Raw genomic sequence first — 57671 nt, 5'->3', positions numbered from 1 at the left:
AGATAAACTATGGCGATTTCGTGAATATGTTCACATGGAACCTCCTTGCCACAATGTCGTGGCGCCATTCCGACTGGCGTTTTGCCTATGATATCAGCAACGACCTCACGAAGCTGACTCCTCTGTGGCAGTCTGCCACCACACGCTATCTCATGGCACAGACACGGGTGGAGAAGACTTTCACACAGGTACATGTCGCCATACAAGGCACCGTGAGCTACAGTCGCAATGAGTTGCCGGTGGTACAGAACGGACTGCAGCAGCGTGTGGTGTCGAATGTCGCCACGTCGTGTCTGTTGGTAAGATGGTATGACTTGTCGTGGCTGCAGGTCACTAACGAAGCAACCTTCAACCTCTCCTGGCAAGACCGTTATGCCAACAGCAACAGTCAGACGCTGAAAAGCCTTTTCAACGATTTCAGTCTTGTGCTTTCGCCCCTCAGCCGTCTTTCTCTTACGGTGTCATGCGATTACTCTTTGTTGGAGACATCCAAGGGTGAGTATAACTCCATCCTGTTTGCCGATGCCAAGCTGCTCTATACTCCATCCAAGAGATGGGAACTGGGTCTGCGTATCGACAATGCCTTGAACCGCAAGCAATATGTAGACGCTTCCTTCACCGGTTTCAACTACCGTTATTTCTCACTTCCTTTGCGGGGCAGAGAAGCAATGGCCACGGTGAAGTACAAGTTTTAGAATAGATGGCTGTGGGATTCAACCCCACGACCTTCAGAACTTTTTATTTCCAGATATCAGCTATTGGTGGTGATAATGGCTATTGATGGAATAATGATTATTGATGGGATAATGTCTATTGATGAATAATGTTGAAATTGCTTGTCGCATATATATAAACAAGTGACTCCGGTGGGATTCAAACCCACGACCTTCAGAACCGGAATCTGACGCTCTATTCAGCTAAGCTACGGAGCCATAAAATAATAGTCACAATATATATATATGCACTGACACTCAATTTCAGGCTGCAAAGATAATGTATTTTTTTGATATGAAGAAATGATTGGCCGATAGTTTTAACCCAAATTGGTTATCAGGGCTGCTTGACACATGCGATGAGGTGATGACAACAACTGCTCCCAGCCAGTGTGTTCCCTCGCTGCAAAAGTAGAGAAAACGGCAGCAGGCAGGATGAATGTTGTTAATATACACCTTGACGAGTAGTATCTCGACTATTTGTAAACTTGATTTTACATTGTTGAATAACGTTCCCCTCCAAGGTCGATAAATTGTATTAAAATGCAGTTGGAAAGCAGTTTTTTCGTTCAGAATTTAGTTTATTCCCAAAAAACGATTACATTTGCAAAATAAAAACACACGCAACAGACTCAGTACGGTGGGACATGAATAGTAGTTGTGATTTTGAATGTCCGCTAAGAATAGCCTGTTACGCTTTAAATCGAAGACGAAATGAAAAAGAAAATCCAGTTCAGTCTCGTATACCGAGACATGTGGCAATCTTCTGGCAAGTTCCAGCCGCGCAAAGATCAGTTGGAGCGCATCGCTCCTGTGATAATCAAGATGGGATGCTTCTCTCGTGTGGAAACCAACGGAGGAGCTTTTGAACAAGTCAACCTTCTCGCCGGCGAAAATCCTAATGCGGCAGTAAGAGCATTCTGTAAGCCATTCAATGAGGTGGGTATAAAGACTCACATGCTCGACCGCGGTCTTAACGCTCTGCGTATGTATCCGGTGCCTGACGATGTGAGAGCACTTCAATATAAGGTGAAACACGCCCAGGGCGTTGACATCACCCGTATCTTCTGCGGACTCAACGACGTGAGAAACATCATCCCGAGCATCAAGTGGGCTCTTGAAGCAGGAATGACACCACAGGCTACACTCTGTATCACCACTTCGCCTGTACACACCGTGGAATATTATTCTGCAATCGCCGACAAGCTCATCGCAGCAGGTGCTACAGAAATCTGTCTCAAGGATATGGCAGGTATCGGTCAGCCGGCATTGCTCGGAAAGCTCACCAAGTCTATCAAGGACAAACATCCTGAAATCATCATACAGTATCACGGCCACTCAGGTCCGGGTCTCTCTATGGCATCAATCCTCGAAGTCTGCAACAACGGTTGCGACGTTATCGATACAGCCATCGAGCCATTGTCTTGGGGTAAGGTTCATCCAGACATCATATCAGTGCAGAGCATGTTGAAGAACGAGGGCTTCGACGTTCCGGAAATCGACATGAACGCATATATGGAGGCACGCCGTCTCACACAGGAGTTCATCGACGACTGGTTGGGATGTTTCATCAACCCAGGCAACAAGATTATGAGCTCACTGCTCCTCGGTTGCGGTCTGCCAGGCGGTATGATGGGAAGTATGATGGCCGACCTCGCAGGTATCCATCGCTCCATCAACTCTATCCTCCGCTCTAAGGGCAAGGAGGAATATTCTACCGACGAGATGCTCGTGAAGCTCTTCGACGAGGTGGCTTACGTATGGCCACGTGTCGGCTTCCCACCACTCGTAACCCCATTCTCACAGTATGTCAAAAACATCGCCCTGATGAACCTGCTCACCATGGCTCAGGGCAAGGGCCGCTTCGTGATGATGGACGACGCCATGTGGGGTATGATCCTCGGCAAGAGCGGTACGCTCCCTGGCAAACTCGACGACGAGATTGTGGCTCTGGCAAAGAAGAACGGCAAGGAATTCACCGATGCCGATCCTCACACCCTCATCCCTAATGCTCTCGATGGCTTCAGAAAAGAGATGGACGAGAACGGATGGGAATATGGTCAGGACGACGAAGAGCTCTTCGAGTTGGCTATGCACCCGGAGCAGTATCGCGACTTCAAGAACGGTATGGCAAAGAAGCGTTTCCTCGCTGACCTTCAGAAGGCAAGAGACGCCAAGCTCGGAAGCAACCTCACACCAGAGAAGATTGCAGAGTTCAAGCATGCCAAGGCAGACGCCGTTGTCTCTCCGGTTAAGGGACAGGTGTTCTTCGAGTTCCAGGGCTCAAGCGAGTGCACACCATGCATCGAGCCGTTCATCGGCCAGCACTATGATGAGGGACAGACCTTCTGCTATGTGCAGGCGCCATGGGGACAGTTCGTTGAAGTTCCTGCTTGTCTCGGCGGCAAACTCGTGGAGATTGCCACACGCCAGGGCGGCAAGGTGAACCGCGGCGACGTGATAGGATATATAGAGCGCGACCATGATTGATTGGGAAGCGATAATAGACAAATACTGCGGTGAGGATGATGGCGAGTTGCGCCACATCCTCATCGTTCACTCACGGTCTGTGGCGCAGAAAGCGCTGCAGATTGTTTCTTTGCACCCCGAACTGAATCTCGACCGCGACTTCATCGAAGAGGCGGCGATGCTCCACGACATCGGCATCATAAAGACCGATGCTCCCGGCATACACTGTCATGGCACGGAACCATACATCCGCCACGGCATTCTCGGAGCAGAGATGCTGCGCAGCGAGGGACTGCCTCGTCATGCCCGTGTGTGTGAACGCCATACCGGAGCAGGACTCAGCAAGAGGGAGATAGAGACGCAAGACCTGCCTCTGCCCCATAGGGATTTCCTGCCTGAGACCCTCGAAGAGCAGGTGATATGCTATGCCGACAAGTTCTTTTCAAAGACGCATCTCGACAGGGAGAAGACGGTGGAGAAGGCAGAACGCAGCATAGCAAAATTCGGTGACGAAGGTTTGGAACGTTTCAAACATTGGGAAGAGATTTTCGGTTGACAGACACCGGGAATCTTTAATTAGGTATAAAGTATCGAAAAACAACATATTCTCAAAATTACAATTAGCAAAAATAGAGATTCTTTACAAACTTTCGCCAATTAGTCACACCTTCATCAGCCACTTCCACACCGGTACCACAGGTATTCCCTCCTCTGTACCCTCCTCATCATACGTAATCAGCAGGCATTTCCAATCCTCGTGAGCTTTGGCATATTTCGTCAGTGGCGGCACCTCCCTGTTGTATGTGGTCTCATCCTTGATGCTATAGCACACCTGTATGGCCAACTTCTCTTCAGACACTATGAAGTCTATTTCCTTCTCAGCGTTTAGGAAAAACACATTCTCCTTGCCAAATCGTCTGCACAACTCCACCGCTACCATATTCTCCAGTAATGATGTCTCTGAGTTCATCAGAAACAGGTTCAGCAAGCCGTTATCGATAAAGTAATACTTCTTCTGAGTCTCTTTTTCCGTCAGCTTTCCAACCTCATTCTCCATGGGCAATATAAGCCAACTGTCAGCGGCATACCCCGCATAGTCAATCGCAGTAGGCACACTAATGGGCGACCCCGTTGCCACAATCACATTCTTCAGCCTGTTATACGACAGAGGTTGCTTCACGCTCTCTGCCATTTTCTTGATCAGGATGTTCAGTACCCTGTCGTTCTTAATGTTGTTTCGCGCACAGATGTCACCCAAGTAGATTTTCTGGTAAAGACTTGAAAGCATTGCCCTTTTGTTCTTAAACGACAGGATTTCTGGCAGACCTCCGTAATAAAAGTATTCATTCAGATGCCGCTTCACCTCACTTCTTTGGATAGTGTCATACTCCCAATGCTCCTTCAGTTCTACCTGCTGTGCTGCCAGATACTCTTTGAATGAATATGGGTATGCATCATAGATAAAGAACCGTCCGCCCAGCGTAGTTGCCACCTCTTTGCTCAGCATCTTCGCATTGCTGCCCGTCACATACACCCTGTATTTCGCATCAGCCAATCTCCGCACGAACTTATCCCAGTGAGGAATGTTCTGCACCTCGTCCAGAAACACCACCGGCTTCTTACCATACAGTTCCAGGTGGGCTTCCAGCAGACTGTTGAAGTCCTCCGTCTGGAATTCCGCCAGACGCTCATCCTCAAAGTCCACAAACAGAATCTCGTCCCATCCCTTTCCTGCTGCCTGCAACTGACGCACACGCTGATACAGCAGGTACGACTTACCCGCATGTCTCACGCCAACTATCACATAATTGCCATTCTCTTCAAAGTCAGTGGGACGGTTCACAATCACCGCCTCATCCACTTCGCGCTGCTTACTAATTAGGCACTGTTTGATGACATCTTTACTGATACTCATATAAATTATATTTAATAAGAGTTGTATGATTCTATAAAGTTTGGTTTACAAAGTAAGGTGTTTTCTATAAAACAGAATTAATAAACTCTGATTTTTTACTATATTTTCACACTTTTTTATCACAATCCATGAGTTTTTGCCATTCTTGGTCTGGGTTTACCTATTGTATTGTGTCAAATATGTCTGTCAGATACGAAACGATTCTTCTTCCACGTTGCCACTTTGAACTCAGGTTACTAATTATTTGTCCTTAAGTTATTCGAATAGTTTTCTTAGATCCATGTTCAAGAAAACTTCTGGAGAGATACCTTTCTCGCCTACGATAAATATCGCCGACGGATGGAAAAGATTGCGGAAACGCTCTAAGCCCGTGGTATAAGCCTCTCCATTACTTTTTACTTCTATAGCTATGAATTTCTGATTCTTCTTGAGGATGAAGTCAACCTCGTCGTTGCCTTCTCGCCAGTAAAAGACCTCAAAACGATGGGTAAAAGCTTCGCTTAATATGTAGGCTCCTATGGCGGATTCAAAGAATTGTCCCCATTGTTTACTATCAGAAACGGCTTCTTGAAATGTTAATCCTAATTGAGAACTCAATAAGGCATTGTTGTACACTTGGTATTTAGGAATGCTGGCACGTTTGCGGGCTACATCTATAGAGAATTTCTGTAGTCCCGTGACAAGTCCGCTATCGCTCAAAAGATTTAGATAGCCTGCCAATGTAACTGTGTTGCCAGCATCTTGCAATATTCCCAGCATTTTTGTTAGAGAAAGTATCTTACCCGAATAAGCTACGCTCAATTCGAAAGTTTGACGAAGCAGAGCAGGCTTCCCTATTGGAGAATCCATCAAGATGTCCTTGTTTATAGTAGCATCAATGATGGCTCCGCTAACATAGTTCTTCCAACGTTCTTCGTCACCAATAAGCATGGCAGCTCCCGGGTAGCCTCCAAAATAGATGTATTGTTCAATAGTCATTCCAAAGGCTTCTTTCATTTCTGGATAACTCCAATGGCTCATTCTGATTTCCTCATATCGTCCCATGAGAGATTCTGCCAATCCTTTTTCTAATAACACCCTTGACGAGCCTAATAATGCCACTTTGATGTTGATGTGATTTAGACTATCAGCGTCCCATTCTTTCTTTACATATTCACTCCAGTTTTTAAGTTTTTGTATCTCGTCAATAACCAAGATCATTTCTTCAAGTCCTTGTGTGCGCATTTGAAGACGTGCATTATTCCAGCAATCGCTAATCCAAGTGGAAGATGTTGAAGGTATGGTGTCGGCAGAATAGAAAAGAAACGGTTTACTTAAATCATCCAATACTTGCTTGATAACGGTAGATTTTCCAATCTGTCGTGGTCCCATGATTACTTGGATGAACATTCTTTGTTCACCTAATCTCTTGATGATGGTATCATATATCTTTCTTTTGTACATGGTCTGTTGTTTATAGATGATGATGTGATATGTATAGTCTTGCTATATTTAATGGGGGCTTTCAAGTTGTTTTACTCAGCATAATGAATAATTTTACTCAGTCGGCTGAGTAATTTTACTCAACGGACTGAGTAAAATCCCATCTTCCGATGGCAAATATAGGACTTTTATCTGAAATAACCGCATCTGGTATGTATATTTTTGATTATTGTACAAAAGTATTCTCTGAAATTACTCATTAAAACCCAAACAAAAAGCATTCAACTATAATCAGTGTTTAAGCATATTTAATCAACAGAGTTTGGGGATAAGGCGAAAATCATTCAACCAACCTCAGGCTTACAGTACAAATCCATTCAACTTTTTCTAGGGTAGTACAGACACATACGTTTCGCTTGGTGGCTCCAATGGGTGTGCTGACCAACTTACGAATTGGGACGGAACACAAAAAGTGGGATTGGGTGCGGTTCTAAGAAAGAAGTAAAAGAGGTAGAAACCTCAAGAATGGGACACTAAGAATAAGTCGTTTCCTATTACTTGCCTATTTATCTTTCTTGCATACATATTATTATATAGCCCATATGGCGTAATGAAGGTTGGAATGAGAGTTTTTGTTGTCTTCGTCACCTTCTTAAACACATTTAAGCGGTGTGCCAGGTGGGTATCGTATGCCTTGCTGATTTCATATTCCCCATTACAATACTTCATTTCGCAGACAGAAATCGATCTGTCAGAACGGTCTATCAGTAAGTCTATTTGCGTTCCATGTTTCAAATCTTCGTCAGTCTCCTCATCTGCCATGACTTTTGCAGTAGGACGATAAGACCATGAACAAGGAGTGTTGATGCTACCGTCTATGCCCAAAGCCTTGACTATTTCGTTGATGTGGTGAAGACATACGATTTCAAAGGCATGACCACACCATGACTCATACTCAGCAGTGGTCTGCATCTTGACCCAATAGTTATCTAGGAATGAACCCTTGTTGTGCATGAATTTGAAATAAAACAGGCAGAATGGGTCTATCAGCTGATACATCATATCTTTCTTCGACTTGCCGAATGGGGTATAGCTTCGGATGAAATTACATTGCTCTAACTCCTTAAGTATCAGACTAAACCTTCCGTTGTTAGCCAATCCTGTAGCATCTAACAAGTCAAGTCGAGTCATACCCTTTCCCTTATTTTTTAGGGCAGTAACTATGGCAAGATGATTGTTGGCTTTCTTAAAAAGCGAATTGAACAGACGGTCAAACTCTTCTGAGAGTTCTCCGCCACGTGTGAAACAAAGTTGCTGAATATTTTGCGCTACGCTTTTGTTGTTCTCGAAAAGAGACAGGTAATAAGCCACACCGCCCATCGCCATATAACACTCTATGATTTCAGGTCGCTCATAATAGAAACCTTGCGATTTAAAATACTCTTCAACCTCATGCAGTTTGAATGGCGAGAGCAGAATATTGTGAGTAATGCGATTGTGTAGTCCTCCTCGTGAATTGATAACATGATTAAGCATCCAGGTGGTAGCACTTCCGCAAGCTATCAGTTTGATATCGCTACGGTAGGAAGCCCAATCGTTCCAAAAATGTTCTAAGGCGCTGATAAAGTTGGATGCATAAGTGTCGAACCAAGGGAGTTCATCGAAGAAGATGATTTTAGTTCCGTTAGGCATCTTTTCCAATGCTTTCTGAAGAAGTCGAAAGGCTTCCGACCAATTGGTAGCATCTGTATCTATGCCTAACTGGTCGTTAAGTGCGAAGCTGAAACTTGCAAGCTGTTCCTTGGTAGTTACATTGTCTTTGCCAGTTACACGGAATGCAAACTGATTTTCAAACAGTTCTTTCACAAGAAAAGTCTTGCCTACACGTCGTCTACCATAGATAGCAATAAATTCAGATTTACGACTTGAAATATAGTTTTCAAGCTTTTCTATCTCAAGTTCTCTGCCTATAATATTCTCCTTCATATCTATTTCATATTAATGGAATATGTCGCAAAGTTACAGAAAACACGAGATTACGACAACTTTTAAGCAAGAAATCTGTCGTAATCTCACTTTTTTATTGAGATTACGACAGGTTTTGATGATAAAAGCCCAAATTAAAGACTTTAAAATAGGAAACAAGGCATTAGTGTCCAATTTTAAATTGGACACTAATGTTCTCTGACTTGGAAGTAGTGGCATTATCCCTGTCGGCATTAAGGGCAGAATTGATGCCAGGCGGCTGCCTAATAAGTTCATGTCGCAATAACCATATTTCAGTTTTAACCCGAATCGGCCATTAGGGCTTGCTTGGATTTTGGTATTTTAGAAGAGTGGATTTAGTTTGTCTTACCCGTTGGCGGAATTAATTTAAGTTGGTCGATATGAGCAAAAGTTGCCCATATCGCTGATTCTTAGTAAAAACGAGAATTTCTGAAAAACTGTCAGATTGTCTGGTTTTTTGTCGTAATATTCTGTCAATCAGATAGTTGCCTGCCAGGCAATTGTCAGCCTATTGTCTGGATGGTTTGCTGATGAAAAGAGAAGGTTCGTTGGAATGCCATTTTGCAGGAGCCAGAAATGACAGACGTATGGAGACGAGTGGAAGCATGTAAGGAGAAATTTTCACATTCATATTTTCTCCCCTATTTTTGAATTTCCAAATTTAGGGAAATAAAAGAGTGAATAAGTTGCGTATCTGATACTATCAAGTCGTGAGAGTGTTAAAGATGAGGTCTGATTTAATGAAAAACCGAATTTTTGTATCGTAGTTTGGAAACAAAGCGTTATCTTTGTACTATAATTCAAAACAAAATGGGCATCAACAAGCTAAAAGTGGTGTTGACAGAAGAAGCACAAGCCTTTTTGGATGCGCAACCATTCAAAGCTCAGCAGAAGATATACTACAACATCTTCAAGGTTGAGGAAGGAGTGATGAAAGTTGACATCTTCAAGAAACTGGAGAATACCGAGATATGGGAGTTTCGCACTCTCTACAATGGTATCTGCTACAGGCTTTTCTCCTTTTGGGACACTGAGGAAGAGACTTTGGTTATTGCCACACATGGCATAGTCAAGAAAACTCAGAAGATACCACTAAAGGAAATTGCCAAAGCAGAAGAGATAAGAAAAGAGTACTTTAATAATAAAAAGAAATAGCATTATGGCACAGATGAAATTGATACCAGCAGACAATATGAAAGATAAACTTTGGGGTAAAAGAGGTACACCAGAGCGCGAAGCCATGGAAGTCAAACTCAAAGAAGATGTAAACGCCTATATTGTTGGCGAAGCCATACGCAAGGCTCGATTGGCACAAAACCTCACACAAGAACAGCTTGGTGAACGTATCGGTGTGCAGCGTGCTCAAATTTCAAAGTTGGAGAAAGGTACAAGTGTTATCACATTGCCAACCATGAGTCGTGTATTCCAAGCATTGGGCATTGCAACGGCTACCCTTGATTTGGGTGTTGCAGGAAAGATTGCATTGTGGTAAAATGGAAAAGATAAAGAAACTTCGGTTATGTAACCTTTTGTTTATGCCAATTGCCTTGTTGGTATTGCTGTCAAGTATACAAATGGAAGCGTGTGGAAGTAAATTCAATTGTTTTGGGCAAGCAGCGTGCCCAACATGGGCAAGGTGCTTGCCCTTGGTGAGTAAGCTGCTTGCCCCTGATGGGCAGAATTGATGCCAGGCGGCTGCCCAAATAAGTGCATGTCGCAATAACCATATTTCAGTTTAACCTAAATCGGTCTGTAGGCTTGTTTGGATTTGCTTTTACAACAGAATGTGGATTTAGTTTGTCTTATATATGCAACGCAGTTATCATGGATGAAACATAGACTTGTAATGGATGAAACATAGACTTGCAATGGATGAAGCATAGACTTGCAATGGATGAAACATAGACTTGTAATTCATGAAATATTGACCTCTGATTTCCCCCACGCCGTGGGGAACGGAACCCCCTAATGTGGGGATGTCTTCCCCCTGGCGTGGGGGGAAATATGGGATGCCGAAAGGCATGATACTTCTATGATACTTTTATGATACTTTTCTGTAAAATATCCAGAAAAGTATCATCGGGTTAAGTCTTTAGTCTATAGCATTTTAGGAGCTTGGCGGCGGCGGAGAATGATACTATGTAGGCGCATCCGCGATTCTTTGTGTATACGGCTCAAAAAAATCGTCCAAGTTATTATTTTACCGTCTCCAAACGTTAAATAAAGCATAAAAGGTCAGGCGGATAAGCGATATTATGCGTAAAAAGAGTAATTTTGCATTCTGTATTCATTCCTGTGGGAATTACGACAACCGGTTTATTAACTAAGACGACATCGCATAATACGATAAGGTGAGAAAGAAATCCACTATATTCTTATTGCTTTTCGCCTTTCTCTTTATATTGGCAGGCGCCGAGACGCCACTGATGAGAAAAGACAAAAAGCATGCTGAAACAAAAGACTCTACAGTCCTTGCTGACACGCTGGGACCCGACACACTATTGTCTGACTCCGCATCCGGCGAGCCGGACACTACGCTCATGGACTCCATGCAGCTCGCAATCTACAAACACAACAAGATGGTGGACGACTCCATCCGTCTCGACAGCATGAACAGGGCAAAGTCTACAGGCGTAGACGCGCCAGTGAAATTCTCTGCCCAAGACTCCATGGTCTACAGAGCATCCGACAAGCTCGCCTTCCTCTATGGCAGTTCAAACGTGGTGTATCAGAACATGGACCTCTCGAGTGCCGACATCACGATGAACATGGACAGCAGTCTTGTGCGAGCCACAGGAGTGAAAGACACTATCGGAGATCTGCAGGGACGACCAGTGTTCAAGATGGGCGACACACAGTATGACAGCGACACTATAGCCTTCAACTTCAAGACGAAGAAAGGCTTCATCAATAATGTATACACCGCCCAGGAAGACGGATTCCTCACCAGTCAGCGCTCCAAGCGCAACGAGAAAGGCGAGCTCTTTCTGGAGCACGGCCGCTATACCACCTGCGACGCCGAGCATCCCGACTTCTATATAGCCCTGTCGAGAGCCAAGGTGCGCCCCGGCAAGGACGTGGTGTTCGGTCCGGCATACCTCGTGGTGGCAGATGTGCCGCTGCCTCTCGCCATCCCCTATGGCTTCTTTCCCTTCACCAAGAGCTATTCCAGCGGATTCATAATGCCGTCGTATGGTGATGAGAGCGCCCGCGGATTCTATCTGAAAGACGGAGGATACTATTTCGCCATGAGCGACAAATGGGATCTGAAGCTCCTCGGCGAGATATATACCAAGGGCTCATGGGGAGTGTCGGCGGCAAGCAACTACCGCAAGAGATACAAATACAGCGGCAGCTTCTACTTCAGCTATCAGGACACCAAGAACGGCGACAAGGGCATGCCCGACTTCACAGAGCAGGAGAGTTTCAAGATACAGTGGAACCACCGTCAGGACCCCAAGGCAAACCCCTTCAGCACACTCTCGGCGAGTGTCAACTTCGCCACGTCGAGCTATGAGCGCAACAACCTGAACAGCATGTATAACCCGCAGTCGATGACCCAGAGCACGAGAACATCATCCGTGAGCTGGAGCACCACATTCTCAAGTCTGGGCATGACGATAAGCGGAACCACGAACCTCAGCCAGAACATGAGATACTCCACCGTGGCAATCACGCTGCCAGACCTCAACATCTCGGTGAGCCGCTTCTATCCGTTCAAGCGCAAGCGCATGGTGGGCAAGGAGCGCTGGTATGAGAAGATCTCGATGAGCTATACCGGTAGTCTCAGAAACTCCATCGACACGAAGGAGGACATGATAATGAAGTCGAATCTCGTGAAAGACTGGCGCAACGGCATGCAGCACAGTATTCCTATCAATGCCAACTTCACGCTCTTCAACTATATCAACATCAACCCGTCGATAAACTTCACCGACCGCATGTATACCAACAAGGTGATGCAGAGCTGGGACGAGCAGAGCCAGACCGCCGTGAGGGATACCACCTACGGATTCTACAACGTATATAACTGGTCGATGAGCGTGAGCGCATCAACGAAACTCTATGGATTCTGGGTGCCGAACAAGAAAATCTTCGGCGACAAGATACAGGCCATACGCCACGTCATCACGCCACAGGTGTCATACAACTACGCTCCAGACTTCAGTTCAAGCCGATACGGATATTACGAAACCTATCAGAAGACCGACGCTCAGGGCAACGTGACGCTCGAACAGTATTCTCCATTCTCAGGTTCGCTTTTCGGAGTGCCGGGAAAGGGCAGGACGGGAAGCATCGCCATGTCGCTCTCAAACAACATCGAGATGAAGGTGAAGTCAGACAAAGACTCCACGGGATTCAAGAAACTGAGCATCATAGACGAGCTGGGAGCCAACATGTCGTATAATATGGCGGCGAAAGAGAAGAAGTGGAGCGACCTGACGATGAACATCCGACTGAAGTGGTGGAAGAACTATACGTTCAACATGACCGCCGTGTTTGCCACCTATGCCTATGAGCTTGATGCCAACGGCCGGCCGTACGTGGGCAACCACACGGAGTGGGGCAAGGGACGCTTCGGACGCTTCCAGGGAATGTCGCAGAACATCTCATATACCCTGAATCCCGAAAAGATAAGGAAACTCTTCGGCGGAGGCAAGGATGAGGACAAGAACAAGAAGACAACGGGCGACGATGACGACGACACGGGAGTGGAGACCAATGTGGACGACGACATGATGAAGGCGCAGAACGGTGCCAAGAAGCAGACCAGCCGAGCCGAGACCGACGAGAACGGATATATGAAGTTCTCCATGCCGTGGTCGATAACCTTCGGCTATGGCATCACGATGAGGGAGAACACCGCCGGCAAGTTCAACACCAAGACGATGCGCTATCCGTACAAGTTCACCCAGAACCTGAACTTCAGCGGAAACATACGCATCAGCGACGGATGGAACATCAGCTTCTCTTCCGGCTACGACTTCGAGGAGCACGACATGTCAATGACCACAGCTTCGCTGCAGCGCGACCTCCACTGCTTCAGCATGAGCTGCTCCGTGGTGCTGGCGCCATACACGTCATACAACTTCTCCTTCCGTTGCAACGCCGCAACGCTGACCGACGCTCTGAAATATGACAAGCGCAGCGGTTACAGCAACGCTGTGGAGTGGTATTAAACACCAAGACATCAGACCGTCAATTTTATTTTCAGACAAGCCCCGATGACCGATTGGGTATTAAACCCAAATCGGTCATTAGGCCGTTTAATGTATAATTTTAATAACTGCTTGCAGTCTTTTGCTTTTTATAAGGCGTCTTTTGCTCGTTTTTAATTCGCAATAGCCCGCTATTACTCATTAAAAGCCAAACAAAATCCACTCTTCTAAAAAACAAAATCCATGCAAGCCCTAATGACCGATTTGGGTTAAACACCAAGCCCTGACCACCGCATATTGAGACACTTTCTCAATCATCCCGGTAGTCAGGGCTTGTTCTGTGTTGTTCTGTTTCTCTTTCGTATTACTCAAAGTAATACAAGAATGTGGCAACGCCTTCGAGAGCCTTCTTGCCAGTCTCCTTGATTTCGATGCGGAATTTGATTTCAGCCTTTGTCACACCGCGCAGGTTGGCGATAGACTGCAGGTCGGTTACGAGGCGGATGCTCTCGCCAGACTTCACTGCCTGTCCGAATTTCATCTTGTCCATACCGTAGTTCACCATCATCTTCAGGTTGTTCACCTCGATGATCTGGTTCCAGAGATATGGAAGCATGGATAGAGTGAGATAGCCGTGGGCGATGGTTGTCTTATATGGACTCTCCTCCTTTGCTTTCGCCGTGTCCACATGAATCCACTGGTGGTCGAGCGTAGCGTCGGCAAACATGTTGATGCGCTCCTGAGAGAGCTCCACATAGTCAGAAGTTCCGAGGTTCTTGCCCAGATAGGCAGCGAACTCGTCGTAGTTGTTGATGATCAGTTTTGCCATTTTCTTGATGTATTTATTGTTTATATGTGTGTTATTTCCTTACGGATGCTGTCTCCGCATTCCTATTGTTTGTAGTCGCTTTTCGTGATGGTTGTCTCGAAGAGTTTCTTTCCCGGATGCTTTGTTGAGTGGAAGGTATACATGAAGTTGTAGCCCGCCTCTTTGTATGGCCTCACCGAAGTGGTGCCACGCAGTGCCTTAATCATATCCTCCTTGATTTCAGAGTTTGCTATTGCCGTGGTGTCGGCAGGTCCCTTCACCGAGAGATAGTAGTGTAGCGTGAGCGTCTGTTTGTCAAACGTCATGCTGTCGGTCACTATCGCCTCGTTGATCTGCACGGGGCAGTTCTTCTCCGTGTATTCCTTCGCCTCCCTTGCCGCACGGTCTTCCAGACTCTCCTGACATGCCGACAGAGCCAATGCAGCAGCGGCAAGCATTATTGTTTTTCTTGTTGTCATATATATGCGCTGTTATAAGTCGTATTGTTTCGTTGCAGTCTGGGTTGGATGCCACACCTTATTATAAATTATATATATGGTTTCATTATATAAGTATATATAGCTTCGTGGCGATGTTCCTGCATCATCCGGCTGCGATGCAAAGGTACAAATAATATCTGAATAACAGGCATTTGTCACCGATGTTACAAAGCTGTAACACATGCTTAACGGTATTTTAATACCATTTTTATGGATGGTACGATGGATTTGGACTACTTTTGCAAACATATTAATGACAGGTTATGAAAGACTTAAAGAAATCAAAGTTGGCAGGATTCAGGAAAGTGTTGAAGTCAGACGACAAACTCGAAAAGTTGGTATTGGATGTGGCGGTGAGAAAGACCATCGGCAGCAGGGAAGACCTCGACGGGGTGTTCTATTCCAAGAACGGCAGACGCGTGCTTATGGCATCCAAGAGCATAAGTGGTTCGTATACCGTTTGTGAGGGAGTCAGAAAGATTGATTCTGATGCCTTCTGGGGCTGCGCCTATCTTGAAAGTCTCGTGTTGCCCGAAGGACTGGAGTCGATAGGCCATGAAGCCTTCGGCAGATGCATCTCCCTGCGCAGCATAGTTATTCCAAACACCGTAGGCGAAATCGGTACCAACCCATTCCTGGGGCTCGATCATCTGGCAGTGGAAAGTAAATCCCCCTTTGTCACCACCGACGGCAAGGCAGTGTATGCTGATGGCGGCAAGCGTCTTGTGTCGTTTATTTCGGATGCAGAAACCTTTAGCGTGCCGGAAGGCGTGGAGGAGATCGGCGAGAAAGCCTTCTCCGGCAAGAGCCGTCTGTGCAGTGTCATCTTGCCGGCTACGCTGAAGAGAATCGAAGACGAGGCGTTCTTCGATTGCGACGCCCTTCGCTCCGTTGTCATTCCGCAGTCGGTAGAAACCATCGGCGAGTGTGCCTTTGCCGACTGTGCCGTGCTGCGCAAAGTGGAGTTCGCAGGAGTGCCGCTGAAGATGAAACGCACAATGCTCGCCGGATGCGATGATATCAATCTCATATCCATTCCGGCTGAGAGCATCGGAAAGTTCCGCAAACTCGTGAGAGACTACGACGACCGCGTGGTGGAGCGCAAGGACGAAAGCCAGCCGATGGCAGCTGCCGAAACACCATCGGAACCGGAAACCGTCGGAGCAGAGGCTGCCGACGCCCCTCAGCCAACCGTTGTAAAAGATGCAAAAAAGAAAAAGGACACCAAGGATAAAAAGAGAAAATCACCAGTATATAAGAAATGACACCATGAAAGAAAAGAATTTCAAGGATGCCTACGTTGACAGAGACATCAGTTGGATGTATTTCAACCATAGGATACTGCAGGAAGCACAGAAAGAAGAACTGCCGTTGCTGGAACGATTGTCGTTTCTCGGCATCTATTCAAACAACCTCGACGAGTTTTTCCGTGTGCGCATGGCATCGCTCACACGACTCCTGGAGTCGCTCGACAAGGGAGCGAAGAAAGATCGCGAGCACCTGAAGCAGACGATGAAGACCATCAACAGGCTCAATGCCATATACAGCCACGAATACAGCGACACCATCGACCACGTGTTTGAACTGCTCGAGAAACACAAGATACGCCTTCTCGACGAGAAGCATCTCAATGCCGAACAGGAGAGGTATCTCAAGAACTTCTATTACGACAAGCTCAACGGAGCCACCAACCCTATATGGCTCGACGAGATAGACGAGATAGGACAGCTGCAGGACAACCGAATCCACCTCATCGTGAAGAAGACAGAAAAAGAAGGCAACTTCGGCAAGGCACCCAAGACCGACTATGCCATAGTGAAGGTGCCCGATGCCGACTTCGGACGCTTCGTGGTGATTCCGTCGAGCGACGGATACCAGAACGCTATGTATCTCGATGATGTGGTGCGCTTCTGTCTGCCGCTCATCTTCATCGGATTCACTCCCAGCAACTATGAGGCATATTCGTTCAAATTCACCAAAGACGCCGAGATGGAGATGGAAAACGATTCCGACTACGGTGTGCTGGAGATGATTGCCAAGGGAGTGAAGAGCCGCAGACGCGGAGAACCCGTGAGAATCATCTACGACCATCTCATGCCGAAAGACATGCAGAAGAAGATAATGGCAAGACTCAACGTAGACCATCTTGACGCAGCACTCGCCAGCGGCAGATACCAGAACCACAAAGACCTGATGAAATTCCCCGACTTCGGACATGAGGAACTGAAGTTCCCCAAGTGGAAACACATCATGAAGAAGGAATTCGTGGCAGAGGAGAGCATCATGATACAGATTAGGGAGAAAGACCGCTATATCCACGTGCCATACCATTCGTTCGACGGATATATCCGACTCCTCAGAGAGGCTGCGCTGCATCCCGACGTGAAAGAGATAAAGACCACGCTATACCGACTCGCCAGCGACTCAAAGGTGGTGAAAGCCCTCGTTTGCGCCGCACGCAACGGCAAGAAGGTGACAGCAGTGGTGGAGCTGCTCGCCAGATTCGACGAGAAGAGCAACATCAAATGGAGCAAGAGAATGCAGGAAGAAGGCATCAACGTGATTTACGGCGTGGAGGGACTGAAGGTACACTCCAAACTGCTGTATATCGGAACGAAGAAAGGCAGCATCGCCTGCATCGGAACTGGAAACTTCCATGAGGGCAACGCCAAGGTGTATACTGACTATCTGATGATGACGGCGAGAAAAGAAATCGTGAGCGAGGTGAACAAGGTGTTCGACTTCATCAAGCGCCCCTTCTCGCAGCCGCGCTTCCGCGAACTGCTCGTGTCGCCAAACGCCATGAAGACAAAGCTGCTCCAGCTCATCAACAACGAGATAAAGAACGCCAAGAACGGTAAGGAGGCTTGGCTGAGGATAAAGATAAACCATATCACAGAGGTGGATATGGTGAACAAACTCTATCAGGCATCACAGGCAGGAGTGAAGATAGAAATCGCATTGCGTGGCAACTGCTCCCTCGTGCCTGGAATACCGGGAGTGAGCGACAACATAAAGGTGGTGGGAATAATCGACCGCTATCTAGAACATTCCAGAATCATCATCGCCTGCAACGGCGGAATGCCGAGATACTATATCGGCAGTGCCGACTGGATGCCGCGCAACCTGCTCAACCGCATAGAGGTGCTCACACCGGTCTACGACCTCGACATGCAGCGGGACCTGCTACGCACCGTGGAGTATGCCGTAGCCGACACCACTAACGGAAGAATAGTAGACGGAAAGGGAACCGACCGCATACAGACTTCGCCAGACGGAGTGAGCTTCCGCTCGCAAGAGGCATTGCAGGAGGCTTATACCTCTGCCGAAATACAGGATCAGAAGTGAGGACAGAAATGATGACGGCTGATGCCATTGCGAACTAATGAAATGCTTTCATCATTGCGGACTAATGAAATGTTTTCATCATTGCGGACTAATGAAATACTTTTATCATTGCGGACAATTTAAAAGATATAATATATGAATTACGAACTGGGAGACATCTCCTTCAATATGGCAGCCATCGACATCTGTTCAAACGGTGCGAGACTGCTGATAAAGAATTTCTTCAGAAAAGACGGAATCGGTGACCCCGTCATCAAGCGTGTGATGTATATGCGTGTGCCGCTCCGTCTGGGAAAAGACGTGTTCTCTCTTGGCAAGATATCAAAGGAGCGCCAGGAGAAGATGCTATATATGCTCAAGGCATTCAAGCAGATAATGAAGCTCAACGATGTGGTGAGCTATCGCGCCTGTGCCACATCGGCAATGCGCGACGCAGAAAACGGAGAGAAGGTGTTGCGATTCCTCTATCGCAAGACCGGCATCAAGGTGGAGATAATAAAGGGACAGGAAGAGGCGCGTCTGCTCTGCAACAACATCGTGGAGAACACCGACTGCAACGTCGGCGATTTCGCATACGTTGATGTGGGTGGCGGTAGTACCGAGATTTCACTCCTCCACAACGGAATGCTCGCCCACAGCCGGTCGTACAACATCGGTACGCTGAGAATGCTCAGCGGAAAGGTGTCGCAGGCTGACATCGACGAGATGACGACAGACCTCTCGCTATATGCCAAGGAGATTCCGGATATCCGGATAATCGGTTCGGGAGGAAACATCAACAAACTCTTCAAACTCACACATCAGAAGAAAGACCCGAAGGAGATTCTCGTGAGCGAGATAAAGGACATGCGCGACAAACTCAGCAAACTCAGCATCGAGGAGCGCATAGAGCAATATGGACTGAAGACCGACCGTGCCGACGTAATCATTCCGGCTGCCGACATCTATGTGGCTGCTGCCGAGGCACTGGGGTGCGACAGGATTCATGTGCCGAACATCAGTCTTGCCGACAGCATCGTTGACGGATTGGGAACGGAGAGATAACCACCAGACGGGGCTTTATTGTCACATGCTTTCATGCTGCATGCCCTTAGTCTTTCAGACTATTTCTTTTCGAAATGCTGGTAATCCTGCGACCGCTTCCATCCGCCTCCCCATGTGAAGCCACGCTTCCTGAATTCCTTGTAGGCAAGGTCGTTGCGGTCAATCTTATATTTGAAGTCCTTTGAGCGGTCGGCATATCGCCGTGCGCTCAGAGGACTTACCGTTATCTTCCCGTTCGCCCCCTTCCTCACGTATGGATTATACAGAGGGTTCAGGTCGATTGCCTTGCCGTAGCTGTGGTTTGAAGGCACCTTCGTGCCGGCCACATATCTGAAATTGAAACACGACGTGTTGTTTGCCTCCATCGACTTCAGGTCGTCAGCGTCATAGTTGTCTATGAGCACCATCCTCTCTATGGGATATTTCTTGGCGAAGAGTGTCTCGAAGATTTCCACCAAGTCGTTGGCGATGCTCTTGTGGCACACCAGTTCTCCCAGACAAATCTTGCCCTTGTCGTTCCAATGCAGCACCTTCACGTAGCGCAGCGACTCACGGCTCACCGTGCAGCCTTTCTTATATGATTTGCCCTGCATCCTTTCGAAAACGCGGTCTGGAATGGGCTCGCTCATGAAACATTTATTCAGGTCGTAGCCTCGCAGCGTCAGACTGCTTATCGTCTTGCCAGCCTCCCAGTTCTTTAGGGCTGTTCTCTCTCCTCCGGGCCTTTGGTCTTTTTCCGTTATGGATGTTGTCTGTCGGTTGCCGTCAGTCAGGTTTGTCGTTTCTACGGATGTTGTCTGTCGTGCGTCGTCCGTCAGGTTTGTTGTCTGCTTTGCATAGGCAAATCCAGTGGCGAGGCATATGGCAACAAACGTTGCTGCCGTAGTGATGGTGGATGGTCTTCTGTTGGGAAAACTGTGATTGTCTTTCATATTGTCGTGAAGTTCTTTTATCCTAAATCGGTCATTAGGGACTGCAAGCAGTTATTAAAAATATACCTTAACGGCCTAATGACCGTTTGGTGGTTGTCTTGCTGCCGTAGTGAAAGCTCCTGTCTGGCGTTTCCTTTCGCTCTTCGGAGTCGGCAGCTTACTGTGTGTGATACCGTATTTATGCCTTGTCTTACGGCATGGAATACTGCAAATATATGTTTTTTTTCGCTAACAGAGGCATTTTTGTTCTATAAACGATATTGTTTGGATAATTTTTCTTACCTTTACACCCCGAATGACTTAGTATCTTAATTTAGTATATAAAAAATAGATATAACTTTAATTCTAGTAAACTTTAAATCTATGGCATTAGAAAAAACCTTAATTTTGCTAAGACCGAGTGCTTTGTCGCGAGGTTTAGCAGGAGAAATTCTCAGTGTCTTCTATAAGAAGGTGCTGCGGATCTGCGGTTTGAAGATGATGCTGCCCGACGAAAAGATTTCTGACGGCCATTATTCCCATCTCGCAGGCAAGAGTTTCTTCAGGCGCGCCAGGGACCCCGCCTGTCGTGGCAGTATGTCTGAAGAGTGTAGAAGCAGCGTTGGCTGTGGACATTCTTTCAGAGTCAAATGGATGCAAAGCAGCTCCGTGGTCTGTTCGGAACATTTGTCGCATGAGTTGGCTGGAGTGTATCGTGCTTGCGCATGATTCTCTTGAGGACGCAGCGACAAAGTGGAATACGGTTCTTCCGCATCGACAAGTTCTTCGATAGGAAACCGGGTCTGCTATCCAAATTATATGCTTCTGACGATATTTAATTTTTTAATTATTTTTTATTGTTACGTTTTACTGACGGTGGAGTTTACGCTCCCTGTTGGGCCCCTTTCGTCAGACAGGCAAAAATAATGACGGAACCAGATGCTTCTCCTTTCCCTGGAGACATCCGGTTCCGTCAGTTTTTATCCCAAATCGGTCATAAAATACTACATCTAACGGCCTAATGACCGTTTTGGGGGGGTATACAGTTGATGAGTTGGACTAAGAAAATCAATAGTCTGTCTATAGTATCACTTTCTTATAATCCGAACGAATGCTTGCCGCTGCCCACCTTTTTCTTGAATCCGTTGGCGAGCTGTATGGTGGCGTCGCAGCCTACGGGGATTTCTACGGTGATGGTGTCGGCGGAGCAGTATACGGAAACCTTGCCGTAGAGCGTCGTGGTGTGAGCCTTCACGTATGTCAGGTCGCCGGGCAGGGTGGGGGAGATGAGAAGGTGGCGCATGCCATTGGTGCCAGGCATGTTACGTATGCCGGCAATCTCCTTGAACAGCCATTCGTCAATCTGCCCCATCATGAAGTGGTTCCACGATGATCCCTGGCGAGGGTCCCATTGTTCTGTGAGCGTCGTGGCTCCCTGTTTTATCTGGAAACCATAGCCCGGAGTGTCGTAGTGGTTGAGCATCTTGTATAGCAGTTCGTCCTTGCCGTTGGCAGCCAGTGTCATAAACAGGTATCTGTTGCCCACATCGCCGGTCGTCAATCTGTTGCCGTGCTTCTCGATGTCAGAAATCAGCGACTGCAGCACCGCCGCCTTGTTCTTTCCCGTTATGCCGAGGAAGAGCGGCAGGGCGTTTGATGTCTGGCTGCCGGAACCATAATAGCAGGAGTCAGCCTTATAGAATTCCCGGTTGAATGCTTCCACGGCATAGTCGCGTATCCTGGAGTATTTCTCCACGTCAGCCTTGTTTCCGGTCATCCTGGCAGCCTTTGTCAGCAGCTGCAGGTCGAGGATATAGTGAGCCGAGGCAACGAGTGGTATCGGTGTGTTATGGCAGAATCCGGCTTTGCCCTCCACCACGTCGTACCAGTCGCCCAGTCCGTGGCTCACGATACCGTCTTTTGCGCGCCCCGTGAGATAGTCCACATAGCGGCGCATGGCCTCGTAGTTGCGGGTGATGATGGAGTTGTCGCCATACTGCTCATAATACATGAACGGCATTATCAGCAGAGTGCTTCCCCATTCAGGTGAGTCGTCGAAGAGGTTTCCGAACGACACATATTGCGGTGCCGTGGTAGGCACCATTCCGTCAGTCTTCTGCGTATCCGTGATGTCGCGTATTATCTTCGGGGTCAGCGTCGTCATGTCGTAGTTGTAGAAGAGACTCGGTCCCACGAGGTGGTCCTGCTCCAGCCATCCCAGTTTTTCGCGGTGCGGACAGTCCGTCAGCACACCCTGCATATTGCTCCTTTCGGCACGCTCTATCAGACGGTGGGTCTGTGTGAACAGCGGGTTGGAACATTCGAACTCTGAACCCTCTTCGGCAGAGTTGTATATGAAGCAGCTCTTGAGGTCGGCAATCACCGGCAGGTTGTCAGGATTAGGTTCACCCTCGAGCACGGCATCCTCCACCTGTATGTATCTGAAACCATAATAAGAGAAGTGCGGATGCCATGTCTCTGTGGTGTCGCTGCCGATAGTGTATTCGTAGTAATGCTGGCGGCCCGTCTGTCGCTGGTCGCACACACCCTGCCTGTTCAGATTCTCCGACACGAGCATCGTCACTTTCTGTCCAGGTCTTCCCTTCACTCTGATTTCAGGAAATCCCGCAAGGTTCTGTCCCATGTCAGCAATGAAGGTGTGAGGAGAGACGCTGCGCTTGGTCTTTGCCGATGCCGGTGCTACGGAGTCTAGAGGCAGATAATGCCACTCCTTGATGGCGAAACGCTCCATAATCTTCACAGGCGGTGCCGTCTGGGGAATGAGTTTTCCGTCCGTTCCCTCCGTCAGCACGGCGTCTTTCCATTCCGTGTCGTCGAAGTGGGCGAGGTCGAACCCACTCTGTGTCAGTCTGGCGTCGAACGATTCTCCGCCGTAGATACTGTTGAAGGTAATGGGGCTGAGGGCATATTTCCACGACCCGTCGCTGACAATCGTCTGACTTGTGCCGTCGCTGTAGTTTATCTCCAGTCGCAGTATCATCTGCGGCGCACCGAAGCTGGTCATCAGCTTGCTGTATCTGTTGCCACGCTGCACGTTGAAGAATCCGTTGCCGAGCAGAAGGCTTATGGCATTGTGACCTCCGGTGAGCAGTGAAGTCACGTCGTAGGTATTGTAATAAACGGTCTTGGAGTATTCGCTCCATAGCGGTGCAAATTCGCTGTCGCCCACCTTCTTGCCGTTGATGCGCATCTCGTAGTGGCCCATGCCGCTGACGTATGCCACGGCATCGGTCACCGTCCTGCCGTCGTTGGAGAATCCCTTCCTCATGATTATGCTCCTTGCCGAAAGAGAGTCTACGGCGTTCCATTTCTCCTTGAAATAGTCTTTCTTGAATTCCGCGTTAGAGAATCTGCCCTCCGGCAGACGGGCGTCGGCTTTGGTTATGGCGCCAATCCATCTTGGAGAGATGCCGCCGGCAGACAGGTCGGCAGAAGCTGGAGCGATGCGTATCTTCTGTCTTGCGCTCCATTCCGAAGGCTTCCCGTCTTTGTCCCATACCCTCACCTGCCATTCGTATCCGTGTCTGTTTGCCGGCAAATCAGGTGTGGTGATGTTCTGGCTTTCGGCAGATTTCCTTTTGCCGGAGTCATATACGGTCTTGCCCGTAACGCTCTCGGTGATGATTATCTGATAGGCTTTCTGACGGTCGTTGACGGCATCTGACGTCATCTTCCAACCGAATCTTACATCGCCCTGGCTGACAGCCAGTTCCCTCTGATAGTTGCATGATGTTCCGGTTATCGTTATCTTGGCTTCTGCCGAAAGGGCTGCCAATGCCAGAAGTGTTGCTATAGTGGTCTTTCTCATTTACCTTGGATTATTCAATCTTTCCATACTTTTTTGTTCTCAATCTTCCCGTTTCTGATTTCAGCCTCTACGGTGCGTCCACCAGTGGCTTTCAGTCTGAATCTGGCGTTTATGTCTCGTGGCCATGCCGGGAAGAACAGCAGTTCGCCGTCCGGCTTCTCCTGTAGCAGCATTTCCTGCAGACCAATCATCGATGCTCCGCCCTTGTTGCAGTCGGGAGCCCAGTCGTAGCCGGGATCCCAGAAGGCAGGAAAGCGGTAAGGTCCGTCGGTGAGCTTCTCGCTGTTCAGGCGTAATGCCTCGTCAGTCAGTCCCAGACAGGCAGCCCAGATATTGTCCTGTTTCCATCCCTTGGTGGCTCTCATTTCCACAGCGTGAGGATCTTTCAGATATGTGTTGCGGCCGATATTCAGATAGTCTCTGCCCATGCAGTATATCCTCCATGGAAATACGGGATATAGCTGAGGTGTCTCAATGTTCTGTATCCTTGCCCATACTATAGCCGGGGCGATGCAGGTGTCGCCGCTGATGGTGTGTAGCGGTATTTCGGGAATGCGTTTCATTATGCCGTTGAGGCTGTCGCCCTTGTATTCAGTCCATTGTCGGGCGACTGTCTGCAGGGCGGCCACGACGCTCGACGGGTTGTATGCCATCTTGTAGGTCTCGCAGCCCGAAGATGGGTATAACATCAGTTTGCCGTCGCCAGTGAGAGGTTTCACCCCGAGCTTCTTGGCTATATACTGGTAGTGCTCGTCGAAGAAAGTGAGTGTCTGTCGTATTATTGGTTCATATTTCGTGATGTCCATGCCGCTGTATTCATGCGCCAGCATCATCATCGAGCAGAACTCCAATGCTGTGTCCCATTGGTATTCCAGCCATGCGTTGCGTTCCATTCCCGGGTCGTCGCCGGGTTTGTGCTTGCCGTATTCTGTGGGGTTGGGCAGTCCGCAGTTCTCTATCTGCTCTGCGAACGAAGCTCCGTCGTGTCCCCAATAGAAACGGGTGCGCCGTGTGGCGTTTGGCAGCATCCGCAGATATGTGTCAAACTGTGCCGCCATCATGTCCGTGTCGCCGCTCTTGAGCATGGGCCAGTATACGAGACGCTGGTTCTGTGCCGTCATGGTGCCGCCGCCCCATTTGCGGAAGTCGGGAGTGAAGGGGCATTTAGGATCGGCGAAGACGGGGTCGAAGGTGAATAGCGAACCGTTGAATTTCGTGGGATATTCGCTGTAGGCATTGCATCCCAGCATGTAGCGGAAGAGTTCGTAGTTGCGAGCCATGCGTGCAGCTTCGCCTTCGGCAATGATATGGCTGCGCTGCCAGAACTGGTGCCACCACTTTGCGCTCTGTGTCTTTGATTTCGTTGCCGACAGAGGCTTGACTATCGTATCTCCGGTATAAAGGTCGATGCTGACGGTGGCTTGTCTGATATCTGTGGCAGTATAGTTCCATGCCTTGAAATCTGTGGAGGCATAGGTGCCGGTAGACGTGCCGGTGAACTTGAAGCCGGGCATCGTGATGTTTCCGCCGAATTTCAGTCCGCCGATAGGATTATATAGTTCATCCTTTATTTCCGACAGTCCTTCCCTCTCCACGGTATAGTCGAATACGGTGTTGTTGCGGTTTGTGTGCCAGAAGTCCAGCGTGCTCTTTCCTGCTTTTATGGAGTCGGCAAAGGTGGTGCAGTCTTTCGGTATGTTCCATTTGTATGATCCCTGCTGGCATTCCGCCTTGGTGACCAGTCTGTCTTTGTATCTCCACGACTCATAGCTCAGCGTGGCGTTTCGCTTTTGTGCGGAAATGATTTCCACGAACACTTTCGGCTGATACACATCCGCCCAGATTCTTATCTTTGTACCGTCGCCTTTGATATATATGGCGCCGTCGTCGAGCGATAGCCTTTGTTCGAAACTGTTGCCGCTGAACGGCTGTCCGTCGATTTTCAAGCGGAAGCGACCTGCTTTGAGCAGGGTGTTGTTTTCGTCGAGCATCCCGCTCTTCGAAAGATAGAACAGCACATCACCGTTCTCCACCCACACGTTCATCCCCACATCATGTCCGCCGCAGGGCATCGACCCTGCGGAGTTCTCGCTCTGTGAGGTCCACACATAGTCCTGGGGCTTGTAGTCTGTCTTTATCTTGTTTGCAGCATTGCCCTGTGCGGTGGAAATCAGAGCACAAAGCATCGCAATCGCCGCTGCCAATCTCTTTTTCGATATGATGATCATCATTAGAGTAGTTTCCTCGTTTTTGTTATATAATGAGGACGCGTGACATAGGCTTTTGTAATGTATTAGCTTTACAACAGCTTGCGGTCTTTTGGTTTCTTATCTCTCGTTTCTGTCATATACCCGTGCCATTATCGCTCCGCTGATATTGTGCCATACGCTGAATACGGCGCCAGGGATAGTGGCGAGAGGGTAGGCGGTGAAATGAAGGGTGGCGAGTGAACTGGCGAGGCCGGAGTTCTGCATACCCACCTCTATGGAGATGGCTACACACTTCTTGTGCTCCAGTCGGAGCAGTCTGCCGATGCCGTAGCCCAAGGTCAGTCCGCAGATGTTGTGGAGCATCACTACGAGCATCACGAGAAGTCCGCAGGTGAGCAGTTTCCCGGCGTTGTGTGCAACGATGATACCAACGAGCAACACTATTGTCAACGACGAGAATGCCGGCAGGTAAGCCACCGCCCGCTTTGTAAACTCTGGCATATACCGTTGTATCATGAAGCCCACAAGTATGGGCAGGATGACAACCTGTAGAATGGAGAAAAACATGCTCACGGCATCCACATGAACGAAGGTGCCGGCAAGAAGCCATGTTATTATCGGAGTGAGAAAAGGAGCGAGTAGGGTAGACGTCGCCGTCATTCCTACAGACAGGGCGAGGTCGCCTTTCGCCAGATATGTTATCACGTTAGATGCCGTGCCGCCGGGACAGCAGCCGACGAGGATCACCCCCAGCGCCAAGTCCTCTGGCATTTGGAACAGATGAGTGAGGAGCCATGCCGTTATCGGCATGATGGTGAACTGAGCCAGACATCCGATGATGACATCCTTAGGTCGGCTGAACACAATCCTGAAGTCGGTAGGGTTCAGCGTCAGTCCCATGCCGAACATCACCACTCCCAACAGCGGATTTATCCATATCGTGTCGATGCTGCCGAGCGGGGTTGGGAAAACAACCGAGAGCACTCCGATGGCGAGTACTATCAGTCCCATATTCTTTGCGATGAAGTCGCAAATGCGTTTCGTCATTGTTGTATGTGTATTTAAGTTTGTCATGTCTGTTTCCTTGAACCCAAAACGGTCATTAGACCGTTCAATGGTAGTATTTTATAACTGCTTGCAGTCCCTGATGACTGATTTGAGTTGAAATTCTGGAGCAGTACCCGTCGACAGATTTGCGGCAAAAGGAAATAGGAGGAAAACCATTTCTTTTTTCCTCCTATTCTAATGATTAACCCCTATTTTTATCGCGGCCTGATTGCCGTTGGGGATATAGTCTTATTTCTTTTCGCCGATCTGCTTCATCATTTCCTCTATGGCTGCTTTCAGCTGTCGGTCATTGCCGTTGAGGAAATCCTCCGGTGTGTTATATACGGTGATGTCAGGGTTCAGCTGAGTGTTCTCTGCATATTTTCCGTCGAGAGTCATACATCCCACCTGCGGAATTCCGAATACCATGGTGTTGTCGATCATCGTCTCCCACCATACGGCAGTCATTGTGCCTGCCACTGGAGTACCGATGAGCTTGCCGATGCCGAGAGTCTTGTATACCATAGGGAATCCGTGGCCGTTGCTGTAGTCGTCTTCGCAGATGAGCACACACGAAGGTTTTGTCCACTTGTTGAACGGGTCGCGGCCGATATAGTTGCCTCGTGGCATGAAATTCTGGTATTCCTTGCCGTTGAGCAGAGTACACAGGTCGTCGTGCAGCCATCCTCCACCATTGTGACGGTCGTCAACGATGACAGCCTCACGGTTGCGGTTCTTGTCGCTCAGGAGCTCGCGGTATACGGTGCGGAAGCTCTCGCTGTTCATCGCTCTTACGTGTACGTAGGCGAGGCGACCACCCGACAGACTGTCTACCAGCTGGCGGTTGCGGTCAACCCAACGCTTGTAGAGCAGGTCGTCAACGGCGTTCATCGACATTCCCTTTGTCGTTACATCGAATGAGCGTCCGCTCTTCGGGCGGATTGTCAGGCGTACTGGTTTGCCGATTTTGCCGTCGAGCAGCGGGAAGTAGTCCATGCCGGCCTTGATTTCCGTGCCGTCAATCTTCTCTATGATGCATCCGGACTTCACGTCAGTCTGCTTGCAGGCTATTTCGCTGCCCTTTATCACTTCGGCAATCTTCAGTCCGTCGCCGGTATAGTCCTCGTCGAAGAAGAGACCGAGACTTGCAGTCTGCAATGAAGCCCATGAGCCGGAGTATCTTGCACCGGTATGCGAGGCGTTCAGCTCACCGAGCATTTCGCTCAGCATCTCCTGGAAGTCGTGATTGTTGTTGATATAAGGCAGGAAGCGTTCGTAAGTCTTGCGGTAGCCCTCCCAGTCAACTCCATGAATGTTCTTGTCATAGAACTTGTCTTTCACCTGTCGCCAAACGTGGTCGAACATATATGCGCGCTCCTTGTATGGCTGGTAGTTGAACTGAGCCTCAAACTCTATGTTCTTCACGGCTTTGCTCTGTGGCGTCACCTTCTTGATGCCTCCGTCGGCAGCGAGATAGATTTCCTTATAAGGCTTGTCGAACATCATTTCTCCATTGCCCACGTTCTTTATCAGCAGCTCCGTGTTTCCGGTCATCAGGTCGCGGTGCCATAGGTCCATGCCTTTCTCAAACGCCACATTGTAGTAGATGTTCTCGCCATCCTTGTCGAGCAGGATGTCGCCGAGGAACGAAGGAGTGACGGTGAGTCGTACGATGCGGTCACGACAGTTTTCGAGGTCGAATTTCAGAGGCTCCATTTCCTTTGCCTCCGGTTTCTCCATTTCCTTCTTTTCCTTTTCTTCCTTCTTCTCCTCTTTCTTCTTCTCCTTTTCGGTCATGTTTTCCTTTGCCAGCGCACGCTCTTCCTTATTCATGCGGTAGCGTTCGTAGGCTTCAAGGTCGAAGAACATGAGATAGGCATCGTATTCAGCGCCCCAGCTGCCATGGCTGCGGTAGCCGGCACGGTCGCTGCAGAACAGCATCGCCTTTCCGTCGAGCACCCATTTGGCATTGCTTTCGTTGTATCCGCTCTCGGTGAGGTTGTGAATCTCGCCGTTGCCGGAAGCATTTACCAAAGCGATGTCTGAATTGTTCCATCCGCCCACACCGATGTATGAAGAGAGCAGCCATTTGCTGTCGGGGCTCCATGTGAAGTCGATGTCGCCGTCGCTGTAAGAATAAACGAACTTGCCGTCCATCGCCGTCTTCACATTCTTGCCTTTGGCATCCATGACGCGCAGGGTTCCACGGTTTTCCCAGAAGGCAATCTGCTTGCCGTCGGGACTGAATTTAGGTTGGAATGAAGTCTGGTCGGATTGTGTCAGACGTTCTTCCACGAGTTCAGTAGCGTAAGCGAACTGCTTCTCATCCTTGTTCTTCATTGTAGTGGCATAGATCTGCCACACACCATTGCGCTCCGAATCATAGATTATAGTGCGGCCGTCTGGCGAGAAGTCGATGTAGCGTTCCTGCTCAGGAGTGTTCGTAATCTGCTTTGTGGTGCGGTATTCTATGGATGTTACATAAACATCGCCATGCATGACGAAACCGATTTCCTTTCCGTTAGGCGACAGTTTGATGTTGTATGCTCCAGAGTTTCTGATTTGGCGTATAAGCTCCTTTCCCTCGGTGTCGGCGGCAATCCTGATGGCAGTCTTTTGTGGCTGTCCGCCTTTGCGCACGGTATAGATCTCACCGTCGTAGCCATAACACAAAGTGCCGTCGGTGGCTGCCGAAAGAAAGCGCACCGGATTCTTCTCATGATTGGTTATCTGTGTCTCCTTGCCGTCGAGAGTGCGGTGGTAAACATTCAGAGTGCCGCTTTGTTCGCTCAGATAGTAGAACGACTTGCCGTCGGCAGACCACACAGGGTCGCGGTCCTCACCGTCGAATGTAGTCAGCTTCCTGAACGAGTCGCCGCTCTTGAGCCATACGTCGCGAGTGATAGGCGAGCGGTGGTGCTTGCGCCATTCGTCCTCATAGCCCTTGCGGTCGATGTAGAGCACATCTCCGGAGGCGTTGATGTCGAGGGCATCCATGGTGATGTCGGAAAACAGTTTCGGACGTCCGCCATCCATTCCTACAGTGTATACCTGAGGGTAGGAGCCTGCGAAGATGATAGACTTGGCTGTTGGCATGATAGAAGCCTTGAACATGATGGTAGAGTTGTCTTTCCATCTCAGAGGATATTCGCTGCCACTGTTGGTCGTGACGCGTTTGGGAATACCGCCGTTGGCATCCATTACCCACACGTCAATGCTTCCTTCTCGATTAGAGGCGAAGGCGATGTGGTTGCCGTCGGGACTCCACACTGGGTAGGAGTCGAAAGCCGCATTGGAGGTAATCTGTTTCGCCGTGCCACCGCTTGACGGAACGGTGAAGATATCGCCTTGGTATGAGAAGGCGATAGTCTTGCCGTTGGGCGAGATTGCCGGGTGGCGCATCCATAGCGGGTTGTCCTGAGCCTGTGCTGCAAGGCCGTAGGCGCCAAGGAGAGTCGCTAAAATAAGTTTGTTCATGGTTGTATTGATTTAGTTAATATGGATAATTCATGAAAAAATCCCAACCGAAGTCGTTTGTGCTTGGCTGGGATGTTTTATTTAGCTTGTATTCTTCTCTTTTATTTCTCTTCAGAGTCGATGGCCTTGATTTTCTGCTTGATGAGTTCCAGATCGTCCTTCAGCTTCTGCACCTTGCGGTTCATCTCGTCGATGAGGCTGTTGCCCTTCTTGCTTGAAGCGTTGAGGAAACCGAGGTTGTTCTCATAGGTCTGTATCTCCTGCTTCATCTGTTCGGCACGGCGCTGCAGTCTTGTGCGCTCATTGTCGAGAGCATCCTCGCCACGCTTAGCCACATTCTTCAGGTTTGTCTTGAAGTTGTTCAGGCGGCGACGGGCTGTAGAGATGTTCAGTTCCTTGAAAATCTTGTCGAGCACCTCGTGGTATTCGTTGAAGATCTTGTCCTTCTCCTTGTATGGCACGTGACCGATGCTGTTATACTCTTCAGTCAGTTTGCGAACCTCAGCCTGTGTGTCGTCGACAGGGTTTTCGAGCAGAGCCTTCAGTTTCTCCACCACGGCTTTCTTCTTGTCCAGGTTTGCGTGCTCCTCATTGCGTGCTCCGGCATTGGCGGCGTTGCGTGCTTCAAAGAAGTGGTTGCATGCTGCGAGGAAGTCATTCCATAACTGGTCGCCGTATTTCTTCGGTACCATTCCGATAGTTTTCCATTCCTTCTGCAGAGCGATGAGCTTGTCGCTTGTAGCCTTCCATTCAGTGCTGTCTTTCAGAGCCTGTGCCTTCTCCACGAGAGCCTTCTTCTTCTCGGCGTTCTCGGTGAATTCCTTCTTCATCTGTGTGAAGTAAGCCGACTTGCGTCCGAAGAAATCATCGCAAGCAGCACGGAAGCGCTCAAAGATCTTCACGTTCATCTTCTGAGGTGCAAATCCGATGGTCTTCCATTCTGTCTGTATCTCGATGATCTGCTTGGTGTGGTTCTCCCAGTCGGCAGAAGTCTTGTTCTCCTCCTTGGCAATAGCCTCCACCTTCTCGCAGAGTTCAGTCTTCTTGTTGAGGTTGTCTTCCTCTTTGGCGCGTATGTCCTCAAAGTGCTGCTGGTGCTTCTTGTTTATCACTGTAGATGCAGCCTTGAAGCGAGCCCAGATGCCCTCTCTCAGCTCCTTTGCCACAGGTCCGCTCTCGCGGTATTCCTGGTGCAGCTCCTGCAGCTGGTGGAATGCGCTTATCACGTCGTCTTCGTCGGCAAGCTTTTCAGCAGCCTCACAGAGTTTTGTCTTTATCTCCAGGTTCTTCTTGAAGTCATATTCGCGGGCTTCGCTGTTGAGCTTCAGCAGGTCGTAGAACTGTTCCACGTAGAGCTGATAGTTTCTCCAGAGCTCGTTGGCGTTTTCAGCAGGCACCATCTTGATTTCCTTCCATTCCTGCTGGAGCTGTTTGAATTCCTGGTATGACTTGTTGGCTTCCTCCGGCGAGGTTGCCATATTCTTGATTTTCTCTATGATGTCGAGCTTCTTCTTGAGGTTTTCCTGCTTGAGCTTTTCCTGTTCCTCAAACTGTTTAGCTCTTCTTTCCTTGATGATAGTCATTTCGGCCTTGAACGCGTTCTCGTTCTCGTCGGGTTTCACCTGATAAGCTGCCGGGTCACCGCCAGCGTCCAAATATGCCTTCATGTCAGCTTCTCTCTCAGCGAAATGAAGCTTGTAGAATACGGTTTTGAGATAATCCACCTCATCCTTCTGCGGAATTTCCTCCGCATGAGCTATCTCTTTGATTCTTTCCACAACCTCCGCTTTGGTCTTGTAGACTTTTCTCTGTCCGCTGGCATTTTCTGCCTCGGCAGCGTTGTCGGTTGTTTCCACCTGCTCCTTCTGGGCTGTTGCCTCATTTGGAGTTACTTCTACATTCTTCTCGTTTTCCATTGTCTGTTCGAGAGATTTTTCTTGAGAGTCCATTACTTCACGTTTTAAATTTGTGATTGGGGTTCCATAAAAATACACTTGCGGCAGGAAAGTGCTTCATGTAGCCTTTTTCCTTGGTCCATGCTTCGGCTCTTATAATATATAATAAGGTATTATAATACTAATTGTTATAGCCGTTGATATGCAATTACCGCTCTAAAATGAATTGCAAACTTACTTAAAAAGATTGTAACTTCCTAATTTATGTAATGATTTTTAATATTTCGTTGTTAAATAAGACGTTTATGGCGGAATATCCACCATGAAACTCCTGATATCATGACAGATGCGACGAGGGCTATGAGGAATCCGTATTTGTTGTTTTCCATTCCGTTTATGAGGTTCATACCCAGCAAACTGGCGATGAGCGTAGGGAACATCAGGATGATGCTGACCGAGGTGAGCGTACGCATCACGGTGTTCATGTTGTTGTTGATGATGCTCGAATATGTGTCCATCGTTGATTCCAGAATGTCGGAATATATGCTCGTCGTTTCCCGCGCCTGGCTCATCTCGATGTTCACGTCCTCGATGAGGTCGGCGTCCAACTCGTCCACCTGCAGTTTGAACTTCAGTTTGGCGAGCAGGTTCTCGTTTCCGCGGATTGATGTCTGGAAGTATGTCAGCGAGTCCTGCAGTCTCGACAGTCCGATCAGCGACTCGTTGTTCACCTCTCTGTCGAGGTTTCTCTTGGCTTTCTCAATAAGGCTGTTTATCTGCTTCAGTCGTTTCAGATACCACACCGCCGATGACAGGAAGAGACGGAAAATCATGTCAACATAGTCGGTGAATCCCTCGCTTCTCTTCTGCTGATAGCTCACGAAGTCTATCATCATGTTCGTTTCATAGAAGCACACGGTTATAGTGACATCGCGCTTGTGTATGATACCCAACGGCACTGTGGTGTATGGCGTGCGCGAACGTATCTCCTTTACGTATGGAATACGCAGGATGATAAGCATCCATCCGTCGTCGTACTCATAGCGGGCACGCTCGTCGGTATCGCTGATGTCTGATATGAAATAGTCGGGAATGTTGAAACGGTCGATCAGCATCTGCTGATCTTCCTCACTTGGACATGTTACTTGTATCCAGCAGTTGGGCTCCCATTCTTTGATGGCCTTCAGGCCTTCGGTATAGTTCCAGTATGTTCTCATCGATAAATCCTCCACTTGGTAAACAATCAAGCGCAGGAGTCTCTGCTGAGAGAGCCGTTGCCGTCCCTGCGCCTACAAGTCTTTATTTTCCGCGTGATAATCGTCCATAATTAATAGAATTGATAAAAATCGTGTGCAAATTTACATTATTATTTTTAAAAAGCAAGGAGTTGTAGCGGCGAATTAGTATCTTTGCAACCGTTTTTTAATAATTTACTTTATATTTTTATGTACAACAGACCAATGGCATCGTGCGAGCCAATGAAGTTCAAACGCTTCTCCCACAAGGGCTACGCACTTTTTGCATGCCTGGGCAAGGTGGTGCTCATCGGCACTCTGAGCGTTGCTACAGTCTCTCATGCCAAGGCAGAGGGAGTGAGCACCAAGGAGCTTCGTCCTGACACCCTTTCCACCCAGAGCGATGTGATGCTGAACGAAGTGAGCGTAACGGGCTCACGAGCGCCGCTGACCAGAAGTCAGGCGGCGAGAATGGTAACTGTACTGGACAGCAAGGAAATTCAATGTGCGCCAGTGCAAAGTGTTAACGATTTGCTGAAATACATCGCCAGCGTGGATGTGAGGCAGCGCGGTCCGATTGGAGCGCAGACCGATATCAGTATCCGCGGCGGAAACTACGAGCAAATCACAGTTCTCCTCAATGGCATAAACATCTGCGACCCGCAGACGGGACACAACGCCTTCGATTTCCCGGTGGATGTGGCAGACATAGAGCGCATTGAAGTGCTCGAGGGACCTGCCGGGAGAGTGTTCGGCACCTCGTCGCTGCTCGGAGCCATCAACATCGTGACGAAGAAAGAGAAGACGAGCAACGTTTCCGCCCACATTGACGGCGGAAGCTACGGCTACCTCAGCGGTGGAGCCTCTCTCAACCTCTCGTCGGGCAAGTGGACCAACCGCGTTTCAGGAAGCTATACCCGTTCCGACGGCTACAGCCGCAGCAAGGCTGGAAAGCTCAACGGCGATTTCTATGGCGGAAAGGCTTTCTATCAGGGCGGCTATGAGGACAGCGACATCAAGGTGGACTGGCATGCAGGACTGAGTTCCCGCGATTTTGGTTCTAACACCTTCTATGGCACTGGCTCCGACAATCAGTTTGAGCATACCTTCAAGACGTATACCGCCGTGCAGGCGGAGACGAAGCGAGGCAAGTTCCACCTCAAACCTTCTATATATTGGAACAGAAACATGGACCGCTTTGAATGGTTCCGCGGTCACGACGGCAAAAAACCAGAGGGACTGTCATACGGAGTTCCCTACAATTATCACCGCACCGATGTCTATGGTGTGAACCTCAACTCCTATTTCGACTGGGCGTTCGGCCGCACCGCCATCTCGGCAGAGCTGCGCAACGAAGACCTCGTGAGTACCACGCTCGGCGAACCGCTCGACAAGCCCAAGCATGTGCACAAGACCGACCGCGACTATACCAACGGTCTGAACCGTACGAACATCAGTTTCGCCCTGGAGCACAACATCCTGCTCGAAAGGTTTACCCTCTCGGCTGGACTGGTGGCAGTGAAAAACTCATGGAGCAACATGAACATGCGCCTCTATCCAGGCGTTGACGCCAGCTATCGCATCGGCGACCACGTGAAGTTCTATGCTTCATACAACACGTCGCTGCGCATGCCGTCGGCAACGGAGCTATATTATTCCGTAGGCGGCCACAAGGCAGACAAACATCTGAAACCGGAGGAACTGCAAGCCTTTGAGGGCGGAGTGAAATATCTCAGCGCCGGCATCACGGCAAGCGCAAGCGTGTTCCACAACCGCTGCAAGAACATGATAGACTGGATCTGGGACAGCAGCGAAGGCGACGAGGCAGTGTGGAAGTCGGTGAACTTCACCAAGGTAAACACCATAGGCACCGAGGCACAAGTCGGTCTCAACTTCCTGCGTCTCATCCCGGCTCAGCATGTGGTGAAGAACCTCACGCTGCAGTACACCTACCTCTCACAAGACAAGGACGAGCCTGCCAATATCCAGAGCCGTTCCACACTGGAGTATCTGCGTCATAAGTTCATCGCAAACCTCGACCTCAACCTTTGGCGCAACCTCGACCTGACGGTGAAATACCGTTTCCAGAAGCGCGACGGCAAGTTCACCGCCACCGATGCTTCAGGCAATGCCGTAGTGAAGCACTACCAGCCGTATGCCGTCACCGACGTGCGTCTGGCATGGAATGACAAATGGTATAAGGCTTATGTAGAGGCAAACAACGTGTTTGCCAAGAAATACTACGACTTCGGATCTATTCCCCAGCCAGGTGCATGGGTGATGGCCGGCGTAGCGGTGAACGTCAATCTGTAGTATAACGACCCTATTTCCGAAGTTCGCCCAGAATGACGATCTTGTCGCTTCTCGACAAGTCGCCGGGATTGCTTCCCGGTTCGCCTTCTGGCACCTTCAATCCCTGACGGGCATAATAATCCCTCCAATAGGCGGTTATTGTGCCCGTCTTGTCATGAAACGACATCGGAATCGGTTTGAACACCAGTTCGCCATCCCTGCTCCTGTAGCATTTCTGCACCAGTTCGCTGCAATACATCGCACTGTCCGACGGCATGAAATTGAAGTCGTATGGCGTACCGATAAACTGTATTGCCCTCTCCACCGAGCGAGCCACGCCGACTGTGTCTTTCAGTTGTCCCACCACCACCACATGGCGTCTCGCCATGAAGCTGTCGATAGGAGTGAGACACACTCCCTTGTGTATGGCTTCAAGGGCAAATCCCTTTCCGCCGGCATTATGATAAATCGCCACATGGTCGATCTGTCTGCCGTCAAGTCCCGTAGTCACGTCAGTTATGTTGTTGCCGCTTTCTGCCACACAGAAGAGCAGGTCGCCCTCGGCAAGTCTGCTTGCGGTTATTCCCTTGTTTCCCTGTGCCCACAGACATATAGAAAGACACATGACCGTTGCGGTGATAATTATCTTCTTCATCGTCTTGAATGTTATTCTTATTTCAGGATATGAATCCTTTTATATCAGTTGTTTTGATATTTGCTAATATAGACATCTGAAAAGATTGGCAATTAAGGCATAATGACCGATTGGACCTTAAATCTCAGACAGTTTCTTGTTCTCTGCCAGACACCATATTGCTACGACCATTGTGGCAACAAGTGGCAGTGTGAAGACCAATGGGTTGACATGTTCAGGATCAAACTGCTGCATGATGTCTGTCATCCATCTTATGCAGTTCCAAAAGACGTGTGTGGCAGACTCGTGGATGCTTGATATCAGGTCGATGTATATCAGGATGACGATGCCCGCTGTCCAGCATACCGCCGTCCATATCCTGGAGATTCTCCTCAGCCTCTTGTCAGCCGCAGGTTCGATGGCTTCCATCACCCTGTCAGAGAATCCCTCGTCGGCAATCACCGTCTGGTTTGCCGTTGAGAAAAAGCGTTTCAGCAATTCGTCTTTATCTTCTTTCATATCCATTGTCTTTTAAGTATGTGGTGAGTTTCTCCTTGCCTCTGTGCAGGTGGGATTTCACTGTGCCCTGCGGTATGCCGGTTATGGCGGCAATCTTGTCAATCGGCTGTCCGTCGATGAGCTGCAGCGTTATGCATGTGCGTTCGTCAGGTTTCAGTGTGGCGAGAGCCTTCAGTATGTCCATCCCCAAAGTGCAGTCGTCATTGCCGGCATGGCGAGCCGCAACAGAGGGTGTGTCCATGTCCTCCGTCTGGTGGTGGCTGCGGCGATAGTCGTAATGGGTGTTGTAGGCTATTCTCATCAGCCATGTGGAGAATGATGACAGACCTCTGAACTTCCCTATGTTGGCATACGCCTTGATGAACGCATCCTGTGCCAGGTCGTCGGCGAGCTGCCGGTCGCCCAGCGTGAGGCTGAGCAGGAAGCGGCGCACTTGCGACTGGTATTTGCGCAACAGCGAGTCGAAAGCCCGCTTGTTGCCAAATACCGCCACCTGGGTGACGAGCTTTATGTCATTCATCAATTCAGGCATGATGTCAGAGTCCTTTCCTTTGGGTTGTTGTATCTTTATCCTATGTTCTCGTCGTTGGCATTCTGAGTAGTGCCGTTGTCATATCCTTGCCGGTTGTCGTTGCTCTGCCGGTTGTATCCGTTTTGTGGATTGTTATAGCCATTGTCAGAATAAGGAGCGTTCTGTCTCTGGTCGTTGAAGTTTTGCTGGGAGAAGTTTCCATTGATGTTTCCTCCGCCGGTTGTCTTGGCTATTATCGCCTGCCCCACTCCGTATATGGCGATGAGCAATCCGATGCCACACAGCAAATTGATGTTGAGGATGAAGTACATCACGGTGAGTCCGATGCCGAGGAAGATGTTCTTTATGCCCTTCGACCACAGGTAGTCGTTGCGTGAAACTTGGTTCTTTGCCGCGAAGTCGGGTATCGGCTGTCCGCTTTTTATCGCCATCTCCGCGAGTTTCAGTTTCTGGTTGCGCGATTTCACTATGAGATAGATGACGAGGCCTATTATTGCCACCGGAGCGAGGAAGCAGATGATGAACACTATCGTTATAGGTATAATCGCATCTTTGAACATCTGTTTCGCCACATCCGACATGTTCGAGTGTATCTGTGTGTAATTTATCACGGAATCGGGAGCAGCATCCTGGTCGTCCGTGTCGGTAGTGTCGCTGAATGCGACGATTGCTGTAGCGGAATCTTTCTTTGCGCCGGCGTCAGCATTCTTGTGTCTTACTACGGAGTTCGTTGCCGTTGTCCTGTTGCCGTGTCTTGCCATCGTAGGGAGGGCAGCCGACAATGTCATGCCGATAATCAGTGTTGCTATAATTCTTTTCATATCCGTTATGTTTTTTGTTTCGTTGATGTTTTGTCTTGTTTCAGTAGTTAGACGGAGTGGGGTGGGGAATAGTTGCAAAATTATGAAAAAAAATGCTTTGACCCAAATCGCTGATTGTGATTTACCCCACAATGGTCATTAGAACTTGCCTGTATTTTGTTTTGTAGAAGAGTGGATTTTGTTTGTCTTTTTAAAGAGCAATAGCGGCTATTGCGAATTATGGTTTTAAGGTATATAAAATCCGATTCTTCGTCGTTTTTTTATGTCTCGTGTCACAATATAATAAGTTGGCAAACGTTTACTGTCATAGATAGACCGGTGTGGATAGATGAGTCTCGTCCAGACTTTCTTGTAAGACAACTTCCTTTGTCAACTCGATTTCTCGTCAACTCGTCAACTCGTCAACTTAATAAAATATGAATAAGATAAAACAGATTCTGAGTCTTTTCACTTGTCTGATGATTCTCCTTTCGGTAGCTGTGTTGCGCAGCAACAAGATTTGGGGCAATCAGCTTGGCGGTGAAAAGACAGAAGTTGCCGACAGTCTGTCGGCAGGCCCGATCGTCACTGCTGACGACGGCAGTATGGTGGTAAACACCGCATCCCTTGGCAAAGACATCCAGGGCTTTGCCGGCACCGTGCCCCTTGAAATCACCGTCCGCGACGGTGTGGTGGAGAGCGTCAGGGCTCTCGACAATCAGGAGACCCCCTCTTTCTTTGCCAATGCCGCCACATTATTTGATAAGTGGAAGGGCAAGACCATAGGTGAAGCCCTGGCGATGAAGGTAGATGCCGTTTCGGGAGCCACTTATTCGTCGCATGCCATAATAGCGAATATGCAGCGCGGACTGCAGCTTGTGGCTAAGAAGCAGGAGGCAGACCGTGGTCCAGCCCTTGCTGATGTGTTGTCGCTGAAGAATGTGGCTGCTCTCATCGTGGTGCTACTCGCCGCTATCCTGCCGCTCTTTGTCAAGAACCGCCGTTACCAGCTTGTTCAGATGGTGCTCAATGTTGTGGTCCTCGGTTTCTGGTGTGGCAGCTTCCTTTCGTACACCTCGCTGATGGGATTCCTTGCCAATGGCATGAACCTATGGCTGACTCTCGTTCCGGTGGTGATGATCGTCACGGCGTTCGTATATCCTCTTTTCGGCAAGAAGAGCTACTATTGCGCCCATGTCTGTCCGTTCGGTTCGCTGCAACAGGTTGCCGGTCAGCTAATCCCTCATAAATTGAAGATTGGCGCTGCCACGTTGCGCTTCCTCGACACGTTCAGACAACTGCTGTGGGCAGTCCTCATGTTGCTCTTGTGGAGTGGCGCATGGGCAGGCTGGACCGACTACGAACCCTTCTCTGCCTTCATCATGGATCAGGCTTCCCTGCCGGTAATCATCATTGCCGGTGTTTTTGTAGTGCTGTCGCTGTTCGTGCAGCGTCCGTATTGTCGTTTCGTGTGTCCGATGGGTACATTGCTGAAATTGGCGCAGAAAGGAGAATAATCCACTTGTCAACAAAAAACAGATATGAAAATGAAATCATCATTCTTCCTCAACGTAGTGCTTGCCGCCGCTCTCCTTTGTGTCAGTGTGCGTCTTGCCACGGTGTCGGAAGAGAAATCAGTAGAGAAGACCGGCGGCATCTCCGCCGAAGTATATCAGAACATCATGACGCGGTCGTCGGTGAGGGAATATCTCGACACCAGCATCTCCGACTCACAGATAGACACGCTGCTCCATGCCGGGATGGCTGCCCCAACGGCAATGAACCGTCAGCCGTGGCATCTTGTGGTGGTGAGAGACCGCAGTTTGCTGCAGCAGATTGCCGGGCTGTGTCCCAATGCCTCTATGGCGAAAGACGCACCGCTCGCCATCGTGCCGTGCGGCGACATGAGTAAATATGAAGAAGACGAAGACGGGCTCCGCGGCTTCTGGCCACAAGACCTCTCTGCCGTGACAGAGAATATCCTGCTGCAGGCACATGCCATGGGACTGGGTGCTGTCTGGACCGGCACCTATCCGTCGGAAGAGCGCTGCAAGGCGATGAGCCAGCTCCTCCGTCTTCCTTCCAATCTCGTTCCTTTCTGCACCATCGTTATAGGTTATCCCAAGGGCGACCAGCAGCCGAAAGACAAGTGGGACGAGAGTAAGGTGACTTATGACATGGGTAAATGAACCCCGTCTTAAGGCGATGTGCCAAGACATTTGCCTCATCCTGACTTTGACAGTGACATAATTCCAAATTCTATATTCTGAAACAAATGGGGCAAAACCTTGCCCATAACGCTGATTTTTAGTAAAATCACGAATTTTCAAAAAAACTGTCAGACCATCTGGTTTTTCGTGGTAATATTCTGATAAACAGATAGTTGACTACCTGGCAACTGTCAGCAAATTGTCTGGATGGTTTGAATACGAGATAAAAATTGTCAGGCGACAGGAAATCAGACGAATGGTATTCGGATGACAAGAATATGGATATTGCGACATCAACTTTTTGGGCAACCGCTTTGCATAAATTCTGCCCAATAGGGGCAACGTGCTTGCCCATGTTGGGCAACGTGCTTGCCCCACTTGGGCACGCTGCTTGCCCCAGTTGGGCAGAACTGCTGTCAGACAAGTTCCCAATAAGTTAATGTTGTAATACCCATATTCCTGTTTTACAGGATTCTGCCAACGTATGCAATTCCTCACATCTGACAAATCCTTTCATCAGCAAACCATCCAGACAATTGGCTGACAGTTGCCAGGTAGTCAACTGTCTGTTTGTCAGAGTGTTATGTAGAAAAACCAGACAGTCTGACAGTTTTTTGGAAATTCTCGTTTTTACTAAGACCTTTCTTCCGTGCCAAGAACACGCGCAGCATCAAAGGTCACGGTGTAGGTCTGGCACTCTCCAAAGCCATCATAGAAAAAATGGGCGGAAAAGTTTCCGTCCATTCTATAGAGGGTGAGGGTACGACCCTTGATATCAAGGTGTGATCTTCTGCGTTCTCAGCACATCAATGAGCCGTCGGGGCATCCAGTGCTCCTGCATCCATTGGAAGATGACGAAGAAAGCGGGGACAAGGAAGAGCAGCGCCACACTGCCTATCAGCATGCCACCCACGACACCCGATGCCAAAGATCGGCTTCCGTTGGCTCCAACTCCCGAAGCAGCCATCAACGGCAACAGACCTAAGATCATGGCGAGGACAGTCATGAGGATCGGGCGCAGACGGGCCTTGGCAGCAGAGAAAGCTGCCTGGGTGATGCGCATGCCTGCCTCACGCCGTTTCACGGCATACTCCGTCAGCAAGATGGCAGTCTTCGACAACAGACCGATGAGCAAGACGACACCCGTCTGAAGATAGATATTGTTCTGCAAGCCAAAGAGTTGCGCGAAGAGGAAACTGCCCATAATACCGACAGGCACTGCGAGCAGGATTGCAAACGGAAGGATAAGACTCTCGTAGAGAGCCACAAGCACGAGATAGATGATCAACAGACTCAGTGCTGCAACAATGACGAAGTTGTTGCTAGTATTGCCTTCCTCGCGGCTCAGTCCACTATACTCATACCCATAGCCGGAGGGGAGCGTCTGCTTAGCCACGCGTGCCACGGCTTCCATCGCCTGACCCGAGCTGTAACCAGGAGCGGGATCGGCATTGACACTGATAGAATTGAACATATTGAATCGCGAGAGACCTTGCGGACCCATCGTCGGAGTCAGTGTGACGAAATTGTTGACCGGCGCCATCTGACCATCGCTCAGCCGCACATAGATGTTGTTGAGCGACTGCCGTGTGACACGGTCGGCGGCCTCAGCCTGCATCGTGACGTGATAAAGGCGGGAGAAGCGGTTGAAATTGGAGATATAGGAACCGCCATAGTAACCGGCTATCGTCGAGAGGACATCACTTGGCGATACTCCTGCCCGCTGACATTTAGCGGCATCGACGTCGAGCCAGAACTGAGGATAGTTGGCGGAGAAGTCGGAGAAGGCCTGGCCGATCTCCGGCTGACGGGAGAGCTCATCGACAAACGCATCTTTCACACGCTGAAACTGTGCGATAGAGCTACCCGTGTGGTCCTGCAAGTTGAACTCCAGTCCACTGCTCATACCGAATCCCGGCACCATCGGCGGAGTCATCACAAGCACGTCGGCATCTTTCACCAGTGAGGTGACGGCCATGATACGCTCCACGATGCTGTCGACCGACTCCGACGGATCCTTACGGTCTTTCCACTCTTTCAAGGGAGCGAAGATCATGGCGGAGTTGGAACCGGAGGAGGTGAACGAATAGCCGTTGACAGCCGCCACATGAGCTACGCCGGGCACGCTCGCCACCAAATTTTTCACCGTATTCAAGGTCTTGGCATTGTCATGCATGGAGGTACCCGGACGGGTGTTCATACTGACGTAGACCATACCCGTGTCCTCCTGAGGCAGCAGCCCCGTCGGCGTTATCTTGACGAGGAAGACAAGGAGCGCCACAGCAGCGGCCACGATGCCGTAAGACACGTATTTATGTCGGATGAACGCAGACACGGCGCGTGTATATTTATCCTCAAGGACACTGAACACTGCATTGAAAGCACGGCGGAAGCGCGCTGCGAAGTTATTCTTTTCGTTTCCATTCTCATCTTTATAGGGCTTCAACAGCAATGCACATAAAGCCGGAGAGAGCGTCATGGCATTGATGAACGAGATGCCTACGGCAACAGCCATCGTCAAGCCAAACTGCCGGTAAAAGGCGCCGGAGGTTCCTCCCATCATACTCACGGGGATGAACACTGCCATAAAGATCAGTGTAGAGGTAACCAAGGCTGAGGTCACCGACCCCATGGCATCGCGCGAGGCAAGATAAGGCGAGCGGTAGCCTTTGTCAAAGTTGGCCTGCACAGCCTCCACAACGATGATGGCGTCGTCGACAACCGTACCAATGGCGAGCACGAGGGCGAAGAGCGTCAACAGGTTGATACTGAAGCCCATCAACTGTAAGACACCGAATGTTCCAATGATAGAGACGACAATGGAGATAGAAGGGATGATCGTGGAGCGGATGTCCTGAAGGAAAACATAGACCACGAGGATGACAAGTAACAATGCCTCAAAGAGCGTGTGGACCACGACATTGATCGAGGCATTGAGGAAGTGGTTCGTGTCGTTGATCTTCTGAAACTTCATCCCCGGAGGCAACTGAGTCGAAAGATCTTCCAACTCCTTATCAATGGTATTGATGATCTCAGAGGCGTTGCTGCCGGCTGTCTGCTGCAACATAGCGGTGGCTGCGGGCTTACCGTCGAGTTGTGTCGTGAAGTTGTAAGCGTCAGCACCTAATTCCACGCGCGCCACATCGCGCAGGCGCAGAATCTGACCATTCTGCGTACTGCGGATAACGATATTGCCAAACTGTTCGGGCGTAGAGAAGCGGCCACGGTATTTCATTGTATACTCAAAGGCATTGGCATGGTTCTGACCGAAAGAGCCTGTAGCTGCTTCGATATTCTGGGCTTCCAAGGCAGCAGTGATATCTGCGGGCACCAGACTGTAGGCTTTCATCTTGTTGGGATCGAGCCACAGTCGCATGTTATAGCTTGAGCCAAAGAGCTCAACACGGCCAATACCCTGGATACGTTTCAACCGCGGGATGACATTGATGTTCATGTAGTTGTTGAGGAAATTCTCGTCGAATCTCCCGTCGGTAGAACAAAGAGCCAACGTCATGAGCTCGGCATTCTGCTGTTTCTCCGTCTGCACACCTTCTTTCGTCACCTCTGCGGGGAGGTTGGCAAGGGCCGACTGCACCCGGTTCTGGACATTGACAGCTGCCATATCGGGGTCAACGCCTTTCTTGAAATAGACCGTGATATCTGCCTCACCACTGTTGCTGGCTGACGAGGTCATATAGGTCATGCCTTCCACACCGTTGATACTCTCCTCCAAGGGCGTGATGACACTCTTGATGACTGTCTCTGCACTCGCACCAGGATAGTTGGCAGAGACGAAAACTGTCGGCGGAGCAATATCCGGGTACTGCTCCACGGGCAGGCTCTCAAGACCCACGATGCCGGCAATGACAATCAACACAGAGATGACTGCCGACAACAAAGGACGCTGAATGAATGTATTGATACTCATATCCCTTAATTCCGCAACACTTTGATTTAACTTTATTTACAAGTACCTGAGCAACAAAAAGTTGCTCAGGATTTTGCCATGTCAGATTTTTCACCTATCTTAGTGTTGCAAATCAAAATATGTATCAAACCCGACAGACATGGCAAAGGTAGCAATAAAATCTGAGAAACTCTCTCCTTTTGGAGGTATTTTTCCAATAATGGAGCAATTTGATTCCAAGCTCTCATCTGTAATCGACTCAACCCTCGGTATGAGATGCAGGCTGTATGGTTATCAATACAGCGAAATCATCCGTTCGCTTATGAGCGTTTATTTCTGAGGCGGCTCATGCATCGAGGATGTCACCACTCATCTGATGTATCACCTCTCGCTTCATCCGACACTTCGCACATGCAGTGCCGACACGATTCTCAGAGCCATAAAGGAACTGACCCAGGATAACATTTCCTACACATCCGACACTGGCAAGACCTACGACTTCAACACGGCAGACAAGCTGAATACACTGCTCCTCAATTGCCTATTGTCCACAGGGCAGCTGAAAGAGGGCGAGGGGTATGACGTTGACTTCGACCACCAGTTCATAGAGGCTGAGAAGTATGATGCGAAGCCTACATACAAGAAGTTCCTTGGTTATCGCCCTGGCGTGGCAGTTATTGGCGACTTGATTGTCGGCATTGAGAACAGCGACGGCAACACAAATGTCCGTTTCCACCAGAAGGACACGCTGAAGAGGTTCTTTGAAAGGTTTGAACAGAACAAGCTTATTATCAACCGTTTCAGAGCTGATTGCGGCTCGTGTTCTGAAGAGATAGTGGAAGAGATTGCTAAACACTGCAAGACCTTCTATATCCGTGCCAACCGATGCAGTTCGCTCTACAATGACATCTTTGCCCTCAGAGGTTGGAAGAAAGTGGAATTGGGCGGTATTGAGTTTGAGCTGGCCTCCATTCTCATCGAGAAATGGAAAGGGAAGGCATACCGTCTTGTGATTCAAAGACAGAAGCGGATAGACGGCGAACTCGACCTGTGGGAAGGAGAATACACCTACCGCTGCATCCTTACAAATGACTACGAGTCTTCCGAGAAAGAGATTGTCGAATTCTATAACCTCCGTGGAGGGAAGGAACGCATCTTCGATGACATGAATAACGGATTCGGCTGGAACAGGCTTCCAAAATCCTTCATGGGAGAAAACACGGTGTTTCTTCTGCTTACGGCACTCATACGCAACTTCTATAAATTCATCATGGCGAGGCTTGACGTGAAGAGGTTCGGACTCAAAGCAACAAGCCGCATCAAGGCGTTTGTCTTCAAGTTCATCTCTGTGCCAGCAAAATGGGTCAGGACATCAAGGCAGTATGTGCTGAATATCTATTCATGCAACAACGCTTATGCTGATGTGTTCCAGAATGACTTTGGATAACACCGGCAACTTATGGTCGTGATTTTGCGTATTGCCTCAAGTCGCATGGTGGGGTAAGGGGCATTTATATGTCTTTATGGTGACATTCGATGCACTGTGCCCCCTTTTTACTAACGATGCAGATTATTTTCGCTTCTGTATCATATTAGGCGCGTAGTTGCGGATTTGAGGTAAGAATCAGCGATATGGGCAACTTTTACTTATGTCGACCAACTTAAATTAATTCTGCCAACGGGCATTGTCTATTTTTTACTCCTCTGCTTGTCTTCTTATCTTTCCAATCCCTACATCGCAACCTTAGTAGAGACAAAATTGCCGTTGTCTGCCGTTGCATTCCAAATTCAAGAATCTGAAACAAATGGGGTAGAAAGGCAATACTTTTGGAACTTCTATCCCTATTTTCCGGTATTTTTGTCTTTGAATGAAAAAAAACTGCCAATAGATTTTGTATGTATTATAAAACGTTATAAATTTGCAGTTAATTAGTGATAAATGTGCATTAAAAGTTGGGATATGCAGACGTAATGATAGTCTGCATGTTGAATATGCAAAAAATTGTTATGTATGTAATCGTTAAAAGGTTATTTCCGCAATGCCAATAACAGTCTATTGGCGAACCTTCGACTTACAATATATATAAAAGAAAACAACATATATCTATATGAAAAGAATCCTTATTTCAGCCGTACTATCCTTATGTGCGGCAATGACATTCGCTATTCCTGCAAAGAAAAGCTGGAAGGTAGTTTCGCAGAGCGACGGCACCACAATCAAGGTGAGCCAGGCTGGCGATGAACACCTGCACTACTATATCACCGAAGACAACGTGCCCCTCTATGAAGCCGCCGACAACAGATACTGCTATCTGACCATAGAAAGCGGCAAGCTCCATAACTCTGGTGTGCTCGCACATGAGTCAGCGGCACGGTCGGCAAAGGAGCTTCAGGTGATGAATACCATCCACGACCTTGCTCCCATAGCCCGCCAGATGGCGGCAAAAAAGAGAAGCGCCGCCAAGCGGTGTGTCAGACCGGACCGCTTGCCGAGCAAAGACGACATAAGTGTGTTCAAAGGCAGCAAGAAGGCACTCGTTATCCTTGCGGCATTTTCAGACAAGTCTTTTTCGAAAGGCGACGATGCCATAGTGAAATTCTATGACGAAGTGCTCAATCAGGAGGGCTATTCGCAGAATGGAGCGGCAGGCAGCGTGCATGATTATTTCAAGGACATGAGCCGCGGAGAGTTTGATTTGACGTTCGACATCGTAGGTCCGGTGAAAGTCAGCAAGTCGGCTACATATTATGGTGGTCCGTCGCCCATCATGGGAGGCACCGACCACATCGGCGAGTTCATCACCGAGGCGATTAAGAAAGCCGACGAGAAATGCGACATCGACTGGAAGAAATACGACTGGGACGACGATGGCGAGGTGGAACAGGTGTTCGTGCTCTATGCCGGATACGGACAGGCAACGGGGGGACCTACGGGAACGATATGGCCCAACGCCTGGACTCTGGATGAGGCTCTACAGAACAGCGACGGCGACGGCGGATTCTCCATCGACGGAGTGTTTATCAACCAGTATGCATGCAGCAATGAGCTATACCTCGATTCGGGCACAGTGCCTATGGGACTCGGAGTGTTCTGCCATGAGTTCTCACACTGCATGGGACTGCCCGACATGTATGACACCAACTATGGGTCAACACCGACCATGGGCGATTGGGATCTGCTGGCTGGCGGAAGCTATAACGGACCGCAGGGCATCGGATGGTGTCCGGCAGGATGGACCAGTTATGAGCGCGCCTATGCCGGTTGGCTCGAACTGACAGAACTCAAAGCCGGCGACATTATAAAAGGCATGACGAGTCTGGAGGAGGCCGACGGCAAGGCATACGTAATCTACAACGACAACCACAAAGACGAATATTATCTCCTGGAGAACCACAAGGGCATGGGATGGGACAAGTATACACCGGAGAACGGACTCCTCATCATCCATGTGGACTACGACAAGGATCTCTTCGACAACAATATCGTAAACTCAAAAGGAGAGTTCACCCCAGCCGAGGGCTACGACAGATATTTCACCAACGACCACCCGCGTATGGCACCCTTCAGCAGGGTGAGAAGCATACAGAACGACACCTATTTCTATACCTATCCGATGGATGCTCCAAGAGGGGTGGTGGACAGTCTGACAGACACCAGCAAGCCGGCGGCGGAACTGTATAATGCACTTGCCGACGGTTCGAAGCTGATGGGCAAACCGGTATACAATATTGAGAAAGACGACGACGGTAATATCTCGTTCACCTTCATGACAAAGGAAAAGGAAACGGATGCTATACAGGATATAGCCATGGCAGAAGATACTACCGGCGACGATACCGTATACGACATCACGGGAAAGAAGGCAGGACGCATTGGCGACATCAAGAACGGCAGCCTGAAAGCAGGCATATATATAATAGGAGGAAAGCGGCTCCAGAAGAAGGTACTGCTGAAGTAAAACGCATACAAACATAAATCACTAAATAAAGGAAAGGACTGATTATGAAGAAACTTTACACAACATTATTCATGGCGGCGGCGGCAATCGCCGCTTCTGCCCAGATTACGCTACAGAAGCCGGAAACCAAGTTGGCGACAGATATCACATCTACTGCTTTCACTGCCAACTGGGGCGCCGTGAAGGATGCCGACGGATATGCGGTGTTCGTATACGACCGTAAGCCGGTGACTGCCGATGGCGAGGTGACAATTGCCGACGAAGATTTCTCCGGCATAACACGCGGAAGCTTCAATGAGCCATTGGGAGGCGAGGAGGAATTCGTAGACCTCTCGGCATACGGATATGCACTCTCGTATGGATGGGGAGCCTACGCTTTCCCTAACTTCATTCCGAGCATGGTGGCAGGACTGATTTACTCACCTTATCTCGACCTGCGCGCTGACGACGGTAAATACAAAGTCGTCATTGACGCATACTGCTCCGACGGCGATGAAATCCGTGTGGAGAGCCACGGCAAGAACGGCAGGGAGATAAAGACACAGAAGGCCGTAGTGGAAGGCGGAGCAACAGGAATTGCCGAAGTGACATTCGAGTTCGACAACGGTATAAAGGACCTCTTCTTTACCGTGATAAACAACACCGCGATGGATGGCAAACCTGACTATTTCGACCGCATTCAGGTGAAGCAGAACTTGAAGGCCGGCGACGTGGTGAATGTAATGGTTGGCGGTAACGAGGCAGTAGGCTCTGTAAACGAAGTTACCAACGACTCCGTGACATCTTGCCGCATCACATCATTGGCAAAATACACGAGCTCAAAGGTGGTATACTACGACCTGTATGCTTCGGCAGACGATTTCTCCACACCAAACGGATCAATGCCTTACACCTTTGTCGTAAGTCCGTTCACAGACCTCGTGAAGGTGGATCTCACGGCAAGGACATCTGAAATCTACAATCCGGAGACCGACGGCATTGACAAGGTAAAGACAGATGCTGCAGAAAAGGTGAAGGACGACGTGTGGTATAACCTCGCCGGACAGCGCGTGAGCAGACCTACTAACGGACTGTATATCTGCAACGGCAGAAAAGTGGTAGTCAGATAAGACGTCTGTTCTCCTCTCTTATTGTCAGAGACAGGATTCCCTACTCAATAGCGAACTACGTTTCTGATTCGATAAACAACACTCATGACAATTTTTAAAAAGGCGATGACATGAAAAAGATAAATTATATACTCACGCTCTTGCTCCTCGCAGTGGGAGTGAACTGGGCAAAGGCTGACGACCAGACGTTGGCGCTGGGAAATTATGACGACCTTACGGCATACGACTGGGATGAGAACCAGACATACCAGGGCAGCTGGTGGATGGTTGCACCGACACAGCTTCAGGTGAAACACACCGGTGCGCAGATCATATATACCAAAGAGCAGCTCGCAAGCATGAAGGGAAAGGAAATCAAGGGCATCAGCTTCAAGTATTACAACCTTGCCGCTTTCCAGGCATACCCAAGGACAATCAACGTATGGGTGAAGGAAATCGACGACAATGCCTTCGTATATAACGAGGCGAAGAAGAGCTATTGCTACTTTGAATATTCTGATGCCACCAAGGCGGCTACGGACTTCACTTTCGACACGGATTTCCTTGACGCCTACAATGAGAACGGTGATCTTGCCATCAACTTCAACACACCGTTTGCCTACAGCGGTGAGAAGAACTTGCTCGTGACCATAACCTTTGATGGCGAAGACGTGACGGATAGCTCTACCGACATCGAGTTCTATTTCAATACCGATGCTCCGAATCTGGCGATGTCGACATGCAGCGACAATACGACCTTTGCTGATTTCAACGAATCGGAAGACTGGCCTTATGCCAACGGCGGAGGTTCCACAATCTCTCATGCCCCGAAGCTGAGCCAGCCTCTCACCCGTTTCACATATCAGGAGGCAAGCAAGCCGGTGGTGAAACCTGCCGAGCTGAGCGGCAGCGTGAAGTGTGGCGAGAGTGCAATTGCCGGTGCCAAGGTGGTTCTGACCAGCGGCGAGACCTCTCTTGAGGCTACATCAGACGCTGAGGGCGCTTACACCATAAACATCCCGGCTGAGGACATCGACAAGGAATATATCCTCACGGCAACAGCAGAAGGCTACGACGACTATTCGGCAGCAGAACCGGTGAAATTCACTTCAGACGAGAAGAAATCTCTCAATATCGAGATGACGAAGAAAGACGTGCCTTCAGAACTCTCGGGCAAGGTGAAGTCTAACGACGACAACGCTCCTGTTGCCGGTGCTGTCATCACGTTGACAAGCGGCGACAACAAATACTCTACTACCTCTGACGAGAGCGGCAACTACACCATGACAGTGGTGAAGAGCGAGGAAACCTACACCCTCACCGCCAAGGCTGAAGGCTACGAAGACAAGACCATCGCAGACGTGACGTTCACACCGGGCGAACCGAAGACGCAGGACATCACGATGATAAAGATAGACAATCCGGCTACTATGCAGGGCAAGGTGACATGCAACGACGAACCTGTGGAGGGAGCTGTGGTGAGAATTGCGGCAAAGGACAACAAGTATGTTACCTACAGCGCCACGACAACCGCCGACGGTTCTTATAGCATAAGCGTGGTGAAGAGCGAGAAGACATACACACTCACGGTGACCGACGGAGAATGTGAGGATTATACAGAAGACAATATCACCTTCACTCCAGGTGAGACTACTACCAAGAACATCTCGCTGACGAAGACTCCAGAGCCGGAAAACAGTGTGACTCTCGGCAAATACAACAAGATGCTCAAAGACGGAACGGAGGAGGATGTATATGAGGGACACGGATTCTCATGGGCGGCAGCTCCAACGAACTTCACTCACCAGTATACCGGATCTGAAATCATCTACACCAAGGAGCAGCTCGCAAAGATGGCTGGCAAGGCTATCACGAAGGTAAACTTCGTCTTCCACAACGAAAGTGCTTACGACGCTTGTCCTCGTACAGTGAAGGTATGGGTGAAGGAAATCGACAGCGATGCATTCGACTATGACGACAAGGCAGGCAGATACAAATTCTATGAATATGAGGATGCCACAGTGGCAATCGCTGGATATGAATATGAAGGAGAGCTATACAACTATGCCGGAGGAAACGGAGAACTGGAACTCACCTTCGACCAGCCTCTCAACTATAGCGGCGACAAGAATCTTCTCATGGCGCTCACCTTCGAGGGAGAGAATACCTGCAATGTGCTCGACTTCAACTTCTTCTACAATCCTGACATGAAGAAGAAGGCAATGAGCTATTTCAGCGACAGATACACCTTCGGCGACTATGCAGAAACAGAAGACTGGCCATATCTCAACGACGACTGCGTCAATTCATTGGAACAGCCTGTCACCCGCTTCTTCTATACAGAGGCTGATGGTATCGTAGACATCACTACTGGCAACAAGACCACTGTAAACGCTGATGGCAAGGCATACAACCTGGCTGGTCAGAGAGTGGGCAAGAGCTATAAGGGTATCACGATACAGAACGGAAAGAAGTTTGTGAGATAACGCGGCAATAACAAATTCGTTTGTCCACAACATCCATAGGAGAAACCTGTAATGATGATTCAGACAAACGAATAATATGGTGAACAAGAACATGTTTGCCGGTATAACAAAAAAGCCAGCAGTGGATTGTATTTCCTACTGCTGGTTTTTTTTATTCTATAGTCAACTTGTCAACTCGTTACTTGTTAACTTGTTACTCGTCAACTCAAAACATCCTATTTCTTCCAGTCATCCGTTCTGAATGAACTTATTGGCAGTCCGTCGCAGAACAGGTCGCCGTCTGCCCAGTCTTTGAAAGCATAGCGGACGCTGACGGGATTTTTCACCTTGTCGCTCTTCACGTAGAGCTTGCTGCGTTCTATCCATGCCTTGGCAGGATGGAACACGCTGTCAGCACCAGCCACCTCAACGAGGTCGCTCTTCAGACCATTCTTGCCGTATATCCACATTCCGGCACGGTCGAACGATACCACGGCAGTGTCGCCCTTGAACTCCACATTCTTATAGCAGGCGCTCTCAGAAGTTATACCCTTTATTCCGTAAGTCTTGTCGAGGGCGAGCAGGGCGAGGCGCATTCCGGCAATCTGCTTCTTGCGAGGATGAATGCCATATTCCAGTCCGGCATCCATAAGCACCGCCATTCCCACGTTCTTGTTCATCTGTTCCGCCTTTGCCTGCTGTTCGCGCAGGAAAGCACTGTTATACTGCTGCCAGTTGATGAGGCTATAGTCGTAAGGCGCTATCTGACAGAAATAGAACGGGAAGTCACCCCTCTGCCATTCTTCTCTCCATCCTTGTATCATGCGGGAGAAGAGGTCGGCATAGTAGCTGGAGCGGCTCACGTTCTCTTCGCCCTGATACCATATCACACCACGCATGGCGATGCCGGCGAGAGGATGGAGCATACCGTTGTAGAGCACCGTAGCGGTGCGGTTTTTTGATTTTATCGTTTCCTGTGATTCCGGCAGTTCTATCTGTGGAAAAGCCTTCAGCCAGTCTCTTCTCATCCATGCCTCGCATGAGGAACCGCCCCATGAGGTGACGATGAGGCCTACGGGAACGTTGAGCATCCGTCTTAGTTCGCGTCCGAAATGATATGCCGTGGCACTGAAATCGCGTACTGCCATTGGCGATGCCTCCTGCCATGACCCTACAACATCCTCTTGCGGGTCGAATTTGCTCGTACGCTTCACGGTGAAGAGACGCATCTCTTTGTCGCTGCTATGGAGTATGTCCTCCACGGCATTCTCCACGGGCTGGTTCTTGAATCCCTTCATCGGCATCTCCATATTGCTTTGTCCGGAACATATCCACAGTTCGCCCATGAGTATGTCGTTGACAACAGTCTTTTCGCCATCGTTGAATGTGATGGAGTAGGGACCGCCGGCAGACGGTGTAGTGATGCTGACTTTCCATTTCCCGTCATTGTCCGTCTTTGTCGTTATTGTCTTTTTGTTCCACGATGCCGTGATCTTCACCGTGGCGTTTGCCTTGGCAGTTCCCCAGAGGTTGGCTTCCGTCTGTTGTTGCATCACCATACCGTTGGAGAATATCCTTGGCAGTGTAACCTTAGCGCTCGCTGTTGATGCGGCAGCGATGATGGCGCCTAATATTAATATCTTCTTCATGTATTTGTTTGTTTCTAATGTTCTTGTCAACTCGTCAACTCGTCTACTTGCTGATCATTATCGGAGATGTAAGTCCCGACGGTAACAGGTCCTTGCTTGCGCGGCGGTATTTGCCGTTGGTCCATATTCCTGTGAAAGGCGCCTTTCCCTCGTCGTTGCCTTGTAGGGCATTTGCCCATGTGTTCACCACGACTATTTTCAGCGAGTTCTTGCCCTTCTTCACAGCCTGCGTTATGTCTACGGTGTATGGCGGACGCCATGCTGTGCCGCACTGCTTGCCGTTGACGTATACCGTAGCGATGTCTGCCACTGTGCCGAGGTCTATCACTACGCTCTCGTCCTTGGCAGGAGAATGCTTTCGCTTGAAAGTCGTTTCATAGGCAGCATGACCGGAATAGTATCTGATGCTGTTGTCGTCGGTAAACGATGTCCAGTCTTTCAGTTCCTTCATCTCCACCACCTTTCCTGTGGTTTCGAACGTCACCTTCCATCCGTTGTTGTCTATCGGCATCATCTCGCCGACGTGTTTGGGCTGATAGAGATAATCTGTGTCAATCTCATTGTCGGTGAACACATAGAAGAGGGCGTCGTCGGCAGCGAGAGCTATCTCACTGTTGGCGTCAACCTTCATTGTCCTGTTGTGTTCGGCATCTATGATATAGCAATAGCGTCGTGTGTCGCGGAATTTCGGAATGAAGCTCTTCGCTTTGCCGCTCTGGTTGCTCAAGAAATAGATGTCAGCATCGTCGGCATGGCGGTGGGTAAAGTCTATCCCTTCTGGCAGCGATGCGTCGCGGCTGATGCCTATCGACGAGAGGTCGCTCTCGCGCCACACATCTTTGATCACGGGAACACCGAGTCGTGCTATTGAGTCTAAGGTGTTCCAGCAGTCTATGTGGCGGTCAGGGTTCATGGGGCGTGCCTGTGGCACTACGATGACACTGTATGCTGTGCCGCCTCTTGTCACCAGTTTGCCGTTTTCAATGCGGCAGCCGTCGAGGGCATCGTGATTGAATGAGTCGTAGCGGTAGCCGTTCAGCGTGTTCACCCAATGTTCGGCTTTCGTCATGTTCCTGGTGTGTGTCACTCCCACCGGACTCACCTCAAGGGGCTGTCCGATATTCGCCTTGCGTGCAGCCTCTTCCTTCAGCGTAGTCTCACTGAAGAGTCCCGGCAACGATTCTGTGAGTCGTTCCGGCAGGATGGCGCGGCGTGGCATCTCGTCGCCGGTATATATGGCGATGTCGCTCACGGGGTGGCCGTATTGCAGAAGAGCCTGTGTCTTGGATATATAACTGCTGAATGCCGGCATTTCTCTCCACCATGTATTGTCGCGCTGGAAGAAGGTGCCTATGCCGTCGAGTGTCATTCCAGGCTTCTTGTCGGTATAGGGGTTGTGGGTGTTCACATGGAACACGATGCTGTTTATGCCAATGCAATAGTTGTGGTCGAGGAGTCTCTTGAGCATTGCCGGATGTTCGTCCCATGTGCCTCTCACCTCTGTGAACCCTTCTGCCTGTATGACGTTCTTGCCGTAGATATGCGCTCCGCTCACGGCATCGAGCATGTCGTTGGGTTTGTCGTGTGTGGGACTGTTGAGCCAGAACTCGCCCATAGGATAATCGGCAAACTGATAATGGCGCAGTCCGTCGCTTACCATCGTGGGAGCCACGCACTCTGTGGAGAGCTTCACACCGTATTCGTCGGCAAGGCGTCTTACTTCAGAGAAGAACACGTCGTTGACCAGATCACCGATAGTGAGGCGGATGTCTCTCAACACCTTTTCAGACTCTTCAGATGACTTCAGCGGCACACCGGCATAGAGAAGCAGCCATGGCTTGAGGTCATAGCCGCGACGCTTTTTGAATTCATCCATGAAATTGCTGCTCCAGTTCTGTGAACCGGCTTCCCAACTGTCTACATGCAGTCTGGTAAGCACTTTCCTTGCCACGTCGATGGGAGCATGGCGGTAGATGGCGGCAAACCAGTTGTCGAACTGCTTGTCAACGGCGGCTGCCGAAAACTTGTCGCATTCCAGTCCTCTGCCCCCTCCGCCAGTGGCGTTGGTATGACCTGTTGACGTGTGGCCTATGCGTACGAGGTGCCATTTGCCTTTAGGCAGCGAGAAAGCCAGCGGTGCGTCAGTGGTTGACGGGCGCCTGAGTCTTGGTGTCAAGTCAATGACCTTCGATGGGTCTACACATTCCTTGTCGTCTACAGGGAAATACTTTGAAACCCTCCATACTGCTCCCGACTTCCCTTCGTAACCGTCGATGACAGGTTCCGAACCGAGGTTCAAACCACCGATCTTCAGGTTCGGTTTCCATTTGGCGGCATCCATATCCTCGCTGCCGGGATTGCTGCCTTCCGGAGTCCAGCAGAACTTGAAGTAGCGTGCCGTAGTAGCCGGTATTGCATAGGTGGCGAGGGCATCAGTGTTCTGCCATCCCTGTCGGGCAGGAGATATCTCTCTGACGAACTTATAGTCAGTACCGTTGTCAGAGGCATACACCTTGAATCGGTGAGCCTGGTAGTTGTTTCCACCCGTCACAATCTCCACGCTACGCAGTGTGAAAGGCTTGTCGTATTCCATCACTATGTCGCAAGGTTTAGATGACTTGAAAGGAAATTCCACCGATGCTTTAGGTTTGTTGTCGTCGCAGTATGTGGCAGGGTAGGCAAGGAGGGCAATGTCCTCGTAGTAGCCGTTGCTGATCTTCTGCGGACGAGGCATAACAAGGTTCCTTATGCCTCCACCATTGATGATGGTGTCGCTCCATACCACCCTCTGCATCGACTCCTCAGGCTTTATCCATGGTCCGCCGGCAAGGGCGAAACCATCACAGATGTGTATTCCCATCTCCAGGTTGAGGCTGTCGGCAGTGTGGAATACGGTGTCCATACGCTTCCACCATTCCGGTGAAAGCTGTTCTGAGTCGCCGCCGAGTCCTTTGCCGTCGGCAGCCGATTTTATGGGCATCAGATAGAAGCCCTTGATACTTGCCTCTTTCATCGCCTGCAGGTCGAGGCGTATACCCTCGTCGCTGACGTTGCCATACATCCAATACCAGAATGTCCAAGGCAAAGCACTGTCGGTAGGCTTTGCGAATTGTTCATACCATGTGGGTACGTAATCTGTCTGAACTGTTGTCGGAGCTGCAAGCAACGGGGCGGCAGCGGCAGATATCAATAGAGTGGCTATTCTTCTCATTTTCGTTTTGTCAGTTGATATGCGATGTCGCTTTTCCTGTCGGAATGCACTTGCAAATCATCTTGTCTGTCAATCATCTTTTTCTGTCAGAAATACTATGTTAGTCAAAATGCAGTGTCACCTCTCCTGTGTAGCTGCCGTTAGCCCATACGGGCTGTGCAGAAGGACCATTGAGGTCGGTGGTGTTCACCTTGTTGCGTACGGCAGGGATTACCTGCATCATGCTTATTCCTGTCTCCGGCAGTGTATAGAGCAGTTGGTCGCGTCCGTCGCGTGGCTGGTATACGCCGACGTAGTCTTTGTCGGTGCCTGGACAGATTGTTATCATACCCGTCTTGGTCTGCAGCTTCATCCACTGCACTCCGGCGAAATAGCCCTTGAACTCAGGATAGTCGAAGCTCTCTCCAGGCACGGGG

General features: G+C 49.4%; 37 protein-coding genes, 1 tRNA gene and 1 pseudogene (2 of these 39 cut by a window edge). 18 read left to right on the top strand and 21 right to left on the bottom strand.

Annotated features, from left to right (window positions below; translation table 11 throughout):
- A protein-coding gene (locus CCC32_RS08055; protein WP_287073569.1) for a carboxypeptidase-like regulatory domain-containing protein crosses the window boundary here: on the top strand, window positions 1–695 show its 3' end. It extends 1648 nt beyond the left edge of the window; 695 of the gene's 2343 nt are visible here — the last part of the coding sequence; its start codon lies off the left edge, out of view; its stop codon occupies window positions 693–695.
- Window positions 696–858: 163 nt separating this feature from the next.
- Here the strand turns inward: CCC32_RS08055 and CCC32_RS08050 are convergent.
- Window positions 859–932 (bottom strand) — tRNA-Arg (locus tag CCC32_RS08050).
- Between the two features lie 495 nt (window positions 933–1427).
- Between CCC32_RS08050 and CCC32_RS08045 the strand changes: the two genes are divergently transcribed.
- Together CCC32_RS08045 and CCC32_RS08040 are read left to right on the top strand one after the other, a co-directional pair.
- Complete coding sequence (locus CCC32_RS08045) at window positions 1428–3203, top strand: hydroxymethylglutaryl-CoA lyase-like TIM-barrel protein (protein ID WP_022315552.1); 1776 nt, start codon at window positions 1428–1430, stop codon at window positions 3201–3203.
- Window positions 3196–3738 carry an HDIG domain-containing metalloprotein gene (locus tag CCC32_RS08040; RefSeq protein WP_082028581.1) on the top strand — a complete coding sequence of 181 codons (543 nt, stop codon included), beginning with the start codon at window positions 3196–3198 and terminating at the stop codon, window positions 3736–3738. The genes CCC32_RS08045 and CCC32_RS08040 overlap by 8 nt, the downstream gene beginning before the upstream one ends.
- Before the next feature lie 105 nt (window positions 3739–3843).
- Here the strand turns inward: CCC32_RS08040 and CCC32_RS08035 are convergent, their stop codons facing one another.
- The 3 genes from CCC32_RS08035 to CCC32_RS08025 form a co-directional block, all read right to left on the bottom strand.
- A complete protein-coding gene (locus CCC32_RS08035; RefSeq protein ID WP_287073568.1) occupies window positions 3844–5097 on the bottom strand; it encodes an ATP-binding protein in 1254 nt (417 codons plus the stop codon).
- 255 nt (window positions 5098–5352) lie between these two features.
- Window positions 5353–6540, bottom strand: coding sequence for an ATP-binding protein (locus tag CCC32_RS08030; protein WP_287073567.1), 1188 nt, complete (start codon window positions 6538–6540; stop codon window positions 5353–5355).
- A gap of 498 nt (window positions 6541–7038) precedes the next feature.
- Window positions 7039–8505 (bottom strand): AAA family ATPase, encoded by a 1467-nt coding sequence (locus CCC32_RS08025; protein ID WP_287073566.1) that lies wholly within the window; start codon window positions 8503–8505, stop codon window positions 7039–7041.
- An 831-nt stretch (window positions 8506–9336) separates the two neighbouring features.
- Here CCC32_RS08025 and CCC32_RS08020 point away from each other — a divergent pair.
- From CCC32_RS08020 to CCC32_RS08010, 3 genes are all read left to right on the top strand, one after another.
- Window positions 9337–9681: a type II toxin-antitoxin system RelE/ParE family toxin gene (locus CCC32_RS08020; protein WP_287073565.1), complete on the top strand. Its 345-nt coding sequence runs from the start codon at window positions 9337–9339 to the stop codon at window positions 9679–9681.
- Window positions 9682–9685: 4 nt separating this feature from the next.
- A complete protein-coding gene (locus tag CCC32_RS08015) occupies window positions 9686–10018 on the top strand; it encodes a helix-turn-helix domain-containing protein (protein ID WP_022316695.1) in 333 nt (110 codons plus the stop codon).
- A 934-nt stretch (window positions 10019–10952) separates the two neighbouring features.
- Window positions 10953–13706 carry a putative LPS assembly protein LptD gene (locus CCC32_RS08010; RefSeq protein ID WP_502705610.1) on the top strand — a complete coding sequence of 918 codons (2754 nt, stop codon included), beginning with the start codon at window positions 10953–10955 and terminating at the stop codon, window positions 13704–13706.
- A 343-nt stretch (window positions 13707–14049) separates the two neighbouring features.
- On the opposite strand, the gene CCC32_RS08005 is transcribed toward CCC32_RS08010, so the two are convergent.
- Complete coding sequence (locus CCC32_RS08005) at window positions 14050–14514, bottom strand: MaoC family dehydratase (protein WP_022317584.1); 465 nt, start codon at window positions 14512–14514, stop codon at window positions 14050–14052.
- A gap of 62 nt (window positions 14515–14576) precedes the next feature.
- On the bottom strand, window positions 14577–14972 hold the full coding sequence (locus CCC32_RS08000) for a DUF8479 domain-containing protein (RefSeq protein ID WP_278839805.1): 396 nt from the start codon (window positions 14970–14972) through the stop codon (window positions 14577–14579).
- 284 nt (window positions 14973–15256) lie between these two features.
- Here CCC32_RS08000 and CCC32_RS07995 point away from each other — a divergent pair, with 284 nt between their 5' ends.
- The 3 genes from CCC32_RS07995 (at window position 15257) to CCC32_RS07985 (ending at window position 19385) form a co-directional block, all read left to right on the top strand.
- Window positions 15257–16258, top strand: coding sequence for a leucine-rich repeat domain-containing protein (locus CCC32_RS07995; RefSeq protein ID WP_287073562.1), 1002 nt, complete (start codon window positions 15257–15259; stop codon window positions 16256–16258).
- Between the two features lie 4 nt (window positions 16259–16262).
- Entirely contained in the window at window positions 16263–18341 is a 2079-nt protein-coding gene (locus tag CCC32_RS07990) for an RNA degradosome polyphosphate kinase (protein WP_287073561.1), read from the top strand.
- A gap of 135 nt (window positions 18342–18476) precedes the next feature.
- Entirely contained in the window at window positions 18477–19385 is a 909-nt protein-coding gene (locus tag CCC32_RS07985) for a Ppx/GppA phosphatase family protein (RefSeq protein ID WP_287073560.1), read from the top strand.
- A gap of 59 nt (window positions 19386–19444) precedes the next feature.
- Here the strand turns inward: CCC32_RS07985 and CCC32_RS07980 are convergent, their stop codons facing one another.
- Window positions 19445–20317 (bottom strand): M15 family metallopeptidase, encoded by an 873-nt coding sequence (locus tag CCC32_RS07980; protein WP_287073559.1) that lies wholly within the window; start codon window positions 20315–20317, stop codon window positions 19445–19447.
- A gap of 363 nt (window positions 20318–20680) precedes the next feature.
- On the opposite strand from CCC32_RS07980, the gene CCC32_RS12670 reads away from it, so the two are divergent.
- Complete coding sequence (locus CCC32_RS12670) at window positions 20681–21025, top strand: nucleoside-diphosphate kinase (protein ID WP_082026266.1); 345 nt, start codon at window positions 20681–20683, stop codon at window positions 21023–21025.
- Between the two features lie 367 nt (window positions 21026–21392).
- On the opposite strand, the gene CCC32_RS07975 is transcribed toward CCC32_RS12670, so the two are convergent.
- The 6 genes from CCC32_RS07975 to CCC32_RS07950 form a co-directional block, all read right to left on the bottom strand.
- Entirely contained in the window at window positions 21393–24125 is a 2733-nt protein-coding gene (locus CCC32_RS07975; RefSeq protein WP_287073558.1) for an alpha-L-rhamnosidase, read from the bottom strand.
- Between the two features lie 14 nt (window positions 24126–24139).
- Window positions 24140–26356 (bottom strand): DUF5703 domain-containing protein, encoded by a 2217-nt coding sequence (locus tag CCC32_RS07970; protein WP_287073557.1) that lies wholly within the window; start codon window positions 26354–26356, stop codon window positions 24140–24142.
- Between the two features lie 96 nt (window positions 26357–26452).
- Window positions 26453–27382 (bottom strand): bile acid:sodium symporter family protein, encoded by a 930-nt coding sequence (locus CCC32_RS07965; RefSeq protein ID WP_287073556.1) that lies wholly within the window; start codon window positions 27380–27382, stop codon window positions 26453–26455.
- Window positions 27383–27631: 249 nt separating this feature from the next.
- Window positions 27632–30859, bottom strand: coding sequence for a S41 family peptidase (locus CCC32_RS07960; protein ID WP_287073555.1), 3228 nt, complete (start codon window positions 30857–30859; stop codon window positions 27632–27634).
- A gap of 101 nt (window positions 30860–30960) precedes the next feature.
- Complete coding sequence (locus CCC32_RS07955; RefSeq protein ID WP_287073554.1) at window positions 30961–32808, bottom strand: DUF349 domain-containing protein; 1848 nt, start codon at window positions 32806–32808, stop codon at window positions 30961–30963.
- A 236-nt stretch (window positions 32809–33044) separates the two neighbouring features.
- Window positions 33045–33971, bottom strand: a complete 927-nt coding sequence (locus tag CCC32_RS07950; RefSeq protein WP_022317594.1) for a magnesium transporter CorA family protein — start codon at window positions 33969–33971, stop codon at window positions 33045–33047.
- A 228-nt stretch (window positions 33972–34199) separates the two neighbouring features.
- On the opposite strand from CCC32_RS07950, the gene CCC32_RS07945 reads away from it, so the two are divergent.
- Complete coding sequence (locus CCC32_RS07945) at window positions 34200–36302, top strand: TonB-dependent receptor plug domain-containing protein (RefSeq protein WP_044079416.1); 2103 nt, start codon at window positions 34200–34202, stop codon at window positions 36300–36302.
- Window positions 36303–36312: 10 nt separating this feature from the next.
- On the opposite strand, the gene CCC32_RS07940 is transcribed toward CCC32_RS07945, so the two are convergent.
- The 4 genes from CCC32_RS07940 to CCC32_RS07925 all read right to left on the bottom strand — a co-directional run bounded on the left by CCC32_RS07940 (window position 36313) and on the right by CCC32_RS07925 (window position 38787).
- Window positions 36313–36936, bottom strand: coding sequence for a YiiX/YebB-like N1pC/P60 family cysteine hydrolase (locus CCC32_RS07940; protein ID WP_287073553.1), 624 nt, complete (start codon window positions 36934–36936; stop codon window positions 36313–36315).
- A gap of 117 nt (window positions 36937–37053) precedes the next feature.
- The gene (locus tag CCC32_RS07935; RefSeq protein WP_287073551.1) at window positions 37054–37434 is read right to left on the bottom strand and encodes a DUF5056 domain-containing protein; all 381 of its coding nucleotides are present in this window, start codon (window positions 37432–37434) and stop codon (window positions 37054–37056) included.
- Window positions 37421–37954, bottom strand: a complete 534-nt coding sequence (locus CCC32_RS07930) for an RNA polymerase sigma factor (RefSeq protein ID WP_502705609.1) — start codon at window positions 37952–37954, stop codon at window positions 37421–37423. Before CCC32_RS07930 ends, CCC32_RS07935 begins: the two co-directional genes overlap by 14 nt.
- A 47-nt stretch (window positions 37955–38001) precedes the next feature.
- On the bottom strand, window positions 38002–38787 hold the full coding sequence (locus CCC32_RS07925) for a DUF6249 domain-containing protein (protein ID WP_287073547.1): 786 nt from the start codon (window positions 38785–38787) through the stop codon (window positions 38002–38004).
- 416 nt (window positions 38788–39203) lie between these two features.
- Between CCC32_RS07925 and CCC32_RS07920 the strand changes: the two genes are divergently transcribed.
- From CCC32_RS07920 to CCC32_RS12665, 3 genes are all read left to right on the top strand, one after another.
- Window positions 39204–40283, top strand: a complete 1080-nt coding sequence (locus CCC32_RS07920) for an FMN-binding protein (protein ID WP_287073545.1) — start codon at window positions 39204–39206, stop codon at window positions 40281–40283.
- A gap of 30 nt (window positions 40284–40313) precedes the next feature.
- Window positions 40314–40955, top strand: coding sequence for a nitroreductase family protein (locus CCC32_RS07915; protein ID WP_287073544.1), 642 nt, complete (start codon window positions 40314–40316; stop codon window positions 40953–40955).
- Window positions 40956–41546: 591 nt separating this feature from the next.
- Window positions 41547–41762: a sensor histidine kinase gene (locus tag CCC32_RS12665; RefSeq protein ID WP_288772969.1), complete on the top strand. Its 216-nt coding sequence runs from the start codon at window positions 41547–41549 to the stop codon at window positions 41760–41762.
- Here CCC32_RS12665 and CCC32_RS07910 read toward each other — a convergent pair.
- Window positions 41752–44904: an efflux RND transporter permease subunit gene (locus CCC32_RS07910; protein WP_287073543.1), complete on the bottom strand. Its 3153-nt coding sequence runs from the start codon at window positions 44902–44904 to the stop codon at window positions 41752–41754. The genes CCC32_RS12665 and CCC32_RS07910 overlap by 11 nt on opposite strands.
- Window positions 44905–45043: 139 nt before the next feature.
- Here CCC32_RS07910 and CCC32_RS07905 point away from each other — a divergent pair.
- The 4 genes and pseudogenes from CCC32_RS07905 to CCC32_RS07890 all read left to right on the top strand — a co-directional run bounded on the left by CCC32_RS07905 (window position 45044) and on the right by CCC32_RS07890 (window position 52416).
- Window positions 45044–46330, top strand: a pseudogene (locus tag CCC32_RS07905) (IS1380-like element ISBf11 family transposase).
- 661 nt (window positions 46331–46991) lie between these two features.
- Complete coding sequence (locus CCC32_RS07900) at window positions 46992–48842, top strand: M6 family metalloprotease domain-containing protein (protein WP_287073541.1); 1851 nt, start codon at window positions 46992–46994, stop codon at window positions 48840–48842.
- 44 nt (window positions 48843–48886) lie between these two features.
- Window positions 48887–49951, top strand: coding sequence for a hypothetical protein (locus tag CCC32_RS07895; protein WP_287073539.1), 1065 nt, complete (start codon window positions 48887–48889; stop codon window positions 49949–49951).
- 110 nt (window positions 49952–50061) lie between these two features.
- On the top strand, window positions 50062–52416 hold the full coding sequence (locus CCC32_RS07890; protein WP_287073537.1) for a carboxypeptidase-like regulatory domain-containing protein: 2355 nt from the start codon (window positions 50062–50064) through the stop codon (window positions 52414–52416).
- A 215-nt stretch (window positions 52417–52631) separates the two neighbouring features.
- Here the strand turns inward: CCC32_RS07890 and CCC32_RS07885 are convergent, their stop codons facing one another.
- The 3 genes from CCC32_RS07885 to CCC32_RS07875 all read right to left on the bottom strand — a co-directional run.
- On the bottom strand, window positions 52632–54044 hold the full coding sequence (locus CCC32_RS07885) for a sialate O-acetylesterase (protein WP_287073534.1): 1413 nt from the start codon (window positions 54042–54044) through the stop codon (window positions 52632–52634).
- 43 nt (window positions 54045–54087) lie between these two features.
- Window positions 54088–57255 (bottom strand): glycosyl hydrolase, encoded by a 3168-nt coding sequence (locus CCC32_RS07880; protein WP_287073532.1) that lies wholly within the window; start codon window positions 57253–57255, stop codon window positions 54088–54090.
- 100 nt (window positions 57256–57355) lie between these two features.
- Window positions 57356–57671, bottom strand: the final stretch of a protein-coding gene (locus CCC32_RS07875; protein WP_044072672.1) for a glycoside hydrolase family 2 protein. The gene runs 2501 nt beyond the window's last position; the window shows 316 of its 2817 coding nt (coding positions 2502–2817); its start codon lies beyond the right edge, outside the window — the gene reads right to left on this strand; it ends in the stop codon at window positions 57356–57358.

Origin of the sequence: Prevotella sp. LMAG:51, assembly GCF_008680225.1 — a bacterium.
Lineage (GTDB): Bacteria > Bacteroidota > Bacteroidia > Bacteroidales > Bacteroidaceae > Prevotella > Prevotella pectinovora.
The sequence above is the reverse complement of the archived record's forward strand: the minus strand, read 5'-3'. Positions and strand labels throughout refer to the sequence as shown.

Excerpts from the sequence above, each read along its gene's own strand:
- CCC32_RS08045 (WP_022315552.1), top strand. The coding sequence starts at position 1,428 with ATGAAAAAGAAAATCCAGTTCAGTCTCGTATACCGAGACATGTGGCAA.
- CCC32_RS08040 (WP_082028581.1), top strand. The coding sequence starts at position 3,196 with ATGATTGATTGGGAAGCGATAATAGACAAATACTGCGGTGAGGATGAT.
- CCC32_RS08035 (WP_287073568.1), bottom strand. The coding sequence starts at position 5,097 with ATGAGTATCAGTAAAGATGTCATCAAACAGTGCCTAATTAGTAAGCAG.
- CCC32_RS08030 (WP_287073567.1), bottom strand. The coding sequence starts at position 6,540 with ATGTACAAAAGAAAGATATATGATACCATCATCAAGAGATTAGGTGAA.
- CCC32_RS08025 (WP_287073566.1), bottom strand. The coding sequence starts at position 8,505 with ATGAAGGAGAATATTATAGGCAGAGAACTTGAGATAGAAAAGCTTGAA.
- CCC32_RS08020 (WP_287073565.1), top strand. The coding sequence starts at position 9,337 with ATGGGCATCAACAAGCTAAAAGTGGTGTTGACAGAAGAAGCACAAGCC.
- CCC32_RS08015 (WP_022316695.1), top strand. The coding sequence starts at position 9,686 with ATGGCACAGATGAAATTGATACCAGCAGACAATATGAAAGATAAACTT.
- CCC32_RS08010 (WP_502705610.1), top strand. The coding sequence starts at position 10,953 with ATGAGAAAAGACAAAAAGCATGCTGAAACAAAAGACTCTACAGTCCTT.
- CCC32_RS08005 (WP_022317584.1), bottom strand. The coding sequence starts at position 14,514 with ATGGCAAAACTGATCATCAACAACTACGACGAGTTCGCTGCCTATCTG.
- CCC32_RS08000 (WP_278839805.1), bottom strand. The coding sequence starts at position 14,972 with ATGACAACAAGAAAAACAATAATGCTTGCCGCTGCTGCATTGGCTCTG.
- CCC32_RS07995 (WP_287073562.1), top strand. The coding sequence starts at position 15,257 with ATGAAAGACTTAAAGAAATCAAAGTTGGCAGGATTCAGGAAAGTGTTG.
- CCC32_RS07990 (WP_287073561.1), top strand. The coding sequence starts at position 16,263 with ATGAAAGAAAAGAATTTCAAGGATGCCTACGTTGACAGAGACATCAGT.
- CCC32_RS07985 (WP_287073560.1), top strand. The coding sequence starts at position 18,477 with ATGAATTACGAACTGGGAGACATCTCCTTCAATATGGCAGCCATCGAC.
- CCC32_RS07980 (WP_287073559.1), bottom strand. The coding sequence starts at position 20,317 with ATGAAAGACAATCACAGTTTTCCCAACAGAAGACCATCCACCATCACT.
- CCC32_RS12670 (WP_082026266.1), top strand. The coding sequence starts at position 20,681 with ATGGCATTAGAAAAAACCTTAATTTTGCTAAGACCGAGTGCTTTGTCG.
- CCC32_RS07975 (WP_287073558.1), bottom strand. The coding sequence starts at position 24,125 with ATGAGAAAGACCACTATAGCAACACTTCTGGCATTGGCAGCCCTTTCG.
- CCC32_RS07970 (WP_287073557.1), bottom strand. The coding sequence starts at position 26,356 with ATGATGATCATCATATCGAAAAAGAGATTGGCAGCGGCGATTGCGATG.
- CCC32_RS07965 (WP_287073556.1), bottom strand. The coding sequence starts at position 27,382 with ATGACGAAACGCATTTGCGACTTCATCGCAAAGAATATGGGACTGATA.
- CCC32_RS07960 (WP_287073555.1), bottom strand. The coding sequence starts at position 30,859 with ATGAACAAACTTATTTTAGCGACTCTCCTTGGCGCCTACGGCCTTGCA.
- CCC32_RS07955 (WP_287073554.1), bottom strand. The coding sequence starts at position 32,808 with ATGGACTCTCAAGAAAAATCTCTCGAACAGACAATGGAAAACGAGAAG.
- CCC32_RS07950 (WP_022317594.1), bottom strand. The coding sequence starts at position 33,971 with ATGAGAACATACTGGAACTATACCGAAGGCCTGAAGGCCATCAAAGAA.
- CCC32_RS07945 (WP_044079416.1), top strand. The coding sequence starts at position 34,200 with ATGTACAACAGACCAATGGCATCGTGCGAGCCAATGAAGTTCAAACGC.
- CCC32_RS07940 (WP_287073553.1), bottom strand. The coding sequence starts at position 36,936 with ATGAAGAAGATAATTATCACCGCAACGGTCATGTGTCTTTCTATATGT.
- CCC32_RS07935 (WP_287073551.1), bottom strand. The coding sequence starts at position 37,434 with ATGAAAGAAGATAAAGACGAATTGCTGAAACGCTTTTTCTCAACGGCA.
- CCC32_RS07930 (WP_502705609.1), bottom strand. The coding sequence starts at position 37,954 with ATGAATGACATAAAGCTCGTCACCCAGGTGGCGGTATTTGGCAACAAG.
- CCC32_RS07925 (WP_287073547.1), bottom strand. The coding sequence starts at position 38,787 with ATGAAAAGAATTATAGCAACACTGATTATCGGCATGACATTGTCGGCT.
- CCC32_RS07920 (WP_287073545.1), top strand. The coding sequence starts at position 39,204 with ATGAATAAGATAAAACAGATTCTGAGTCTTTTCACTTGTCTGATGATT.
- CCC32_RS07915 (WP_287073544.1), top strand. The coding sequence starts at position 40,314 with ATGAAATCATCATTCTTCCTCAACGTAGTGCTTGCCGCCGCTCTCCTT.
- CCC32_RS07910 (WP_287073543.1), bottom strand. The coding sequence starts at position 44,904 with ATGAGTATCAATACATTCATTCAGCGTCCTTTGTTGTCGGCAGTCATC.
- CCC32_RS07900 (WP_287073541.1), top strand. The coding sequence starts at position 46,992 with ATGAAAAGAATCCTTATTTCAGCCGTACTATCCTTATGTGCGGCAATG.
- CCC32_RS07895 (WP_287073539.1), top strand. The coding sequence starts at position 48,887 with ATGAAGAAACTTTACACAACATTATTCATGGCGGCGGCGGCAATCGCC.
- CCC32_RS07890 (WP_287073537.1), top strand. The coding sequence starts at position 50,062 with ATGAAAAAGATAAATTATATACTCACGCTCTTGCTCCTCGCAGTGGGA.
- CCC32_RS07885 (WP_287073534.1), bottom strand. The coding sequence starts at position 54,044 with ATGAAGAAGATATTAATATTAGGCGCCATCATCGCTGCCGCATCAACA.
- CCC32_RS07880 (WP_287073532.1), bottom strand. The coding sequence starts at position 57,255 with ATGAGAAGAATAGCCACTCTATTGATATCTGCCGCTGCCGCCCCGTTG.